This window comes from Streptomyces sp. NPDC030995, assembly GCF_055571215.1.
Window position 1 is genome coordinate 182,336 of record NZ_JBVIFS010000002.1, and the last position, 57,355, is coordinate 239,690.

The window sequence follows — 57,355 nt, forward strand, 5'->3', positions numbered from 1 at the left end:
GGGTTCCGTGGGGGGTGTGTCACCCACACCCCCCCTCCCAAACCGCCGGAGAACACAACCCCCCCCCCCCCCCCCCCCTCCCCCCCCCGGGGGTCTGGGGGCGGCGCCCCCAGTAGCGGTCCGCAGACGTTCGAACTGCGTGGCCGCGACGGGGTGTTCGACGGTCCCACCGACTTCGCCTACCTGCCCCGGGACGCGCATGCGGACGTCACCTCGGCAGAGGGAGGCCGGTTCGCCCTCGCAGGGGCGCGGTGCCGGCGGCAGCTACCCGCACGGTACGGCCCGGCCGAAGCGGTGCCCGTAGAGCTCCGCGGCGCGGGCCGGTGCTCCCGCCAGGTGAACAACTTCGCCGCCGCCGACACCTTCGCCGCCGACCGGCTGATCGCCGTCGAGGTCCTCACCCCCGGCGGCAACTGGTCCTCGTACCCGCCCCACAAGCACGACGCGCACCACCCCGGCGAGGAGTCCCGCCTGGAGGAGATCTACTACTTCGAGATCGCCCCGCACGGCAACACCCCCGGCCTCGGCTACCAGCGCGTCACCCCCTCTCCGGCGGGGAAGACCGACATCCTCACCGAGGTGCGCTCGGGCGACGCCGTGCTCATCCCGGACGGCTGGCACGGGCCGTCCATCGCCGCGCCCGGCCACGACATGTACTACCTGAACGTGATGGCCGGGCCGCCCGGCGAGCCCCGGGAGTGGCTGATCCGGGACCACCCCGACCACAGCTGGATCCGTGGCAGCTGGGACGGGCAGGACATCGACCCCCGGCTGCCCTTCCACCCCAAGGAGGCCACCCCGTGAGGCTGACCGTCGCGCAGGCGCTCGTCCGCTTCCTCGCCCGCCAGTACACCGAGCGCGACGGGCAGCGGCACCGGCTGATCGCCGCCACCTGGGGGATCTTCGGGCACGGGAACGTCGCCGGCGTCGGCCAGGCCCTCCTGGAGGCGGGCCCGGAGGCCATGCCCTTCCTCCAGGGGCGCAACGAGCAGGCCATGGTGCACGCCGCCGTCGGGTACGCCCGCCAGCGCGGCCGGCTCTCCGCGCACGCCGTCACCACCTCCATCGGGCCGGGCGCCACCAACCTCGTCACCGGCGCCGCCCTCGCCACGATCAACCGGATCCCGGTGCTCCTGCTGCCCGGGGACACCTTCGCCACCCGGCCCGCCGATCCCGTGCTCCAGCAGCTGGAGGTCCCGTACGCCGGGGACGTCTCCGTCAACGACACCCTGCGGCCCGTCTCCCGCCACTTCGACCGGATCACCCGCCCCGAGGCCCTCGTTCCGGCCGCCCTGCAGGCCATGCGGGTGCTCACCGACCCCGTACAGACGGGGGCCGTCACCCTCGCGCTGCCGCAGGACGTGCAGGCGGAGGCGTACGACTGGCCCGAGGAGTTCTTCGCCGAGCGGATCTGGGGCGTGCGCCGGCCCCGCCCCGGCCGCGCGGAGCTCGCCGACGCCGCCGAGGCCGTACGCGGCTCCGCGCGCCCCCTGCTCGTCGCCGGCGGCGGGATCCGACACAGCGGGGCCCAGGCGGCCCTCGCCGCCTTCGCCGAGGCCACGGGGATCCCGGTGGCCGTCACGCAGGCGGGCAAGGGGGTCCTCCCGCACGACCATCCCGCCGACGTCGGCGGGATCGGCCACACCGGGACGGCGACCGCCGACGCGCTGGCCCGGGAGGCCGATCTGGTCATCGCCGCCGGGACCCGGCTGACGGACTTCACCACCGCCTCCGCGACCCTCTTCCGCGATCCCGCCGTCCGGTTCGTCGGCCTCAACCTCGACCCGTACGACGCCCACAAACTCGCCGCCCGGCCGCTCGTCGCCGACGCGCGCGAGGGGCTCGACGAGCTCCGGGAGGCGGTCGCCGGGTACCGGGTGGATCCCGCGTACGAGACGGCGTACGGGGAGCGCAAGAGTGCGTGGGAGAGCCGCGTCGACCGGGCCTGGGCCGTCGACGACGAGGACGCCGCGCCCACCCAGGCCCAGGTGCTGGGCCTGCTCGACGCCCTCGCCGACGGAACGGACATCCTGATCAACGCGGCCGGATCGCTCCCCGGCGACCTGCACAAGCTGTGGCGGGCCCGGTCGGCGGACCAGTACCACGTGGAGTACGGGTACTCCTGCATGGGCTACGAGATCCCGGCCGCGATCGGGGTGGCGCTCGCCGCACCCGGCCGGCCGGTGTGGGCGCTGGTCGGGGACGGCACGTACCTGATGAACCCGACCGAGATCGTCACGGCCGTCCAGGAGCGGATCCCGATCAAGGTGGTGATCCTCGACAACCACGGCTACGCCTCCATCGGAGGCCTGTCGGGGGCGGTGGGCGGCGAGGGATTCGCCACCGGGTACCGCTTCCGGGCGCCCGACGGCACGTACACGGGCGACCCCCTTCCGGTGGACCTCGCGGCCAACGCGGCCTCCCTCGGGATGGCCGTGATCCGCACCCGCACCATCGGTGACCTGCGGAAAGCCCTGGCGCAGGCGCGCTCGGCGGACCGTCCCACATGTGTCTACGCGCAGACCCGAACACCCGACACTGTGTCGGGCCCACCCCCGGCACAGGCGTGGTGGGATGTTCCTGTGGCCGAAACCGCGACCCGCAAGGCGGCGGCCGAGGCCCGTGAAGAGTACGACCGGCAAGCCGCGCAGCGACGTCGCCATCTGTGAAGGAGCAAGGCAAATGAAGACCGTCAACCACTGGATCGGTGGCAAGACCGTCGAGGGCGCGTCGGGCAACTACGGCCCGGTCACCGACCCGGCCACCGGCGAGGTCACCACGCAGGTCGCGCTCGCCTCGGCCGAAGAGGTCGACGCGGCGGTACAGGTCGCGAAGGAGGCCTTCCAGACCTGGGGCCAGTCCTCGCTGGCCGCCCGCACCAAGGTGCTGTTCGCCTACCGCGCCCTGCTGGACGCCAACCGCGACGCCATCGCCGAGCTGATCACCGCCGAGCACGGCAAGGTCCACTCGGACGCGCTGGGCGAGGTCGCGCGCGGCCTGGAGATCGTCGAGCTGGCCTGCGGGATCACCACGCAGCTCAAGGGCGAGCTGTCGACGTCGGTCTCCAGCCGGGTCGACGTCTCCTCCATCCGCCAGCCGCTGGGCGTGGTCGCGGGCATCACCCCGTTCAACTTCCCGGCGATGGTGCCGATGTGGATGTTCCCGCTGGCCGTGGCCTGCGGAAACACCTTCATCCTCAAGCCGAGCGAGAAGGACCCGTCGGCCTCCAACAAGCTGGCCGAGCTGATGACCGAGGCCGGTCTGCCGTCGGGCGTCCTGAACGTCGTGCACGGCGACAAGGCGGCCGTCGACGCGCTCCTGGCCCACCCCGACATCGCGGCCGTCTCCTTCGTCGGCTCGACCCCGATCGCCCGGCACATCCACACCACCGCCTCCGCGAACGGCAAGCGCGTCCAGGCGCTGGGCGGCGCCAAGAACCACATGCTGGTGCTCCCGGACGCCGACCTGGACGCCGCCGCCGACGCGGCCGTGTCCGCCGCCTACGGCTCGGCCGGCGAGCGCTGCATGGCGATCTCCGCCGTCGTGGCCGTCGGCTCCATCGCCGATACCCTGGTCGACAAGATCCGCGAGCGCGCCGAGAAGATCAAGATCGGCCCCGGCAACGACCCGACCTCCGAGATGGGCCCGCTGATCACGGCGGCCCACCGCGACAAGGTCGCCTCGTACGTGAAGGGCGCGGCGGCCCAGGGCGCCGACGTGGTCCTGGACGGCACCGGCTACACCGTCGAGGGCAACGAGAACGGCCACTGGATCGGCCTCTCCCTGCTCGACAACGTGCGGACCGACTCCGACGCCTACCGCGACGAGATCTTCGGCCCGGTGCTGTGCGTCCTGCGCACGGAGACCTACGAGGAGGGCGTGGCCCTCATCAACGCCTCGCCGTTCGGCAACGGCACCGCGATCTTCACCCGCGACGGCGGCGCCGCCCGCCGCTTCCAGCTGGAGATCGAGGCGGGCATGGTCGGCGTCAACGTCCCGATCCCGGTGCCGGTGGGCTACCACTCCTTCGGTGGCTGGAAGGACTCGCTCTTCGGCGACCACCACATCTACGGCAACGACGGCATCCACTTCTACACCCGCGGCAAGGTCGTCACGACCCGCTGGCCGGACCCGGCCGACGCCCCGTCGGGCGTGGACCTGGGCTTCCCCCGCAACCACTGACCCCCACCGGGTCCTTCCGTACCGCAGAACCCCCGGCCAACCCTCACCGGCCGGGGGTTCCTGCTGTCCCGGGGCGGCTGCGTCCGTACGGTCGGATTTCGTCAATTCCCCTTGATGGGGCGGGATTTGGCGAGGATCGTGTGCACTACGACGGTCGTGGGGGGAGTCGTATGGCCAAACGCGAGGTCATCGAGGTCAGTGTCAGCAAGCGGGTGCTGTGGATCGGCGGTGAGGCGTATCCCCTGCACAACATTGCCCGGGCGACGACGATCAAGATCGATCCCCGGCGCGGGTGGGCGGTGGGGCGCTTCGTGAAGTACGTCGTGACCGTGGCGGTGCTGACCGTCGCCGCGATGGCCGCCCTCCAGGCCGGCGACCTGTCCACCGGCGACAGGGAGGAGTACGAGCACCTCGTGGCGATCGCCGCGCTGGTGCTCACCGGGCTCTTCGCGTTCCAGCTGATCTCCGTGCTGATCACGAGGACGTACTACGCGCTGGTCATCGAGACGTCCGGCAATCCGCGCACCCTGCTCGCCAGCGCGGACCGGCAGGAGGTGCACCAGCTCGTCCACGACATCATGGCGGCGATCGACGACCCCCATGCCGACTTCAGCAGGCCGATGGTCACCTACAACATCGCCAGCATGGGCGACATGTACAACGCATCCGGCAGGGGCAGCGTCGGGAGGGTGGGAAGGTGACGGGAAACGGCGAGTTCCACATCGAACGGATGGGTGACTTCTACAACGCGTCCGGGCCCGGCAGCATCGGCCGGATCGAGAACCACCACCAGGGCGCGCAGGACCCGCAGGCCGTCTTCGAGGACATGATCCGCTCGATCCGGGTGCTCCGGGGCCAGGTCTCCGCGGAGGACGGCGCGGTGATCGACGAGTCCCTGGAGACCATCCTTCAGGGTGGCGGCGCCGAGCCGGGCGCCTTCCGGCGGGCACTCGCGTCCGTCGCCGGGGTCGCCGCGTTCGTCGGGGAGATCGGCGTGCCCGTCGCCGAGGCGGTCCGCCGGGTCCTGGCGCTGCTCGCCGGCTGATCGGGAGGCCTTCGCGTTCAAGGTGCCGGTGTCATTTCCCGGGTGGGCTGCGGCTGTTCGTCCGCCTGCCCGCGCCGGCGGCGACGTACCCCCCAGAAGGCGAGGGCCGCTCCCGCCGCCAGCAGGGCCGTGCCCACCGCCGGCCACGGAACGGCGATGAAGGCCGTCTCGGACTCCGAGCGCAGATCCGGGTAGGCCGCCGCTCCCGCCGTGATCTTGACGGTCACCCAGTCCGACTGGGGCGCGTCCGGCCAGGGTTCGGTCAGTTCGATCCGCTGGCCCGGGAGCAGGGTCAGCTTCAGCTCGCGGGCCGGGCGGCCGAGCACCTCGCGTCCGAACAGGCCCTCGGCGGACACCGCCACCTTGGGCTCGACGACCACGTTGCCCCGGTTGACCAGCGTGTACGAGACCGTGGCGCGGGCGTTCTTCACCCAGGGCAGCAGCGGCGCCGAGCGGGTGACCCGTACGTCCTCCACGCTCAGGCCCGGGGTCACCGGGCCCGGCACCCGGAAGTAGAGGCGGGCGCCCACCGAGCGCTTGACCCCGACCTGGACCTTGCCCTCCTGCTGGATGCCCTCCACCGCGGTGCCCAGGGCGACGATCCCGCCGACGTGGTCGCCGGGCGTCGCGTCCGCGGGGACCTTCACCGTGAACGGGATGTCCTTGCGGCCCTTGGGCGGCACGGTGACGGTGCTCGCGGTCTCCGGTGCCAGCGTGATCCACGCGCCGACGTCCTTGGGTCGGGTCTCCACCGGCAGCAGCGCGAAGGCGCCGCCCGACGGGGTGTTCGCGGCATCGGTGGCGAAGACCTGGAACGTCAGCTCCTTCTCGGAGGAGTTCAGGATCGTCACGCTGTCGCTGAGGGTGGTCCCGGCCGCGCCCTGGTGGAAGAAGTACGCCCGGTCGGTCATCGCCGCGCCGGCCGCGGGTGTGGGGAAGACCCCCCAGGTGCCGTTGTCCGCCGCCGCCGCGGCCGTGGCGGACAGCAGGCCCGTGCCCGTGCCCAGCAGGAGCAGGAGCAGGCTGACGAGCAGACCGTACGAAGGGGTGCGGGTGCGCATGGGCGGTCTCCAGTCGGCGCGGAACGGGGAAGGGGTGGGGCGGCGCCGCAGCGCCGCACCACCCCGGATGGAGCGGGGCCGTACGGGTCAGGCGATCGAGAAGGTGACGACCGTCTGGTAGGTGTCGGCGAACATGAACGGCGGGAGCTGGATCATCCCGGCGCCGCCGACGGCGAACTCACCACCGGTCAGCTCCTCCCCGCCGGCGGCCTGCGAGGCCACCTTCATCGGGGTGTCGGAGATCGCGCCGGGCGTGCCCGCGGTGCAGGTGCTCGGGCTGTCCGGGTTGGTCACGGTGCAGGACGGCTGGATGCCGATCTGCGCCTTCGCCATCGAGTGGCCGGTGGCCTGGTTCAGGAACGGCGTGCGCGTCGCCGTCACGTCCCAGCCGAGCGAGCCGCCGCGGAAGTCCTGGACGGTCGCGGCGTTGAAGACGCCGACCACCGACTGGGCCTTGCCGTTGATGGTGACCGCGCCGAAGCTGACGGCCGGCTGGCCGTCCTTCGGGCCGAGGGCCAGCGGTCCGGGGAGGACCTCGACGTCGACCGGGTTCTTCACGCCGGGCTGGTCCTCCAGGAACACGAAGGCCTTGTACGGGGTGATCGCGCCGTCGATCTTGATGGCGTCGGCCTTCTTGGTGACCGTGATGTTGCAGGTGGCGGCGCCGGACGCGTCCGCCGTGCCCGCACCGGCGTCACCCGTCGCCACGCCCCCGAGGAGGGCGGAGCAGGTGACCGCGCCGGCCGGGAAGTTGGCGCCGTTGACGACGACGGCGGTACCCGCCGGGCCGCTGTTGGGCGTCAGCTTCGTGGTGATCGGGTCCTTGGGCAGGGCCTCGACCGCGACCGAGCCGAGCGAGGCGCTCGGGCGCGGCGCCGGGGTGCAGGTGGTGGTGAAGACCGAACCGGAGAGGTCCGCGTCGGTCACCGCCAGGTCGAGGGCGACGTTGACCGTGGTGCCCTCGGTGCCGTCCGGAATCCTGATCGTTCCGGAGAACGCCTTGGGGTCGAGCGGCTGCCCGGCCACGACGGTGACGGTCTCGGGCGGGCTGGTGACCACCTGGGTGGTCGTCCCGACCTTGAGGGTGATCTTGGAGGTGTTCACCGTGGTGACGGAGAACGCGGGCACCAGGGGGCTCGCACCCGGGTCGATCGTGATCGGGACGACGTCACCGGCCTTGGCGCCGTCCGGCAGGGTGACCGTGTAGTTCTGGTTGCCCGAACCGTCCGACTGGGGCGCCGGAGCGTCACAGTTCTCGAAGACGGCCGTGGTCTTGGTCGCGGCCTGCGCGGAGCCCGCCAGGCCCACCACGCCGCCCGTCAGGGCCAGGGACAGGGCTGCCGCCCCGGCCAGCACTCTTCGTCGATGCGTTCTCGTACTCACTGGGTCGCGACTCCTTCGTCATGACGAACCCCTCCCCCCACCCGCTGTGTGGGGGAGGCCGAGCCGGTGCGGTGGCCGATATTGACGCTTCGCCGTGATGAGAAGTCAATGACTTGCTTTCGCCCGAAGCACACAGAAATTGATGGGCCATCAGGGAGGGTCTGATGGCCCATCGGATACCGACCGGTCGGGGTGAGCGTCTTCGGGTTCGGCCTAGCGGCCGGTGGGGGTGTGGAGCAGCAGGTTCACGGTGCCGACGGGCAGGGCGGTGATCCGGCCGGGCACGGCGCTGCGTACGAGCACCTCGGAGACCTGCGCCGGCGTGCTCGCGATGCCGCGCGCCAGGACGAGCGCGGCGACCCCGGCCACGTGCGGGGCGGCCATCGAGGTGCCGGAGGCGCGGGCCGTGGCGGTGGTGGAGCCCTTCCAGGCCGAGGTGACGGACACGCCCGGCGCCGAGAGGTCCACGCAGCGGCCGTGGTTGGAGAACGGCGCGCGCCGGTCCTCGGCGTCGGTCGCGCCGACCGTGATGGCCTGGGGGACGGAGGCCGGGGATCCGCCGCAGGCGTCCTTGCCGTCGTTTCCGGCGGCCACGGTGAAGGTGATCCCGGCGGCCACGGCCCGGATCACGGCCGCGTCGAGGGCGTAGCTCGGCGTACCGCCGATGCTCATGTTCGCCACCGCAGGGGTGGACCGGGCCTTGGCGGCGTCCTTCACCACCCAGTCGAGCCCCTTGAGGATGGCCGAAAGACTCGCGGAACCACGGCAGTCGGCCACCTTCACCCCGACGAGCGACACTCCCTTCGCGACCCCGTACGTCTCCCCGCCGATGGTCGCCGCGACGTGCGTGCCGTGGCCGTTGCAGTCGCGGGAGCTCCCGAGGAACACCGCGTTGTACCCGGACCGGGCGCGGCCGCCGAACTCCTTGTGACGGGTGTTGATCCCGGTGTCGACCACGTAGACCGTGACGCCCTCGGCCTTGGTGGGGTACGTGTACGAGCCGTCGAGCGGGAGCTCGCGCTGGTCGATCCGGTCCAGCGGCCAGGGCGCGGGTGCCTGCGCCTGCGCGTCGGTGGCGTCGGTGGCGGCCGTGGTGTTGGTGGTGCCGGTGGTGTGGAACTGCGCGTCCGGCTCTACGGAGGCCACCCGGGGGTCGGCGGCCAGGGCGGCGGCGCGGGCGGCGGTGGTGCGGACGGCGAAGCCGTTGAGGGCGGCGTCGTAGACCGGCCCGACCTCGTCGCCCATGCCCGCCGCCTCGGCGGCGAGGGTACGGGTGGGGGCGCGGGAGCTGGTGTCCTTGAGGACGACGACGTAAGGGGCGACGGAGGTTTCGGCGGCGGTGGTGTCGTAGTGCGGCGGCAGTGGAGTGGCGGCGGTGGCGGCCGTCGTGGCCGTGGTGGCCGTGGTGGCCGCCACGAGGAGCGCGGCGGCGGGGAGGAGCGCGGCGAATGGGGTCATGCGGCCGATGCTCGGCGAGCGGCGGCGAGGGCGCGCGGAGGGTGCGCCGAGTGGGCGCACGACACGCCCTCGGGCGGGTGCGTTACGGGGTGAGCGGCCAGCCGCGCATCGAGAAGAGGCCCTCGTCGCGCGCGCCGCACGCGGTGTAGGTGGCCAGGGCGGCCTCGTTGTCGGTGTCGACCCCCACCCACATGCCGTAACAACCGCGGCCCTTCGCCTCGTCGGCGAGGGCCAGGGTCAGGGCGCGGCCGATCCCGCGGCGGCGGTACCCCTCGTCCACGGAGAGCTCGTACAGGCACATCTCGGTGCCCTTGTCGGGGTGGCTCATCTCGATCCCGGAGACCATCCCGGCGGGCACGCCGTCGACGTAGGCGATGAGCATCACGTGCCCCGGCGCGGAGAGGAAGCGCTCGGACCAGTCCTTGCGTACGGGCCCGTCGAAGAGGGGTTCGGCGGCGGAGAGCTCGGCGGGGGTGAAGGCCCGGCGGATGTCCATGGCGGCCACGATAAGGCGTACATGACGGATGGTGAGCCGAATCTCGGTACGGCGTGGCGGGTGCGGCTGGTTAGCCTGTGCCGTCCGTGTGTCCGTGTGTCCGTGTGTCCGTGTGTCCGTCCAGGCTCAAGGGGGAGCATCGTGAGAAGTGCCGTGGTCACGCCGGAAGGCGACCGGATCCGCTGGGTCGAGCTGCCGGGGGAGGAGCCGGCCCGGGTCTACGTGCACGGGCTCGGGTCCACCTCGCCCGCCTACTTCGCGGCGAGCGCCACGCATCCGCTGCTGGCGGGTCGGCGCTCACTGCTGGTCGATCTGCTGGGCCACGGGCACAGCGACCGGCCCGAGGGCTTCGGCTACACCCTCGAAGCGCATGCCGACGCGCTGGCGGACGCCCTCGCCGAGGCCGGCGTGGCGGGCGCCGAGCTCATCGCCCACAGCATGGGCGGGGCCGTGGCCATCGTGCTCGCCGACCGGCACCCCCACCTGGTGTCCCGGCTGGTGCTCGTCGACGCCAACCTGGATCCGGTGCAGCCCGGTCCCATCGCCCCGGGGAGCAGCGGGATCGCCTCCTACACCGAGGAGGAGTTCTTGGCCGGCGGCTGGGCCGAGGTGCGTGACCGGGTCGGGGCGCACTGGTGGGCCACGATGCGGCTGACGGGCCGGACGGCCCTGTACCGCACCGCCGTCCACCTCGCCGCGGGCACCACACCCACCATGCGCGAGCTGCTGCTGGAGCTGAAGATCCCGCGCAGCTACCTGCTGCCCGAGGCGGACGGCACGCTCCCCGGCGCCGACGCCCTGGAGGCGGCGGGGGTCGCCGTGGTGTCCGTTCCCGACTGCGGGCACAACATCATGCTGGACAACCCGGAAGGCTTCGCCCGGGCCGCCGCGGCGGCGCTGGCCCGCGGCTAGCGGTCCGCGCTCGGCCGTCTCAGGGAGCGGTCGGGGACGGGGTGCCGTCGGTCCAGGCGTAGACCCGCTTGCCGCGGACCGCGACCTGGTACTGGTGGGCGTCCCGGCACTCGGGCCGGGCCTCGGCCCGCAGGGTGCGCGGCCACCACCTGGCGTGCAGATCGGGGGCGCCCGGCTGCTTCGCCGAGGCCGCACCGCACTGCGGGCCGTCCAACGGCGTCGCGCCGAGCGTGAACCGGATCAGCCGGGCCTCGCCGGTGGTGCGCACCCGTATACGGACGTCGGTGGCGTCCTTGGGTATCCAGGACGGCAGGGCGAACGCGGCTCCCTCGCGGGTGGGCGCATCGGCGGCGGTCTCGAACCGCTTGCCCTTCTCCTTGAACACCTGGGCGTGGACCGTGTCGGTCACCGGGTTGGGCGGCAGGTTGGGCAGCGCGAAGGCGGCGGTGGCGAGGACTCCCACGGTGGCGGCGGCGATCACGAGCGGGCGGCGGTTCATGCGATCCAGTCTCGGCCGGGAGCCGCTCCCCGCGCGTCCCTCCGCAGGACGAACCCCGCCTCTGCCGGAGGTCGTACACGGCCTCATACCTGGGAGGTGCCCGGGTGACCTTCCCTGGCCCGCGGTGCCGGCTTGCGGCCGCGCGCAGTAACCGGGCGGCTCCCGGTGGAGTTGGCCGGGGTGACCTGCCGCTCCCGTTCCGAGGATTGCCATGCGCCGTCGCCGCCTGATCCCCGCCCTCGCCACCGCCACCGCCACCGCCACCGCGACCGCCACCGCGGTGCTCGCCCTCGCGTCACCGGCCTGGGCCGCGCCGGAGGTCCCGGCCGACAAGCCGCAGGTGCTGAGCCGCTGGACGCAGACCGGCGCCGACAGCTACCGGGCCTGGGCGGACGCGCGCGAGCACCGGGACGCGTGGGCCGCGTACGGCTTCGACTGGTCGACGGACTACTGCACCTCCTCACCGGACAACCCCTTCGGCTTCCCCTTCGGGACGGCCTGCGCACGACACGACTTCGGCTATCGCAACCACCGGGCGGCAGGCCTGTTCCCGGCCGCCAAGGCCCGGCTGGACGAGGCGTTCCACGCGGACATGAAGAGGGTCTGCGCGCAGTACCAAGGCGAACGCAAGAGCTCGTGCAACGGCACCGCGTGGACCTACTACCAGGCCGTCAGGCTCTTCGGCATTTCCTGATCAGCAGCACAGCACGGGTACGTGCTGGACCAGGTTGTTGCCGAAGCCGCCGCGGTTCCACGGCTGTTCGAGGGGCTGGGTGCGGCCCTCGGTGTCGGTGGCGCGGACGGTGAGGGTGTGGCTCCCCGGTGTGGCCGTCCAGTCGCAGGTCCAGCCCTGCCACGCCCAGCGGTGCGGCTCCCGCGGCGCGACGCGGGCCGGGGTCCATGAGTGGCCTCCGTCGGCGCTGACCTCCACCCGGGCCACCGCCCCGTACCCGGACCAGGCGCGCCCCTCCAGCCGTACGGGGCCGGGGTGCACGACGCGGGTGCGGGACATGAAGTCGGGGAATCCCGGCGGGACCATCAGGGCGCGCGGGGCGATCCGGGTGACGGGCTCGCCGGGTTCGTCGGGGTCCTGGCGGTACCGGTAGGCCACGGACTGCTGGAATCCGGTGAACGGGGCGTCGACCAGGGTGATCTCGCGCAGCCATTTGACGTGCGCCATGCCGTACCAGCCGGGGACGACCAGCCGCAGCGGATACCCGTGCTGCGGCGGCAGGGGCCGGCCGTTCATGGCGTAGGCGATCAGCACCTCGGGGTCGTCGCCGGTCGCGGCCGGCAGCGGCAGGCTGCGCCGATAGTCCTGCTCGACGCCGCGTTCGACCCCGTGATCGGCCCCGGTGAACACGGCCTCCACGGCGTCCGGCCGCACCTCTGCCTCGGCGAGCACCAGGCGCAGCGGTACGCCGGTCCAGTCGGCGGTGCCCACCGCCTCGACCAGCCACGGCTGGCTGACCGGCCGGGGCGACAGGCGCGCCCGGCCGTTGCCCGCGCACTCCATCGTGACCCGGTGGGTGACGGAGGGCAGTGCGCGCAGGGCTTCGAGGTCCAGCGCCAGCGGCCTGCCGACCCGGCCGCCGACGGTCAGGCTCCAGTGGTCGGCGTCGGCGGCGGGGATGTCGTAGTGGACCAGGACGTAGTGCAGCCCCGGGGGCGTGACCTCGTAGCGCAGGGCCTCCAGCGGGAGGCCGTGGTTGCGGGCCGCGAGCGCCAACTCCTCCTGGCTGATTCCCTCACCGGGCGACGCGAGCCGCCCCGGGGTGCTGACCTCCTGCAAAGGCGCCTGCTCCATCTCCTCATGGTCGCGCGTGCCGCCCCGCGCGGCACGTCGTCGGCCGGCGCCGGGGCCGCTACCGCGACAGGCACTCGCTGAACCAGCTCCGGGCCAGGTCGGCCACCTCGTCCAGCGCGCCCGGCTCCTCGAAGAGGTGGGTCGCTCCGGGGATGACCTCCAGCCGGTTCTCGCAGCGCAGCTCGCGCTGGGCCTGCCGGTTGAGATCGAGCACCGTCGTGTCCCGGCCGCCGACGATCAGGAGCGTGGGGGCCCGTACGCCGGCCAGCCGCGGGGCGGCGAGGTCGGGCCGCCCGCCGCGGGACACCACGGCGCCGATGTCCGGGCCGTCGTCCGGGCCGGCGGCCGCGGCGAGGTCCGCGGCCGCCCACAGCGCGGCGGCGGCTCCGGTGCTGGCCCCGAAGTAGCCGATCGGGACGGACGTGCGCCGACGCAGCCAGCGGGTGGCGTCCGCGAGCCGGGCGGCCAGGGTCTCGATGTCGAAGACGTTCGCCCGGTCGGCCTCCTCGGCGGGCGTGAGCAGGTCGAAGAGCAGGGTGCCGAGGCCCGCCCGGTTCAGGTCCGCCGCCACCGCACGGTTGCGCGGGCTGTGGCGGCTGCTGCCGGAGCCGTGGGCGAACATCACGACCGCCCCGGCGGTCTCCGGGAGGGTGAGGTCCCCGGCCAGTGCGGTGCCGCCGGCGTCCACCTCGACCGCGGCCGTCCCGGCCGCCCCGGCGGGTTCGGCGGACGGACGGGACCCGGGGGGCGCGGCCGTCGCCCGTGCCAGCAGGTCGACGACCTCCTCGTCGGTGGTCTGGGAGAAGTCCCCGTACCACTCGCCGACGGCGCGGAAGGCGCGCGGAGTGGACAGGCACACCACTTCGTCGGCCTCGGTGCGCAGCCACGCGACCGCGTCCGGCGGCGCCACCGGGACGGCCAGCACCACCCGGCCCGCGCCCTGGGCCCGTACGACCTCGCACGCGGCCGCGGCCGTGGCCCCGGTCGCGATCCCGTCGTCCACCAGGATCACCGTGCGGCCGGAGAGGGCCAGCCGCGGCCGGTCGCCGCGGAACCTGCGTGCCTGGCGTGCCAGCTCGGCCTCCTCGGCGCGCTCGACCGCCGCGAGGTCCTGCTGCCCGACCCGGCTGCTGCGGACGATGTCCTCGCTGATGACCCGTACGCCCCCTTCGCCGATGGCGCCGAACCCCAGCTCACGGTGGTAGGGGACGCCGAGCTTGCGCACCACGATCACGTCGAGGGGGGCGCCGAGCGCCTGCGCCACCTGGAAGGCGACCGGGACTCCGCCCCGGGGCAGGCCCAGTACGACGGGACTCTCCGAAGCCAGGTGACGGAGCGCCTCGGCGAGACGCGCTCCCGCGTCCGCGCGGTCGGTGAACTGCACGATGGTTCACCCCCAACCCAGGGGAGACGGAAACCACGTACGCACCTACTTCGACGCAACCCCATGCGCGGCCTTCGCGCAAGTCCTCGGAGGCGGGAGGGGAGGCGGGACCGGGGGCGAGGCCGGAGGCGGGAGCGGGTGGGGGCCGACTGCCCCGTGTCTGAATTGATAGCGAAGAGTGAGTTTGGGTAGCTTTGCGTGAGCTCCGGATGGCCCGCTCGATCCAGTGGCGGGGGTCCGGACGCTTCGGACAGGAGGTGCGTGCCGGTGCCTGGTCCGAGCGAGCGGGAAGCGCGGCCGGAGAAAGAGGCGCGGAGTGCGGTGGTCCGGGGGGCCGAAGCCCTGGACGCGCGGCTTCCGCTGTCGGAAGTGGCCCGGTCGGTGGTGCGCAAGGTCTTCCCCGACCACTGGTCCTTCCTCCTGGGCGAGCTGGCGCTCTACAGCTTCGTCGTCCTGCTGCTGACCGGCGTGTACCTCGCCTTCTTCTTCGACCCGTCGATGCGCGAGGCCGCGTACGAGGGCTCGTACGAGCCGCTGCGCGGCGTGCTCATGTCGCAGGCCTACCTCTCCACCCTGGAGATCAGCTTCGACGTGCGGGGCGGACTGCTGATCCGTCAGCTCCACCACTGGGCGGCGCTGCTCTTCCTGGCCGCCATCGGGGCGCACATGCTGCGGGTGTTCCTCACCGGCGCCTTCCGCCGCCCGCGCGAGGTCAACTGGCTGCTGGGCGTGACGCTCTTCCTGCTGTCCCTGCTGGAGGGCTTCGCGGGCTACTCGCTCCCCGACGACCTGCTGTCGGGCACCGGGCTGCGGATCGCCCAGGGGATCATGCTGTCGGTCCCGCTCGTCGGCACGTACCTGAGCTTCTTCGCCTTCGGCGGCGAGTACCCCGGGGACGACATCGTGCCCCGGCTCTACCCCGTGCACATCCTGCTGGTCCCCGGCCTGCTCCTGGGCCTGATCACCGTGCACATCCTGCTCGTCTTCGCCCTGAAGCACACCCAGTGGCCGGGACCCGGAAGGACCGGCCGCAACGCCGTCGGCCTGCCGTTCCATCCGCAGTACGTGGCCAAGTCCGGCGGCCTGTTCCTCATGGTCTTCGGGCTGCTCGCCGCCCTCGGAGCCCTCGCGCAGATCAACCCCATCTGGACCTACGGCCCCTACCGCGCCGACGTGGTCTCCACCGGCGCCCAGCCCGACTGGTACGTCGGGTTCCTGGAAGGGGCGCTGCGCCTGATGCCCGGGGTGGAAACACGGCTGTGGGGGCACACCGTCATGTGGAATCCCCTGCTGACGGCCGTGGTGCTGCCCGGCGTGCTCTTCGCCGTCCTCTACGCCTATCCCTTCTTCGAGCGGTGGATCACCGGTGCGACGGGGGAACGGCACCTGTGCGACCGGCCCCGTGACCGGCCCGTCCGCACGGCTCTGGGCACGGCGGCCCTCTCCTGGTACGCCGTGCTGCTCCTCGCCGGGGGCCAGGACGTCCTCGCCTTCGTCTTCGACGTGCCGCTGCCGGCGCTGACCTGGACGCTGCGCGTCGGGTTCTTCGCCGTACCGGTGGCCGTCTTCTGGCTGACCAGACGGCTGTGCCTGGCCCTCCAGACGCGCGAGCGCCGCCTGTTGAGCGAGGGCGAGGCGTCCGGCCTGGTGGTCCAGGGAGCCGAGGGCGGCTTCCGGCCGCAGCACCGGGCCCTCACGCCCGGCGAGCGGTACGCGGTCCTCGCGCGGGAACGCCCCCGTCCGCTGGCGCCCGCCGAGGAGGCGGGCGGCGGCCGGCTGCGGCCGCTGCTGAACAGGACGCGGGTGGCCGTCAGCGGCTGGTACTACCGGGACCGCGTCCCCTACCCCACGACCGCCGAACAGCGCCGGAAGATCGCCGAGACCGCGGCGGGACCGGACCGCCCGAGGTCTTCGGAGGAAACGGACGGGCCCTAGCCAGGGGTGACGGCACACCACCGCCCCGTACGGTTCCGTACGGGGCGGTGGTGTGCTGCCCGCCTCTACCTCTGGTCGCTGCGCAGCATGGCGACGTACGGCGTCGCCTGGGCGTAGGTGGCGACGGTGACGCCGCCGATGGGGGTGGGCGACGGGTGCGAGCCGTTGCGCTCCGCGTACATGAACCGGGAAGCCCGGGACCAGTCGTTCTCCTGGGCGGCCTCCTGGGGGGACAGTGTGGCGCTGCTGCCGACACCTTCGCGCACCCTGGTTTCGATGTTACGGAAGCGGGCCGCCTCGGACGTCGCGGCGATCAAGGCGACCAAAGGGCGGCGGAGCGCGTTCGGGTCGCCCGGGTTGGCGGCGTACGACCGCAGGGCCTCCAGGTGGCCCCACAGCTGGTTCGGACTGAACCACACCTCCCTGCTGCTGGCCTGACCGGCCTGCAGGCTGCGGTTTCCGCCGTAGTGCCCGCCGTACGGCAGGCGGACGGATTCACGGTCGAGCCGGTTGCCGAGGTCGTAGTCATCGTCGTCGAGCTGGACGACGTCGGCGTTGGGGCCGGTGGCGAAGCCGCGCAGGTAGAGGTTGTTGGCGGTGATGTAGAGCGTGACACGCCGGGTTTCCCCTTCGAACGGGTAGGTGACGTTGACCGCGACCACCTCGTTGCCCCGGCTGGTCTCCCAGACCGTGGTGGAGCCGACGCCGCTCACGATGGAGCCCGTGTTGCGCAGTGACGTCACGAAGCTCGTGTACCGGTTGCGGATGCTGGTGACGCTGCCGTTGGACGCGTTCCAGTCGACCGTGCGGACAGGGACCGGGTTCTGGAGGGCGGAGATGGGAGCGGCCTCGGGCCGGGACGGGGCGGCCTGGGCGGCGGGCGCGGCGGCGGCCAGCAGGGGAAGGCACAGGAGTGCCGCGACGAGGGACTTGCGCATGGGGGTGTTCCTCACGATGGGTGTCGGTGGCGTGTTGCCGGTGTCGGTGTGGGTGTCGGGTGTCGGTCCTCCGGGCGGAGGGGTCAGCCCACCGTGAAGATGACCTCGGCGTTCTTGCCACCGCCGCCGGCCCGGGCGCAGGTGTGGTTCCCGGGAACCTCGCAGCTGTAGGTGTTGCCGCCCGAGAAGGGGTTGTTCCAGTGGAGGACGACTTTGCCCCCGCCCGACATCTGGTACTCGACCGAACCCTCCGTGCCCGTGGCGAAACCATCGGACTCGCTCTGCCAGCTCGCCCAGGCACCGTTGTGGATGACCGACGGCGGCAGGTTGTTGCCGCTCCAGATGCCGTGGTCCAGGTTGTTCCCGGTCCGGGCGAGCAGGGCGCCCGACTGGTTCACCACCTTGACGCGGACGCTGCGCACGGGCGTGACGGCGGTCGCGCCGGCCTGCGAGAGGTCCGCGATGCGGGCGGAGCTCTTCTGGGTCAGAGTGAACTTGACCTCGGCGTTGTTCCCTCCGCCGCCGGACCGTTCGCACGCGTAGCCGTCGGGAGCGTCGCAGCTGTAGGAGTTGCTGCCCGCGTAGGGGTTGTTCCAGCGGATGGTCACGTCCTTGGCCGTGCCGGCGATGTTGTAGGTCGTGTGGCCCTGGGTGCCGGTGGCGAACCCGCAGGATTCGCTGCTCCAGGTGGTGGGCGTGAACTTGGCGACGGCATCCTGCGGCAGGCCGTCCGTGGACCAGCATCCGTGCTCCAGTCCGGAGTCGGTGCGCAGCAGCTGTCGGCCCGTGCTGTTGACGAAGGAGACCTTGGTGCTGCGCTCGGCGGACTGGACCGCTACGCCGCCGGGGGCGGGGGCGGCCTGTGCGGCGGGGGCGAGCGCGGTCGCGCCGCCTGCCACCGCGGCCAGGAGGGCGGCGGCGGTGGCCCACCGGGCGGAGGACCGGGCACCGGCAGTTCTGAACATGGGCATGACAAGGCGTCCTTTGTGGGGAGGAGGAGAAGGAGGAGGGGGATCCGCGCGGGGCCGCGGCCGGGCCGCGCGCCGCGATCGTGAGTCGACTAGTCGACGAACCAGAGGGCGAAGAGGCTGGCGCCCTCGTTCGGATTGCACTCGTAGCGGCTGTAGAGGCCGAGGCCGACGGTGAGCGAACCGGCCTGCTTGCACTGGGTGTGGTTCGCGTACGTGCCGCCGTAGATCCGGTACTCGGCGGCGCTCGCCGCGCCGGCGGAGGCCGCCACGAGGGCGGCGGCGGCGCAGAGGCCGGCGGCCAGTCTGCGCGGACTGATTCCGGGCATGCCGAAGCGCACGGGGAACACCTTTCGTTGGTTGATAGGACCCGTGCGCCGCGTACGGCGGCGCACGGGGGACCGGACGCGCCCTTCGACGCGCCCGTCTGACGACCGGGTCGGGCCCACGACCACCCAACCGGCAGCGGATGGAGTCCGCCGCCCCCGCACCCGGTCTCCCGGGCGGCTCAGTGGGGTGGCTTGCGGGGGCACCAGGTGTCGCCCCAAGCCGTCGTCACGCTGCACTGGTCGCCGTCGTGCCCGCCGTGCCCGTCGTCGGGCTGGATCGTGATCGTCGTGCCGTTTCCGTGTCCGCTTCCGTGGGCCGTGGCCGTGGCCGTGGCCGTGGCCGTGGCCGTGGCCGCGCCGCCCCACAGCATCCCGGCGCTCAGTACGACCGCGAACAGTGTCCGCACCACGTTTGCGCGCATGGCGTCAGTTCCCCTCGTCTCGACGACAGTTTGGCGACGGCGGGGCCGTGCTCCTGGTCGGGGAGCCGTTCCTGCCGTGGTCACCACCCTGCCAGTCGGTGGATGGCACACACATCCCCGACGAGGGATCATGAGCCTGCCAGGCACCTTTAGGAGGCATGCGATGGAGACGGACAGCGGACCCGGCACGGCGGCCGGAGTACCCGGCCTCGACAGTGCGGCCGTCCTGCTCTACCGGTGGACGGTCGTCCACGAACGCCTCACCCCGGCCACCCTCGCGCAAGCCGCGGCCGAGACCGGAGTGAGCCCGCGGGCCTGCCTGTCGGCGGTGCGGACCCTCACCGACTCCTGCCTCTTCACGGAACTGCCCGCCGACGGCGGGGGACAGGAGCCGGCCGGCTGGCAGCCGGTGAGTCCCCAGGCCGCCACCGCGCAGCTCTTGTCGGACCGCGACACCGCGCTGCGGGCGCAGGAGGAGGCGCTACGGGAACAGCGCCGGCGCATCCAGCAGCAGCGCGACGGGCTGGCGGCGCTGGTGCCGGTCTACCTCCAGGCCCGTCAGCACGTCTTCCCCCAGGGGACCATCGACCACCTGCCGGACAAGCTGGCGGTCCGCTCGCTGCTGTCGGACGTGATCGACTCCTGCCGCAGCGAGGTACTGGTCTCCAAGCACGGCGGGTCGTTCCCGCCCGCGGCGCTGCGGGAGGCGCTGCCGCGCGACCTGGCGCTGCTCGGGCGGGGCATCCGGATGCGGAGCCTGTACCAGCACGCGACGCGGTTCGACCAGCCCACGCGGGTGCACGCGGAGCAGCTCATCGGGGCGGGCGCGGAGATCCGGACGCTGCCGGAGGTACTGCCGCAGATGATCGTCGTGGACGGCTCGCTGGCCCTGCTGCCGGCCCGGTCCGGCGGTGCGCTGATCATCCGGGAGCCGGACCTGCTGGCCTATTTACTGGACGTCTTCGAGCGGGACTGGGAGAACGCGGCGCCGTTCGCGACCGGACCGCAGGCCGCGCACGACGTGACGAAGACGATGAAGCAGAGCATCCTCGTGCTGCTCGCCAAGGGGCTCAAGGACGAGTCCATCGCGCGGCGTCTGGGCATCTCCCTGCGCACCTGCCGCCGCCACGTCTCCGAGCTCCTGGAGGGGCTCGGCGCGCACAGCCGCTTCCAGGCGGGCGTCATCGCCGAGCGCCAGGGCCTGACCGCCCACCCGGCCCAGCCCGCGCCGACCTCGGACCCGGCCGCCCAGCCCCCCGCCGCCCGGGCCGTGCCCGCCCAGGCCGGGCCCGTGCCGGCCGTGCCCGCCGCGCCAGTCGCCGTCGGGCTCGGGATGGCGTCGGGGTGTCCCGGCTGTGGCGGGCCGGTGGCCGCCCCCACCGCCGACCCGGGCCGGTCCGGCGGGCGTCCGCCCCGCTACTGCTCGCCCCGCTGCCGCTCCCGCGCCTACCGGGCACGGGTGAAGGGCCAAGGGGCCGGACCGGGAGATGCCGTGCCGGACCGTACGGGCGTCACGAAACCCGCCGACCGCGTCACGTAACCCCGTAGACGAGCCGTTTCCGGCCGACGGTCAAACGCTCCGGCCTCGCGGGCCGGGCCGGCGCCAACCACTGACCATCACTTCGGACTTGCTCGTCCGTCCTGGTGGCCGAGGTTCTGGAAGGCGAATCCCAGGACTCCCGGCAGCAGGACGCCGAAGCCGATGAGGCACAGCCACAGGCCCTGCACCACGCCCAGGCCGATCAGCGCGGTGCCCGCGGCCGCCAGTACGGGAAAGTAGCTGCGGGCGGGGAAGAAGGCCGTCCGGCCGCCGGCCTCCCGGACCTCGGCCTCCTCACGGTCCTCCGGTCGCGCGCCGTCCCGCCGGTACTGGCGCCACAGGTACGCGGCGACGAGGCTCGCCATGACGAAGGAGACGCAGAGCGCGGCGCTGCCCGCCGGCTCCCGGGAGAACCAGCCGTAGACGACGGTGGTCGCGCCGAAGAACAGGGCCGTGCCGGTGAAGAGCCAGGCCTCACCTTTCACGGGGCACCTCCGGGTGGTGAAGGTCGAAGGCCGGGGATTCCGAGCGGATCCGGGGCAGGGCGTGGAAGTTGTGCCGGGGCGGCGGGCAGCTCGTCGCCCACTCCAGGGAACGCCCCCAGCCCCAGGGGTCGTCGACGGTGACCCGCGCGCCGTAGCGGTGGGTCTTCCAGACGTTGTAGAGGAAGAACAGCGTCGACAGGCCCAGCAGGAAGGACCCGAGGGACGAGACGGTGTTCAGGAGCGTGAAGCCGTCGCTCGCCAGGTAGTTCGCGTACCGGCGCGGCATGCCCGCCTGGCCCAGCCAGTGTTGGACCAGGAAGGTCGTCTGGAAGCCGGTGAACAGGGTCCAGAAGTGGAGCGCGCCGAGCCGCTCGTCCAGCATCCGGCCGGTGAGCTTCGGCCACCAGAAGTAGAAGCCGCCGAAGGTGGCGAAGACGATGGTGCCGAAGAGGACGTAGTGGAGGTGGGCGACGACGAAGTAGCTGTCCGTCAGGTGGAAGTCCAGCGGGGGCGAGGCCACCAGCACCCCGGTCAGACCGCCCAGGAGGAAGGTGACGAGGAAGCCGATGGACCACAGCATCGGCGTCTCGAAGGAGAGCGACCCCTTCCACATCGTCCCGATCCAGTTGAAGAACTTCACCCCGGTCGGCACGGCGATCAGGAAGGACAGCAGGGAGAAGAAGGGCAGCAGCACGGCCCCCGTCGCGAACATGTGGTGCGCCCACACGGTGGCGGACAGGCCGGTGATGGCGATCGTGGCGCCGATCAGGGACACGTAGCCGAACATCGGCTTCCGGCTGAAGACGGGGAGGATCTCGCTCACCACCCCGAAGAACGGCAGGGCGACGATGTAGACCTCCGGATGGCCGAAGAACCAGAACAGGTGCTGCCAGAGCAGGGCGCCGCCGTTGGCCGGGTCGAAGACGTGTGAGCCGAACTTCCGGTCGGCCTCCAGGACCAGCAGCGCGGCCGTGAGCACCGGAAAGGCCAGGAGCGCCAGGATCGAGGTGAAGAGGACGTTCCACGTGAAGATCGGCATGCGGAACAAGGTCATGCCGGGCGCGCGCAGGCAGATGATGGTGGTGATGAAGTTCACCGACCCGAGGATCGTGCTCAGCCCCGAGACGGCCAGCCCCATGGCCCACAGGTCGGGGCCCGTACCGGGGGAGTACCGGGCGCCGTTCAGCGGCGCGTAGGCGAACCACCCGAAGGACGCCGCCCCGTGCGCGGTCAGGAATCCCGAGATGACCAGCAGGCCCCCGAACAGGTACACCCAGTAGGTGAATGCGTTGAGCCGCGGAAAGGCGACATCGGGTGCGCCGATCTGCAACGGCATGATCGCGTTGGCGAATCCGGTGAAGGTGGGCGTCGCGAACAGCAGCATCATGATCGTGGCGTGGATGGTGAACATTTCGTTGTACTGCTGATTCGAAATGATCTGCAGTCCGGGGCGGGCGAGTTCGGCCCGCATGAACATGGCCAGCACGCCGGCGAAGAGGAAGAAGGCGAAGGCCGTCACCAGGTAGAGATTGCCGATCACCTTGTGGTCGGTCGTCGACAGCCACTTCAGGACGGCGGAGCCCTGGCCGGTCCGCCGCTCGGTCCGCTGCTCGGTCCGCCGTTCCGGCGACGCCCCTTCGGGTGGCGCCCCTTCGTGCGATGCCTCTTCGGGTGAACGGTCCACCGACGTCATCCGTCCTCCAGAGAGCTTCGCCGCCGAGCCTGCACCCCTTGCCCTACAGCCTGGGCCGCGCGGCGAAGGGACGGCGCGCCGTGGGGATCGGCCATTCGGCGGGTCCGTCGACCTGCGAAAAAGCCCTCCGCGAAGGGAGGGCTTTCAGTGGTGGAGAAGAGTGCCCCCGGCAGGACTCGAACCTGCGGCCAAGTGCTTAGAAGGCACCTGCTCTATCCACTGAGCTACGGGGGCCGGAAGGTGGCCGTGGTGGGCCTGGAGCCCCTGGTGGGGGTGGGACTGCGGTCCGTGCCGGGTCAAGGATAGGGCTCCGGTTGCCTTGTCCCGGTTGCTTCACTCGCGGGCCACGATGTGGAGGTTCGGTGAAGCGGTCCCGATAATCGCAGGCAGGTGCGATTCTCGCATCGCTTTTGCGCCGCGGCGCCCCCGGTGTTGTGCACTCGTTATGCCTGCGCCCCACTCGTCCGTCGTGCCCAGAATGTCCCACTGGAGTCGCGGTCGGCGCGCAGAGGACTTATAAGCTTCAAAAATGCTCCTAAATTGGGCATTCTTCGCATGTGGTGACCTTGGATGTTCGGCCTCAGCTGCTCGATGCCCTGTCCGCCCTGCGCGACCGGGTCGCGTCCGTGCGTCTGCCGCTGCCCCTGCCCGGCGCTCCACGCGCCCGTCAAACCAGAGCCGAGCTGCTCGCGCAGCTCGACGACTACCTCGTACCCCGGCTGAAGGCGCCCGAGGCGCCGATGCTCGCCGTCGTCGGCGGGTCCACCGGGGCCGGTAAGTCCACCCTCGTCAACTCCCTCGTCGGACGACAGGTCAGCGAAGCCGGGGTGCTGCGCCCGACCACGCGCACACCGGTGCTCGTCTGCCATCCGGACGACCACCACTGGTTCGCCGGGATGCGGGTACTGCCCGACCTGATGCGGGTCTGGGTGCCGCACGCGGAGGAGGAGGCGCCCCCCGCGCCCAAGTCCCGGGCCCGCGAACGTGCCCACGGCGGCAGCCACGCCACCCGCGAGATGCGGATCGAGACCGTCTCCAGCCTGCCGCGCGGACTCGCCATCCTCGACGCCCCCGACATCGACTCCCTCGTGGTCGAGAACCGGACACTCGCCGCCGAACTCATCTGCGCCGCCGACGTCTGGGTGATGGTCACCACCGCCTCGCGGTACGCCGACGCCGTCCCCTGGCACCTGCTGCGCACCGCCAAGCAGTACAGGGCCACGCTCATCACCGTCCTCGACCGGGTCCCGCACCAGGTGCTCGCCGAGGTCTCGCGGCAGTACGGGGCCCTGCTCACCAAGGCCGGGCTCGGCGACGTACCGCGCTTCACCGTCCCGGAGCTGCCCGAATCGGCCGGCGGGGGCGGGCTGCTGCCGGCCAGCGCCGTCGCCCCGCTGTACGCCTGGCTCGCCCACCACGCCCAGGACCCCGCCGCCCGGCAGTACGCCGTCGGGCGGACCGCGCTCGGCGCGCTGGACTCCCTCGGGCGCCGGATGCCCGAGCTCGCCTCCGCCGTCGCCGCCCAGCACGCCGCCGCCGTACGGCTGACCGCGGCCGTCGAGGACGCGTACAAGCGGGAGGGCAAGCGGGTCCGCGGCCGCCTCGACCACGGCGCCGTACTGGCCGGCGACGCCCTGACCCGGTGGCGCGGCTACCCGCTCGACACCAGCGCCGACGAACTGCTGGACTCGCTCGCCGAATCCCTCGCCGCGCTCCTCCAGTGCGCCGTCGCCGCCGCCGACGAGCGGATCGCCGCAGCCTGGCGGCGCGAACCGGCGGCCGGCGCGGTGGCGCTGCCCGCGCCCGACAGGGAGGCGGGGGAACGCATCGGCATGGCCGTACGGCGCTGGCGGCGCGTGCTGGAGGAACTGGCCGAGGAAGAGGTCGCCCGGCTCGACAAGCAGCCCGCACCCGACCCCGACGGCGTCGCGGCCCTGCTCGTCGCCGCCCTCCTCGGCGGCAAGCGGGCCAGGCCCGCGGGGGAGCGGCTCGCCGAACGGATCGGCGCCCAGGCCGCCCTGCGGCTGCGCGACCGGGGCGCGGAACTGGTCTGCGACCACCTCGACCAGGTGCTGCGCGGCGAACGCGACCGCCGGCTCGCCCCGCTGGAAGCGCTCGAAGTGACCCCGGAACCCCAAGCCGAGCTGATTGCCGCGCTGTCCGTACTGCAGAAGGAGAGGTGACGCGGTGACCGCCCTGACCGACCGCACCGACGACCGCTGGGACGACGGACTCATCGCGCGCTCCCGCCCCCGGGCCGCCGACCGCGAACCGGGCGACGGCGACGACGAAGGCAACGAGGGCGACGAGGCTCTCGTACGGGCCGTGTCCGGCGCGGGCAGCGACGGCGGCAAGTCGGCCGCGCCCCCGCTCAGCCCCGAGGGCCAGGCCCTGCGGCTGCGCCTCGACGCGCTGCGCCAGCTCGTCGGGCTGTCGCGGACCCGGCTCGACGGCAAGACCCTCGCCGAGGCCGGGCGGGTCCTGGACGAGGCGGCCGCGCGCCGCGGGCTGTCCCCCCAGCACACGGTCGTCGCGATCGCCGGCGCCACCGGAAGCGGCAAGTCCACACTCTTCAATTCACTCGCCGGGGTGCAGATCTCCGAGACCGGGCTGCGCCGCCCGACCACCGCGGCGCCCATCGCGTGCAGCTGGTCGGACGGGGCCGCCGGACTGCTGGACCGGCTGGAGATCCCGGGGCGGCTGCGGCGCCGGCCCCGCGAGACCTCGGAAGCGGAGGCACTGCGCGGGATGGTCCTCATCGACCTGCCCGACCTGGACTCGGCGGTCGTCGCGCACCGGGACCACGTGGACCGCGTACTGGCGCTGGTCGACGCCGTGGTGTGGGTGGTGGACCCGGAGAAGTACGCGGACGCCGTGCTGCACGAGCGGTACCTGCGGCCGCTGGCCGGGCACGCGGAGGTGACGTTCGTCGTGCTGAACCAGGTCGACCGGCTGCCCGGCGAGTCCGCCGACCTCGTACTGGACGACCTGCGGCGGCTGCTCGACGAGGACGGGATCGCGCTCGGCGAGCACGGCGAGCCGGGGGCCACGGTGCTCGGACTTTCCGCTCTGACGGGTGAAGGCGTCGGGGAACTGCGCGAGCTCCTCGGACAGTTCACCCAGGAGAAGGGCGCCGCGACCCGGCGGATCTCCGCCGACGTGGACCGCGCGGCCGTGCGCCTGCGGCCGCTCTACGTGGCCGACGGGCATTCCGGGCCCGAGATCGGGGAGGCGGCGCGCGCCGAGTTCGAGGACCGGCTCGCCGAGGCGGTCGGGGCGTTCGCGGCCGGGCTGGCCGCCGAGCGCGCGTGGCGGCGCAATGCGGGAAAGGCGTGCGGGACGCCGTGGCTGCGGCTGTGGCGGTGGTACGAGGGCCGGCGCGCGCCGCGGACCCTGGCGGGTCTGGCCGCCCTGGCGGCGATCGGCGGCCGGGGCCAGGTGGCCGAGCCGGCGCCGGTCGAGGAGGAGGTGACCGCACGCCAGCGAGTGGAACAGGCCGTCCGGGCGGTCGCCGACGAGGCGGTCGCCGGCCTGCCCGAACCGTGGGCGCAGGCCGTCCGGGAGACGGCGGTGCGCGGCGCGGACCGGCTTCCGGAGGCGCTGGACGAGATCGCGGTGACCCTCGGGGCGGCGGTCGCGGTGCCGAGCGTCAAACCGCCGCGGCCCACGTGGTGGCCGGCGGCGGTGCTCGGGCAGGCAGCCATGACGCTGCTCCAGATCTACGGCGGGCTGTGGCTGGTCGGGCAGATCGTGGGGGTCCTGGAGCCGAGGCTGCTGCCGCCGGTGCTGCTGATGGTGGCGGGCATCATCGGCGGGCCGCTCGTGGAATGGGCCTGCTCGATCGCGGCCCGCGGCCCGGCGCGCCGGTACGGGCAGGACGCGGAGCGAAGACTGCGGCAGGCGGCGGCCGGCTGCGGGCGGGCCCGGGTGCTGGAGCCGGTGGCGGCGGAGCTGCTGCGCTACCGGGAGGTGCGCGAGCAGTACGCCACGGTCGCCGCAGGGGGGACGAAGTTGTCCACAACCCGTCAGTAATCCACAGGCCGGAGCGGGAGTCGGCGCCCTGACCCAGCATGGTTCGTAGCCCGTACGGATGGTCCGCGCGGGCACGGAAGACGGGGGAGGGCGACCGGGATGAACGACACCCAGGTGACGCTGGTGGGTTGTGTGGCCACGCGGATCGACTACAAGGAAACGGTGAATGGACCGTCGGCGCGGTTCCGGTTCGCGGTGACACCGCGGTACTTCGACAAGCGCGCGGAGGCCTGGACCGACGGGACCACCAGCTTCTACACCGTGTGGGCGCGCCGGACGCTCGCGGTGAATCTCGCCGGTTCCGTCTCGGTCGGCGAACCGCTGGTGGTGCACGGGAGGCTGCGCGTGCGGGAGGACCCGCCCGACGGAGAGGGCAAGCGCCGGACCTCCGCGGAGATCGACGCGACGGCCATCGGACACGACCTGAACCGAGGGACGGCCGCGTTCCGGCGCGTGGTGAAGACCGACACTCCGCTGATGGCCACTCAGAAGGCGGCGGTGGTCTGAGTGTTCGAGGCGGTTAGGATTCCCCGGTACTCACGGGCACCTGGGTCTTTGGCCCGAAGGGGAAGACTGTGTCGATTGCCGTTCCCGCATCCTCCGCTCCTGATTCCGCTCCTGCTCCTGCGCCTGGCTCTCCCGAACCTCCCGCCGCGGTACGGGGCTCCGCGCGCCGGCCGCTGGCGGTGGCCCTGCTGGCCGCGGCCCTCGCCGCCGCGCCCGGAGCCACGGCGGCCGCCGACTCCGACGCGGTGGCGGCCCGGGCCCCGGAGGGCGCGAGCGCCGTGCTGGACGGGCTGAAGACGTACGGGCAGGCGGTCCTCCACGCCGGGGACGGCTCGGTCCGGCACATCCCCGCCGGGCTCTACGAGATGCGGGTCGACGGCGGCGGGATGCTCCAGACGTACGGGGTCGGAGTGGCGGGCAACGCCCAGCCGCAGGCCCGGTACACCGAGAGCGGCTGGAGCGGCAGCCCGCTCGCCGGGAACCGGGAGGCGGGCCGGATCCGCTGGGTCCTGGAGCACTCCTACCCGCAGCTGAACGATCTGGCCGGGCTCGCCAAGGCGGCCGGCGCCGGGGCGCTCACCGCGGAGAGCGCCGCGGCCGGCACCCAGGTGGCGATCTGGCGGCTGGCGGACGGGGTCAACGTCGAGGCCGCCGACCCGGCGGCGGAGAAGCTGGCCGACTACCTGCAGCGCGCGGCGGGGCAGCTGCCGGAGCCGCCGTCCTCGCTGGGGCTGGACCCCGGCGACGTGTCGGGGGCGGTCGGCACCCGGCTCGGCCCGGTGACCGTGCGGACCGGGGCGCGGAGCGTGTCGGTGATCCCGGACGCGGCGGCCGTCGCGATGGGGGTGCGGGTGGTGGACGCCGAGGGGCGGCCGCTGGACACCGCCGTCAACGGCAGCCGGCTGTACTTCGAGGTGCCCGCGGGCACCCCCGACGGGACGGCCTCGGTCACCGTGCAGGGCGCGACCAAGGTGCCGGTCGGGCGGGTCTTCACCAGCGGGGTGCCCGCCCAGGCGCAGATCGTCGCCGGCTCCAGCGAGTCCGCGGCCGCCGCCACGGCCACGGCGGCCTGGCCGCCGGCCCCGGTGACCCAGACGGCCCCCGCCGCGGGCACGACCTCCGGCACGGGGGCGGTGGCACTGGGCGCGCAGTCCGCGACCGCCTCGCTGGCCACGCCGGAGGAGGAGCGCCTGGCGACCAGCGGCAGCTCGGCGGCCACCCCGGTCATCGCCTCCCTGGCGGTGGGCCTGGTGGTCCTGGGCGGCCTGGTGGTCCTGCTGCTCCGCAAGCGCCCACTGGACGAGGAGGACCGGTCTTAGGGTGGTGGCCATGACCACCGGTGATCAGGAACTGACCTGGAAGGGCGCGGTCGCGCGCTGGGACCGAGGACTGTTCGACGTGGTGGCCCGGCGGCACTGGCCCGGGGCCGACCGGGTGCTGCCGCGGCTCGGGCGCGCGGCGAACCACGGGGTGCTGTGGGGCGGGGCCGCCGCGGCGATCGCCGTCTTCGGATCGGCCGGGGCCCGCAAGGCCGCCGTGCGCGGGGTGGCCTCGCTGGCGCTGGCCTCCGCCACCATCAACACCGTCGGCAAGTGGTCCGTACGCCGGCCGCGGCCGCTGCTGGACGGCGTGCCCGCGGTGCGGCAGCTGGCCACGCAGCCGCAGACCACCTCCTTCCCGTCCGGGCACTCGGCATCGGCCTTCGCCTTCGCCGCCGGGCTCGCGCTGGAGTCCCCGGGCTGGGGCGCCGCGCTGGCTCCGGTCGCCGCTTCGGTGGCGTTCTCCCGGGTCTACACCGGGGTGCACTACCCCTCCGACGTGCTCGCGGGTGCGGCGCTGGGGGTGGCCGCGGCGTTCGTCGTACGCCGGCTCGCGCGGGACGCGCAGGAAGCCCGGGTCGCGCCGGGCGACGAGCGGACCGCCCCCGGGGTGCCCGCGCTGCCCGACGGGGCCGGGCTGACGGTGGTGGTCAACACCGGATCGGGGACGGCCGCGGCCGCAGGGCTCGACGTACTGCGCGCCCGGCTCCCCGAGGCCGAGGTGATCGAGTGCGAGGGCGCGGATCTGGCGCCCGCACTGGCGCAGGCGGCCTCGCGGGCCACCGTGCTCGGCGTCTGCGGCGGCGACGGCACGGTCAACGCGGCCGCGACCGCCGCCCTGCGGGCCGGGCTGCCGCTGGCCGTGTTCCCCGGCGGCACCCTCAACCACTTCGCGATGGACCTCGGCCTGCCCGGAGCCGAGGGCACCTGCCGCGCGCTTGCCGACGGCCACGCCGTCCGCGTCGGCGTGGGCCGCTTCTCCCCGGGGCCCGGGGGAGAGCCCGGCTACTTCCTGAACAACTTCAGCATCGGCGCCTACCCGGAGCTGCTGCGCCACCGGCTGCGCTGGGGCCCGCGCATCGGCGGCGGCCCGGCCGCGCTGCTGGCGGCCTGGCGGGTGCTGCGCTCCCAGCGGCCCGTGCGGCTGCGCCTGACCGGGCGGCCCCGGAGCGTGTGGCTGCTCTTCGCGGGCAACGGCACCTACCACGGCACCGGCCCCACCCCCCGCCGCCGCGACAGCCTCGGCGAGGGCCTGCTCGACCTCCGGCTCGTCTACGGCGGCGGCCGCCCCGGCCCCCGCCTGCTGGCCGCCGCCCTCGCGGGCCCCCTGAGCCGCTCCCCGGTCCACACGGCCACCCGCCTGCGCAGCCTGCGCATCGCGGACATCCCGCCGGGCACCCCCCTCGCCTACGACGGCGAGTACGCCGAGGCCCCGCCCGCCCTGGTCCTCGACGAGCTCCCGGACGCCCTCACCGTCTACCGCCCCCGCTGACTCCGGGCGGCGCCGCAGATCAGGCCCCGGGGCCATACGCGTTTCCCCCGGGGGGTGGACGTCAGGCAAGATGGGGTGTATCTGCCCACTCATCGATCTGCCGGACGGTTTCTCTTGGCTGAGTTCATCTACACCATGCGCAAGACGCGCAAGGCGCACGGCGACAAGGTGATTCTTGATGACGTCACCCTGAACTTCCTGCCCGGCGCGAAGATCGGTGTGGTCGGCCCGAACGGCGCCGGTAAGTCCACCGTTCTGAAGATCATGGCGGGCCTGGAGCAGCCGTCCAACGGCGACGCCTTCATCACGCCAGGCTTCACCGTCGGCATCCTGATGCAGGAGCCCAAGCTCGACGAGTCGAAGACCGTGCTGGAGAACGTCCAGGACGGCGCCGCCGAGGTCATGGGCAAGCTCAAGCGCTTCAACGAGGTCGCCGAGCTGATGGCGACCGACTACACCGACGCGCTCATGGACGAGATGGGCAAGCTCCAGGAGATCCTGGACCACTCCAACGCCTGGGACCTCGACGCCCAGCTCGAGCAGGCCATGGACGCCCTGGGCTGCCCCCCCGGCGACTGGCCCGTCACCAACCTCTCCGGTGGCGAGAAGCGCCGCGTCGCGCTCTGCAAGCTGCTGATCGAGGCCCCGGACCTGCTCCTCCTCGACGAGCCCACCAACCACCTCGACGCCGAGTCGGTGAACTGGCTGGAGCAGCACCTTTCGCAGTACAAGGGCGCCGTCGTGGCCGTGACCCACGACCGCTACTTCCTCAACAACGTCGCCGAGTGGATCCTCGAGCTCGACCGCGGCCGCGCGCACCCGTACGAGGGCAACTACTCCACCTACCTGGAGAAGAAGGCCACCCGTCTCAAGGTCGAGGGCCGCAAGGACGAGAAGCGCCAGAAGCGCCTCAAGGAAGAGCTGGAGTGGGTGCGGTCCAACGCCAAGGGGCGTCAGACCAAGTCCAAGGCCCGCCTCGCCCGCTACGAGGAGATGGCGGCCGAAGCGGACAAGATGCGCAAGCTCGACTTCGAGGAGATCCAGATCCCGCCGGGCCCGCGTCTGGGCTCGATCGTGGTCGAGGTCAACAACCTCTCCAAGGCGTTCGGCGACAAGGTCCTCATCGACGACCTGTCCTTCACGCTGCCGCGCAACGGCATCGTGGGCATCATCGGCCCGAACGGCGCCGGCAAGACCACGCTCTTCAAGATGATCCAGGGCCTGGAGGCGCCGGACTCCGGCTCCGTCAAGATCGGCGAGACCGTCAAGATCTCGTACGTCGACCAGAGCCGCGCCAACATCGACCCCAAGAAGACCCTCTGGGCGGTCGTGTCGGACGAGCTGGACTACATCAACGTCGGCCAGGTCGAGATGCCGTCCCGCGCGTACGTCAGCGCCTTCGGCTTCAAGGGCCCGGACCAGCAGAAGCCGGCCGGTGTCCTCTCCGGTGGTGAGCGCAACCGCCTCAACCTGGCGCTGACGCTCAAGGAGGGCGGCAACCTGCTGCTCCTCGACGAGCCCACCAACGACCTCGACGTCGAGACCCTGTCGTCGCTCGAGAACGCCCTGCTCGAATTCCCCGGTGCGGCCGTGGTCATCTCCCACGACCGCTGGTTCCTCGACCGGGTCGCCACGCACATCCTGGCGTACGAGGGCGAGTCCAAGTGGTACTGGTTCGAGGGCAACTTCGAGTCGTACGAGAAGAACAAGGTCGAGCGTCTCGGCGCGGACGCCACCCGCCCGCACCGTGCCACCTACAAGAAGCTCACCCGAGGCTGAGGCAACGGTCATGGCCAGACACCACTACCGGTGCCCCCTGCGCTGGGCGGACATGGATGCCTTCGGGCACGTCAACAACGTCGTCTTCCTCCGCTATCTGGAGGAGGCGCGGATCGACTTCATGTTCCGCCTCGCGCCGGGGGAGGGCAGCGAATCCTTCACGGGCGGCTCCGTCGTGGCCCGTCACGAGATCGACTACAAGCTGCCCCTCGTGCACCGTCACGAGCCGGTCCTCATCGAGTCCTGGGTGACCCGGATAGGCGCCGCCTCGCTGACGATCCGCTACGAGGTCAAGGACGAGGCGACCGAGGACGCGCCCGAGACGGTCTACGTCCGCGCCGAGACCGTGGTCGTGCCCTACGACCTCGCCGCGGGGCGGCCCCGCCGCATCACGGCCGAGGAGAGGCGCTTCCTGGAGGAGTACCTCGACGAGCCCGCGGCCCGGCACGGCTCCGAAGGGCGCCTCGCGGCATGAACGGGCAGCTGCACTTCGCCGACTCCGGGGAGGCGGCGGACCTCGCCGCCTTCCTGGGCCGGCTGGTGCACTACGACCGCGCCGCCGCGGTCCGCCTGCAGGCGGGCGGCGGCGCGCTCGCCGTTTTCGGGCGGCCGCCGTCCTTCGACGTCCTGGCCGTCCGCACGGTGCGGCTCGCCGCGCCCGTCGCGTCGCCGCTGGACCTGACCGTGTCCGCCGGTGAGCTCCTGGAGTCGGTGGACGAGGCCTCGGCCGCGGTCACCGTGCCCCGGGCGGTCACGGGACCGCCCTGGACCGGGGTGCTCCCGCCCCGAGGCGGCTGGCAGCTGCTTCCGGGGCTGCCGGGCCCCGAGGCGATGGGACGGGCCGTGGCGGCCGCCGTCGCCGAGTTCCGGGCCCGCGACGAGGCCCTGCCCCCGCAGCACCGGACCCGCTCCGAACGCGACCGCATCGGCCGCGAGATCTGGTCCCGCACCCTGGGCGACACCGAGCTCCCGCTGCGCGCCGTGCACGCCGCGCAGTCCCTGGGTTTCCTGCGGCCGGTACGGGCGACCGTGCCCGCCCCCGCGTCCGCCCCCGGGTCCGCCGGGCCCGATCCCGTGGCGCTGCTCGCCGCCGGGAGCTGGCTGCGGCTGCGCACCCCCTACGGTTCCGTCGCCACCCGCCGCCCCAGCGCCACCGGCGGCTTGGGCGCGCTCCAGGTCCGGCCGGTCTGAACCGCCGGCCCTCCGGCTCGTCGGCCGGCCGGCCGCCTAGTCCGCCGTGTTGATCATCGACGCGGCGGCGTACGTCAGGTACTTCCACAGCTGGGCCTCGAGCTCCGGCGCCAGGCCCAGCTCGTCCACGGCGACGCGCATGTGCTTCAGCCAGGCGTCGTGGGCCGCCGCGTCCACCTGGAACGGCGCGTGCCGCATCCGCAGCCGCGGGTGACCGCGGTGCTGGCTGTAGGTGGTCGGGCCGCCCCAGTACTGCATCAGGAACAGGGCGAACCGCTCCTCGGCCGGCCCCAGGTCCTCCTCCGGGTACATCGGGCGCAGCAGCGGGTCCTCCGCGACCCCCTGGTAGAAGCGCCGGACGAGGCGACGGAAGGTGTCCTCGCCGCCCACCAGCTCGTAAAAGGTCTGCTCCTGAAGCGTGCCCCGCGGAATCTCATTCACCCGACCATCGTCTCAGACGCCCGGGCGGAGGACCGGGGTCCCAGGACCCATCCCCGGGACCGCCCGCGCTCGCATGCGAAGGCCGCGCGCAGGACAGTGGAGGCATGGGCGCACACACCTCACGCACCACCTCACCCACCACCCCGCGCAGCGGGATCAGGGATCTGCGGGAGACCGCTCACGCCGCCCAGGTACGGGAGCTGGTCGCCGCCGGGGTGCTGGAGGATCCGCTCTGGCGGGCGGCGTTCGAAGCGGTGCCCCGGCACGTCTTCGTGCCCTACTTCTGGACCGGCCGCGGCGCCGGTCACGAACGGCTCTGGGCCGAGGACCCCGACCCCGAACGCCGGGCCCGCTGGCTGCGCGGGGTCTACGTGGACACCCCCCTCGCCACCCGGCTGCGCGACGGCCGGCTGGTCTCCTCCAGCAGCCAGCCCTCGCTGATGGCCAAGATGCTGGCGGCCCTCGACGTGCGCGACGGCGACGACGTCCTGGAGATCGGCGCGGGCACCGGATACAACGCGGCGCTGCTCTGCCACCGGCTCGGCGACGAGCACGTCACCACCGTGGACCTGGACGAGGAGATCACCGAGTCGGCGCGGACGCACCTGGCCCAGCTCGGCTACCACCCGGCCGTGGTCACCGGGGACGGGGCGCGCGGCTGCCCCGCGCGAGCCCCCTTCGACCGGATCATGGTGACCTGCACGCTGCCGCTGGTTCCGCACGCCTGGCTCGCCCAGTGCCGGCCGGGGGCCCGGATCCTGGCCCCGCTGTCGACCGGGCTGATCGCGCTCACGGTGCGGGACGCCGACTTCGCCGAGGGCCGCTTCCTGCACACGCCGGCGTACTTCGTCCCGCTGCGCGGGGCCAGGGCGGCGCCACCGCCGGCCCCGGCCGACATGCCGTACGGGCTCCCGTACGAGCTGGTGGAGAACGAGCGCTTCCAGTTCATGCACGTGCTGACCGCAAGCGTCCTGCACCCCCGCGAGGCCCTGGACCTGTGGCGCAGCGAGGGCCGGCCGTCCCGTGAGCGCTTCGGGGTCTCGGTCGGGCCCGGGGGCCAGTGGTCGTGGCTCGACGATCCCCAGGGACCCTACGTATGGCCCCTGGGGGAGGGGTGAACCGGCTGCGGCGGTATCAGCCGCGGCGGATGGTGATCGTCGTCCAGGCGCCCACGTGGACGCGGTCGCCGTCGGAGAGCGGGACCGGGACGTAGGGCTGGATCGGCTCCTCGCCGCCGTTGATCGTGGTGCCGTTGGTGGAGTTCTGGTCCACCACCGCCCAGCTGAGGTCGGGCTGCTGGACGAAGACCGCGTGCTGGTGGGAGACGCCCGGGTCCTCCGGGGGCACCGACAGGTCGATGTCGGGGGACTCTCCCGTGGAGGCGCGGCGGCGGCCGATGGTGATCTGGCCGCCGGACAGCGGAAGGTGCTGCTCCGGGGAGTACGCGGGCAGGTTGAGCCCGGCCGCCTCGGGGCCGCTGCGCTGCATCATCGCCATGAAGTACGAGCGGTCGGGGCCGATCGTCGCGCTCCAGGCGCCGGCCTGCGGCGGGAAGGGCTGCTGCTGAGGCGGCGGAGGAGGCTGCTGCTGGTACTGGGGCTGCTGGTACTGCTGCTGAGGCGGCGGCGGGGGCTGCTGCTGGTACTGGGGCTGCGGGGGCTGCTGGTACTCGTGCGGCGGCTCGTGCACGGGCGGCGGCAGCAGCCAGTCGTCCTCGCGCTGGAGCGGCTCGGCCGGCCGGTTGACCCGGGACGGCCGCGAGCCCTGGTACTCGAAGTGGTCCTGGGAGTAGTTCCCGGGAGCGGGCACGGGCGGCGGCGGAGGAGTCGGCGGCGGGCTGCCGGCGCCGGTCGCCTGGGGCCCGTGGTCCGGGGCCGGCGGCGCGTACGAAGTCGGCGTACGGCTCAGGAAGTTGTACCGGCACTCCTCGCAGAACGGGGCCATGGCCTCGCGCGGGGTCCGGCACTGCGGGCAGAGCTCGGCCTGGGCGGTCGGCTCACCGGCGGTCGGGGGGTAGCCGTAGCCGTAGGAGGGCGCCGGAGGCGCGCCCGCCGAAGCGGCCATGCGGTGGCCACAGACCTCGCACCAGTCGTCGGAGGCGGACTGGTGCCCGTTCGGGCAGGTCGGCATGGCGGCGCTTCCCCCTTCTTCTCCCTGCGTCATCGCGTCAGGTCTTCTCAGGTCTTCTTCACTCGGACGGTCTGTGTCGAACGCGTTTCAAGAGTCATCTCGTCGGCATCGGCGACCTTCGCTTTCAGCCGCACAGTACCCGCCGCCGCGTCCACGACATCCACCACCTTCGCGAGGAGTTTCGCGGTGTCGGCGTTTCCGGAGGCGCTCGCCAGCTGAACGGCGCGGCCGAGTTTGGCCGTGGCTCCGTCCACATCGCCCAGTTTGCGGGCTTCCAGTCCCAGCTGGATGGCCTGCGCCAGCTCCGCCTGTCCGGTGTAATGGGCGACCTGCCGGTTGATGGCGGTGGACGCGGCCAGATCGTTCGTCCACACCGCGCGCACCAGGCCCTGGGCGAGAACGGCCGGCGGCTCGCCCGCCGCCCCCGGCAGTACGAGCGAGGCGCGGGCGGCGAGCATCTCCTGGCCCACGGTCGCGCTCGGGACCCGTACGCACACGTGGTACTCGCGGGACTCGTCGCCCCACGATCCGGTCGGGTAGTCGCCGGCGCGCGGGCCCGCCTCCGTGCGGCGGGCCGTCAGGTCCTGGACGGTGGGCGCGACCTGCTTGACGTACTGGATCTCCACGCCGACCGGGGTCCACAGGCGCAGCGCGACATCCGCGACCTCCTTGCCCATGACGTTCTCCATCATGCGCGTGAAGTCCTCGGTGAGGTGGGCCGGGTCGGCCACGATGTCGGCGGAGCCGAGCAGCGCGCTCGCGATCCCGGTGACCTCCTTGACCTCCCAGTCGGTGCCCACCCCGCGGGCGTCGCAGGTGAAGCGGCCCGCGCAGGCGTCGAGGGTGGCCCGGAGCACGGCCGGTTCCTCGTGCTCGTTGCGGCCGTCGGTGAGCAGGATGCCGTGCCGGATGACGGCGGGGGCCCGGCGCAGCAGGCCGTCGGCGAGGCGCAGCCACGTACCGATGGCGGTGCCGCCGCCGGAGCTGAGCCCGCGCAGGGCCTCCTTGGCCTGGGCGCGGGTGGCCGGGTCGGCCACGGCGAGGCGGCCCTGGCCCGGGTAGACCTCCTTGGCCACGTGCGTACCGGCGATCACGGCGAACGAGGTGCCGTCGCGCAGGGTGTCGATGGCGGCGGCCGTGGCCTCGCGGGCGCCGCGCATCTTGTCCGGCGGGTACTCCATGGACCCCGAGCAGTCGACCATGATCACGACGGCGGCGGAGCCGTCGACGGCCGTCGCACGGGTGGCGGTGGCGCCGCCGGTGGAGGTGACCGTGACGATGGCGTGGACGTCCCGCCCGCCCTCGGGCAGGAACTCGTTCTGGTACACCTCCACGCTGAAGCGCGGGGCGCTCGGCTTGGCGAAGTTCGCCATCGGTGGGACTCCTAGGGGCTCGGGCAGGCGGGTCAGACCTGCGGGCGCGCTTCCGGTTCCGGTTGTGCCGCCGGGCCCGGCTCCGCTTCCGGTCCCGGTTCCTGCTCGGGGTGCGCGGCGAACGGCACGACGGCCACGGTGACGTTGTCGTGTCCGCCGCCGTCGAGGGCGTGTCCCACCAGTACCTGCGCGCTGTGCAGCGGGCGGGCGGCGGCGTCCGCGGGCAGCACCTGGGCCATCTCCCGCGCGGACTCCGCGTAGTTCCACAGTCCGTCGGTGCAGACCACGATCACGCCCGGGTGGTCCGGCTTGAAGGTCGCCGTGTGCGGTTCGAGGTCGTACGCGTCCGCCCCCAGCCAGCCGGTGATGGCGTGCGCGCGGACGTCCGCGTAGGCCTCGGCCTCGCCCATCAGACCGGCGGCGACCATCTGGGCGGCCCACGAGTCGTCCTCGGTGAGACGGCGGGGCAGGGCGGCGCGGTCGTCGGGCACCCAGTACGCACGGCTGTCGCCCACCCAGCCGATGGTCAGCAGGCCGCCGCTGACGACGGCGCCGACCAGGGTGCAAGCCGGGGCGTTCTGCGCGCCGGGGACCTCCGGGGCCAGGGCGTTCACCGCGGCCGCCGCGGCCAGGATCGCCTCGTGCATGGCCTCCTGCGGGTGGGCCCCGCGGGGAAGCGCGTCGAGCAGCGCCTCGTTGGCGGCGCCGGCCGCGGCGGCCGACGCCTCGTCGGGGCGGCTCGCGGAGGAGACGCCGTCGCAGACGATCGCCACGGTGGCGGCGGAGCCGTCGGGCAGGGCGGTGGCCGACACGGCGAACGAGTCCTCGTTGCGGTGGTGGCGCAGCCCGCGGTCACTGACGGCCGCGACGCTCCCGAGCTCCTCCTCCAGGTGGTCCCGCTCCCGGGGCTGCGCGTGCCCGCAGTGCTCGCAGTACCCGTCGGTGTCCACGTGGCCGGCCCGGCAGGCGACACAGGTCTTCCCGCCGGTCCCCTGCGGGGCTCCGGCCGGGGCGGTGGGCCCGGGGGGAGCGGTCTCGTAGCTCTCGTACAGGCCCTCGGTCGCGCCCCACGGGGTCCCCTCCGGGGGAGTTCCGGCGCCGCCGGGCAGGTCGTACCGGGCCTGCGGGCCGTCGGGGCCCGCGCCGTACGGGTGTTCCGCCGCGCCCCACGGGGTTCCTTCCGGAGGCGTGCCGGTGCCGTAGGGGTTCTCGTGGCCGACGGCCGCGTACGGGGCCTGGGCGACCGGGACCGGTTCCGGCGCGGGCTCCGGCTCGGGCTCGGGCTCCGGCTCCGGCGGGGTGGCGGCCCAGCCGCCCGGTTCGCCGACCAGCGTGGGCGCGGCCGCCGCCACGCTGCCCCAGCCGGGGGCGGGTTCGGCGGCGGCGTGGGAACCGCCGGGGGCCGGGGTCCCGTAGCCGCCCGCGGCCACCGGCGAGGCCGGCGGGGCCGGTGGAGCCGTCGGGATGGGGACGGTCGGGTGGTCCGCCGACGCGGCCGGGGGAGGAGCGGTCACGGCGTAGCCGCAGACGCCGCAGAAACGGTCACCCTCCTCCAGGGGTTCCGCGCAGCTGGGGCAGCCCGACAGCCGATGCATCGACATCAATCACACCCACGTCCGGGGACGGAAACGGTTTGCCCGCTCCACCAGTTCGATCCTCTCCTCGCCACGCCGCGCCAGCCGTGCGAGAACGCGGTACGAGCGCTCCAGTCCGAAGCGCAGGCCCCGCTCGTCCAGTTGACTGCCGAGCAGCGAGGTCCGGCCGGGGTCGGAACCCCGGCTCCCCGACAGTACCCAGTCCAGGGCCGAGCCCAGAACTTCGGTGGCGAGACGCTCCACCCGTTCCGGGTCCAGCCCGAACCGCCGCAGGGCCTCCACCTGGTCGGCGGCGGCCGCCAGGTCGGCCAGCAGCGGCTCCTGCGGGGACCGGTCGCGCAGACGTGCGCGTACGGCCGCCACCCGCGCGGCGGTGTAGTGGATGGACGCCTCGGGCACGGATTCCAGCGTGCGCACGGCCGCGTCCCGGTCACCGGCGGCCAGCTGGACCCGGGCCAGCCCGAAGGCCGCGCTCACGAATCCCGGGTCGGTGATCCACACCAGGCGGTAGTACTCGGCGGCGTTGTCCAGCTGGCCCAGCACCTCCGCGCACACCCCGAGGGCCAGCTTCGGCGCGGGCTCACCGGGAAAGGCGTCGTAGATCGCGTCGAAGGACAGGGCCGCTGTCTCGTCGTCCCCGGTGGCCAGCGAGGCGATGCCGCGCGCCCACACCACCCGCCAGTCGTCGGGATGCCGGGCCTCCAGCTCCGTCAGGGTCCGGGAGGCCTCGGCCGGCTCGCCCAGCTCCAGCCGGGCCCGCAGCTCCCGCAGCCGCAACTCGGCCGAATCGGCGGGCGCCGAGCCCAGCGCGCCCAGCAGGTCGCCCGGCGCGGAGGCCAGCAGGCCGGTCAGGAAACCGGCGTTCGGGTCGCTCGCGTCCACCAGCGGTACGGGCAGGGCCAGCGCGGTGTCGCGTGCGGTGGCCGTTCCCCCGAGGGGCGGCGGGGACACGGGTGCGAGCGCGGCCCCCGTGCCCGTGGCCGGAGCCGACGGCGCCCCCGGGCCCGCGGGCGCCTGCCGGGGTCCGGGCACCGGCGCACCCGCCACGTGCGTGGCCGTGCTCCCGAGCGCGGGCAGCGGCGCCCCGGCCTGGCCCGCGGGCAGCACCGCTCCGCCGGGTGGCGTCCCGCCGATGTGCGCAGGCCCCCACGGGCCGGACGCCCCGCCGGGGCCCGTCGCCGGAGCCGGCCCGGTGGGCTGCACCGAACCCGCGCCCGCCGGCGTACCGGACGGAGTCCGGCCGCGGCCCAGCACCCCGAGGAGCCCGCCACCGTGCCGGGAGGCAGGCGCGCGGTAACCCAGGCGGGACACGACCGTTCCCGCCGTGTCGGCGAACAGCCGGGTGTCCGGAACCCGCAGCTCCGGACCGAAGAGGGTCGACAGCTGCGGCCGCGGCCGGCCCGTCTGGAGGGCGACGACCTCCCGCAGCACGCCCGTCAGCTGGTCCGCCATCTCCTGCGCGGACGCGAACCGCCGCCCCGGGTCCGGGTCGGTCGCCCGTACCAGCAGCCGGTAGAAGGACTCGTACCGTCTGAAGACCTCGATGTGCTCCGGATCCGGCAGCGAATCCACGAACACATTGGTGTAGCCCTGGAAGTCGAAGGTCAGCACGGCCAGCGTCCGCGCCACCGTGTAGAGGTCGGAGGCCACCGACGGGCCCAGCTCGGCGACCTCCGGGGCCTGGTAGCCCACCGTGCCGTAGATGGCCGACTCCACGTCGTCCATCCGCCGCACCGCGCCCATGTCGATCAGCTTCAGCTGGTCCTGCTGCTGGATCGCGTTGTCGACCTTGAAGTCGCAGTACAGGAGGTTCCTGCTGTGCAGGTGGCCGAGCGCCTCCAGCGCCTCGATGCCGTACGCGCACGCCTGCTCCACCGGCAGCGGATCACGCCGCCCGTCCGGCCGGCGCCGCTCGTTCGCGATCTCCTTCAGCGACTTGCCGCCGACGTACTCCATGACGATGTACCCGTCCAGCGAACCGGTCCGCTGGTCCAGGTGCTCCACGAAGTTGTAGATCCGCACGATGTTGGAGTGCTCGATCTCCGCGAGGAAGCGCCGCTCCGAGATCGCGGCCTCCATCGCGTCCTGGTCCCCGGTGTCCAGCAGGCCCTTGAGCACCACCCACCGGTTCGCGACCGCCCGGTCCACCGCCAGGTACACCCAGCCCAGGCCGCCGTGCGCCAGGCAGCCCGACACCTCGTACTGGCCGCGCACCACATCGCCGGGGTTCAGCTTGGGCACGAAGGAGTACGGGTGCCCGCACTTGGTGCAGAACCCCTCCGTCCGGCCCGGCCGGTCCCCGCGGGCCCGGCCCACCGGAGCCCCGCAGTCCGAGCGCGAGCAGAACCGCTTGCGCTCCGGCACCTCCGGGTTCTCCAGGACCGCCGTCGAAGGATTCGGACGCGGCACCTCCGGTACGTTGACCAGCCCGGCCCCGAGCCGGCTGCGCCCCGAGGACGCCGCCGAGCCCGAACTGCGCACCGACACCGACCGGGTGGACACGGTCCCCGACAGCGACCGGGACAGCCGCCCCGACACCGAGCGGCGGGAGGTGGAGGACCGCGAGGAGCGGGCCGAGGCCGAGGTGCGCGCCGAACCGTGGGACCCCTGCGAGCCCATCGACCCCCGCGACCCGCGTGACCCGCCGGACCCCAGGGAGCCCCTGGCCGCGCTCGTCATGCCCGTCGGCGGCGACACCAGCTCCTCCGCGCCCGCCGAGACGGCGCCGATCGGCGCCAGCCCGCACGTGTCGCAGTACAGCTCGCCGCCGCCCATGTCCTCGTACGCCCCCGGGCAGCCGGGGCGAACGCACGCGGTTCCGATCAGGCTCATGCGTCCTCCTTCCCCGGCCCCTCGGGCCGCTGTTCCTGGTGTCCCGGCTGCTCGGGCCGGTGGTCCTGGTGCCGCAACTGCTGCGGCACCAGGGATTCCGCCGCCGCATGCTGGTAGCGCAGGACCGCCTGTTCGGCGGCCCGCAGGTCGCAGGGCGCGCTCCACAGCATCCGCCGGGCCGCGTCGTACCGCTCGATCAGCAGCGGGTCCTCCGCCATGCCGTGCCGGGCCACCTTCGCCTTGTACGCGTCGAGCCGCCCGCGCAGCTCGGCCCGTACCGCCAGCGGCGCCGTCACGGCGGTCAACGATTCACGGGCCCGGCGCAGTTCCTCCTCGGCCCGCTCCTCCAGGGATTCCAGCAGCGGAGACAGCCGGTGCCAGCGGGACTGGCGCCGGTGCTCGGCCGCCGCCGCGAGCTGCTCCTGCAACACCGTCGGCGGGCCGCTCACCGCGGGCACCTCCGACGCGGCGATCTTCGCCAGCACCTCGCCGCGCGCCGTCCGCGCCTCCGCCAGCGTCCGGTCGGCCCGCGAGAGCACGTCCCGCAGGCTGATCAGCCGCTGCTCGGCGTCCTGCCGTACGTCCAGCACCGCCTCGACCTCACGGCGTACGTCCTCCAGGGCGAGCGCGGCCCGGTCGTAGCGCGCGGTGTCCGGACGGCCGCCGCCGGGCGCCGAACTCCCCGCCGCCGGCAGCCAGAACGCCAGCGGGTCCGCGATCACCTGCGCCCGCAGCTCCGTCAGCTCGGCGGTGATGTCCTCCAGGTCGTCGCCCGAGGGGTGTTCGCCCGGGCGCACGCCCACCGAGTGGGCCAGCGAGCGGGTGCGGTGCAGTTCGGCGGCGAGCAGGTCGATCCGGGCGGGCAGCGCCGACCACACCGAGTCGGCGGCGACCACCACGTCCAGCGAGCTCGCGTACAGCTCGTTCATCCGGGCCACCAGCTCGGCGAGCGAGAGCCGCTCCGCGAGCGCGACGCCCTCCGCCGCGGCTCCGGCAATCAACACGCCGGGACCGCGCAGCCGCTCGGTCAGCTCGATCAGGTCCTCGCGGTTCGGCCAGCGGCGCCGCTCGCGGACCTCACGGGCGGCGGCCAGCGCCCCGCTGTAGGCGTCGAAGTACGTCCACAGCCGGGTGATGTCCGCGTCGGCGGCCGCCCACCGCTCCTTGGTGACCCCCGTCAGCCCGGCGCCTTCCAGCAGCCGGCGCCCGGCGTGGTCCTGGAGGGCGAGCAGCGAGGTCTCCACGGCCTCGTGCTCCGCGCCCAGCCTGGCCAGGGCGCGGTCGACGTCGTCCCGGTCCATCCATGCCGACCCCGGCTCCACCGACTGTGCCTCCGCTTCCGCTGCCGCCTCCGTGTCCGACTCCGTGTCCGACCTCGCGCCCGGTCCTGCGCCCCCACCCGTGCCCGGAACCGCCACCGGCCTCAGCCGTCCCGGTACTTGGGCGCGGGCGGCGCCGCCACACCGGGCAGCACCAGCTCGAGGTGCTTGCGGTACGAGTTCATCCACGGGCTGCCGCTGCCGCCCGCGCGGTAGTTCTCCAGCACCTTGTTGACCCGGCGGACCAGATCGGAGGCGTCCTTGTTCATCGCCACACCGTAGAACTCGCGGGTGAAGGGCGAGCCCACCAGCCGTACCGAGGGGTCCTGCGCGGCCTGCCCGGCCGCGAGGGCGTTGTCCGTGATGATGCCGTCGACCTCGCCGAGCTGGAGCCGGACCAGGCAGTCCAGCTGGTTGGCCACCGTGACCGGCACCGAGCCGTACGACTGGGCCTTCAGCGCCGCCTCCGCCGTGGAACCGGCGGCGAAGCAGATCCGCTGGTCCTTCAGCGAGGCGTCGTAACCGGTGATCGGCGAACCCTTGGGGGCCAGCACCTGCTGCCCGGCCTCGAAGTAGGCCGTCGAGAAGGCCACGTCCTCCAGCCGCTTGCAGTTGATGGTCATGGTCCGCACGACGATGTCGACACGGCCCTCCTGGAGGGCCGGGATCCGCTGGCTCGTGGGGATGGCCCGGTAGATGACCGCGTTCTCGTCGCCCAGGATGTCCTTGGCGATGGCCTTGACCAGGTCGATGTCGAAGCCGTCGAGACGGCCCTCGGCGGCCTGGTTGCGGTAGCCCCAGCGGAAGCTGTTCTGGTCCACGCCGGCGACGAGCTTGCCCGCCGCCTTGATCCGCGCGATGGTCGCCCCGTCCACGTCGGACGGGCGCAGGCTGGCCTCGGGGTCCGGGCAGGTGTCGGAGGGCACCCACGGCGCGGCCGGGGCCGCCGCCATCGACGCGGGCTTGCGGACCGCCGCCGGGCCGCCGGTCTCCGGCGTCGCGTGGGCCAGCGGCAGCAGCGCCACCGCGGCCGTCATCGCGCAGGCCGCGGCCATCGCGCTCACCCCGCCCCAGCCGCGCAGCCGGCCCGCGGCCCGGCGCAGCCCGGACACCGGGACCGGAGCCGCCCCGTGCGCCGCGTGGAGCGCGGGGCCTTCGTACGCCTCGGGGCCCGCGTACCCCTCGTGGCCTTCGGCGGCCCGCCTCGCTCGTATCCGCATCGCTCTCACCTGTACTCCGAAAGCCTGCGCCCGATACCGAGCAGAGCCGCCGCCGCACCGACGACCACCAGGGCCGCCGAGCCCACCATCAGACCGCCCAGCGCGCCGAGCCCGTCCCGGGCCGCCCGGGTGAACTCCCGCTGCTCGTGGGCCACCGCCCGCTCCAGGGAGGCGTCCACCGTGTCGAAGGCGGCCCCGCTGCTCTCCTTGTGCTGCTCGTCCCCGACGACCTGGGGCAGCGCGGCCTCGTAGTCCCCCTTCAAGTCCGCCTCCCGAGCCGCCGTGTGCCGCTGCTTCCACTGCTTCACGCCGTCCACGGCCTGGCTCACGGGCGCCCGCCCGGCCTCGTCGTCGGCCAGCCGCAGCGCGGTCGCCAGCCCGGCGTCCAACTGCTTCATGTTGTTCGTGAAGTCCACGTCGTACTTGTCGGACTTCTTGTCCTCCGCCAGTACGGCGCCCCGCGCGATCAGCGTCAGGTTCTCACCGGCCCGCGCCTGGAGGGAGGCGATCCGGGCGTCGTTGAGCACCTTCATCGACTCCTGCCCGTCCGCGCGGGCCTCACTCAGCGAGGACCGCGCCACCGTCTGCCCCACGGACAGCCACAGCAGCACCACCACCGAAGCGGCTGTCGCGGCCACCAGCCCGTGGTTGAAGACCCGGTTCGTGTGCCGGTAGTTGCGCCGCTGCACCCACACCAGGGCGGCGATCGCGAGCAGGCCCGTACCGAGCGAGGCCAGCGGCCAGGAACGGGCGTCGTCGTGGTCCGTGTACAGCCGGGCGGTCTCCGCCTCGTACAGCCGCTGCGCGGCGGGCAGCAGCTGGGTGGTCATCTGTTCGTTGGCGTAGCGGAGATAGGCACCGCCCAGCGGCAGCCCCTGCTTGTTGGTGGCCCGGGCCTGCTCGATCAGGCCGGTGTAGCGCGGCAGCTGCTCGCTGAGCAGGGTGATCTGCTCGCGGGAGTCCGCATTGCCGCCGGCGTTGGCGGCCGCGCTCACCAGCAGTTTGGAGGCGTTGGCGATGTCCTTCTCGTACCGCTGGCGGACCTCGCGCGGCTCCTGGGCACCCAGGAGGAAGCCGCTGGAGGAGGTCGTGTCGGCGTCCGCGAGGGAGCGGTAGATGCTCGCCGCGTCCGCGCTCAGCGGCTGGCTGCGGCCCACCACGTCGTCGGCGGCGGATGCCCGGTCGGAGATCTGCACCACGCTCACCGCCCCGAACAGCACGATCAGGGCGGCCAGTGCGGCGCCGATGATCCGCAGCCGGCCGGGCTCGGTGGTCGCGGCCTCGCGCAGTCGCTCCACGCCCTCGGCCCAGGCGGTGCTCCGCCCGGGCGGCCCGTCGGGCGGCGGCGCCGACGCCGCGGCGGGCGGCACGGAGACACCGCCCCCGGGCGCGGGCGCACGTGATGTGATCGCCACCGTGACCTCCCCCTCGGTCCTGTCGTCCCCCCGGGCCACCGCCGGAAGGTACCCCCTGCGCAGCAGTATGGCCGTAGTGCCGGTCGGCCACAGCACCTGGTGCCGGATCCCGGGCGATCCACTCCCGCGGGCGCCCCCGTCACCCCTTCACTCCTTCGCTCCTTCACCGTCAATACGTCTGCGCGAGCGCCACGGTTCCAGACCCGGCGCTCCCAGGGGCGGGTTCACCCGAAGTGGGCACGGAGTTTTCCGTAGGCCTCGGGCGGGGAGCCGAGCGCGTCCAGGCCCAGCAGGCCCGCGCCCAGTACCGGTGGGGCCGTGACCACGCGGATCCGGGCCCGCGGGGCCCGGTCGGCGAGGGCCGCCGCGATGCGGTCGTCCAACTGCGGGTGCCGGGCCGCCAGCACGCTGCCGCCCAGCACCACGGGCACCTCCTCGCCCAGCAGGCCCAGGCGGCCCAGCGCCACCGAGGCCATGACCACGACCTCGTCCGCCTGCCGGTCCACCAGCGACCGTGCCACCGGGTCCCCCGCCGCCGCCACCGCGAACAGCACCGGGGTGAGCTCGTGCCGCCGCCCGGCCGGGATGCTGCCCAGGTGCAGCGCCTCGATCAGCGAGGCCATCGAATCGTGGCCCAGGTGGGCGGGCAGCGCCCGGGCCAGCTCCGTCGCCTCGCCCCGGCCGTCCTCGGCCCGGGCCGCGAACCACAGGGCCTCCTTCGCCAGTCCGCCCCCGCCGCCCCAGTCGCCGGAGATCCGGCCGATCGCGGGGAAACGCGCGGTCCGCCCGTCCGGGGTCATCCCGACGCAGTTGATGCCGGCCCCGCACACCACCGCGACGCCCCGGGGTTCGTCCACACCGGCCCGCAGGATCGCGAAGGTGTCGTTGCGCACCGCGGTGGCCGCGCCCCAGCCGCGCGCCCCGATCGCCTCCGCGAGCCGGCGCTCCTCCACCGGCAGGTCGGCGTTGGCCAGGCACGCCGACACCTGGGCGGCGTACGGGGATCCGGGCCGGGGCGCGGGCAGTCCGGCGGCCGCCGCGGCTTCGGCGGCGGCCTGCCCGAGGACGTCCACCGCCGCCTCGACGCCGTGCCGCGGGGGCTGGAAGCCCCCGGACCGGCCGGTGCCCAGCACCGTGCCGTCGGCGGCGATCAGCGCCACGTCCGTCTTGCTGTTGCCCGCGTCGACCGCGAGGACGGCGGGCCGGCTCACGCCCACGGCAGGTGCTCCTTGTTGTGCGCGAGGAGCCGGTCCGTCAGCCCTTCGGCCAGGTCGAACTGGCCGATCAGCGGGTGCGCCAGCAGCGCCTTGGCGACCCGCTCGCGGCCGCCGCGCAGCGCCGCGTCCAGCGCTAGGTCCTCGTACGCCGTCACGTGCGAGATCAGCCCGGCGTACAGGGGGTCGAGCCGGGGCACCGGCAGCGGCACGGGTCCGGAGCCGTCGACGCGTGCCTGGACCTCGATGACCGCGTCGTCGGGGAGGAACGGCAGGGTGCCGTTGTTGAGGGTGTTGACGACCTGGACCGGGGAGCCGCCGTCGCCCAGCAGGGCGGCCGCCAGGTCCACGGCCGCCTCCGAGTAGAAGGCCCCGCCCCGCTCGGCCAGCAGCGCCGGCTTCTCGTCCAGCGCGGGGTCCGCGTACAGGGCGAGCAGTTCCCGCTCCATCGCCGCGACCTCGGCGGCCCGCGAGGGCTTGCTCCCGAGTTCCCGTACGACCTGGTCGTGGGCGTAGAAGTAGCGCAGGTAGTACGACGGTACGACGCCGAGCCGGTCCAGGACCGCGCGCGGCAGGCGCAGGTCCGCGGCGATGGCCTCGCCGTGCGCGGCGAGCAGGTCCGCCAGCAGGTCCTCGCCGCCCGGGCCGCCCCGGCGCACGCCCAGCTCCCAGGTGAGGTGGTTGAGCCCCACGTGGTCCAGGTGGATGTCGGCCGGCGCCAGGTCCAGCAGCGCCGCGAACTTCCGCTGGAGGCCGATGGCGACGTTGCACAGCCCGACCGCCTTGTGGCCGGCCTGGAGCAGGGCCCGGGTGACGATCCCGACCGGGTTGGTGAAGTCGATGATCCACGCGTCCGGGCTGGCCCGCCGGACCCGCTCGGCGATGTCGAGGACCACCGGGACGGTGCGCAGCGCCTTGGCGAGGCCGCCCGCGCCCGTGGTCTCCTGGCCGACGCAGCCGCACTCCAGCGGCCACGTCTCGTCCTGCAGCCGGGCCGCCTGACCGCCGATGCGCAGCTGGATCAGGACCGCGTCGGCCCCGGCGACTCCCGCGTCGAGGTCGGAGGTGGTGCTGACGCGCCCCGGGTGCCCCTGCCGGGCGAGGATCCGCCGGGCCAAGGCGCCGATCAGCTCCAGCCGGTCGGCGGCGGGGTCGATCAGCACCAGCTCGCTGACCGGCAGGGTGTCGCGCAGCCTTGCGAAGCCGTCGATCAGCTCGGGGGTGTAGGTGGAACCGCCGCCCACCACTGCGAGTTTCATCCGTTGTCAGCCTTTCACGCCGGTCAGGGTGACTCCCTCGACGAACGCCTTCTGGGCGAAGAAGAAGAGGACGATCACCGGGGCCATGACCAGCACGGTCGCGGCCATGGTCAGGTTCCAGTTGGTGTGGTGCGCCCCCTTGAAGGACTCCAGTCCGTAACTGAGGGTCCAGGCGGCCGGGTTGTCGGAGGCGTAGATCTGAGGGCCGAAGTAGTCGTTCCAGGCGGCGAAGAACTGGAACAGCGCGACGGCGGCGATACCGGGCCGGGCCATCGGCAGGACGACGCGCAGCAGGGTGCGGACCTCGCCGCAGCCGTCGACGCGGGCCGCGTCCAGGTACTCGTCGGGGATGGTCAGGAGGAACTGGCGGAGCAGGAAGATGGAGAAGGCGTCGCCGAACGCCATCGGGATGATCAGCGGCCACAGGGTGCCCGACAGGTCGAGCTGCTTGGCCCAGAAGAGGTACATCGGGATGACCACCACCTGGGGCGGCAGCATCATCATGGCGATCACGAGCAGCAGCGAGAGCCGCCGCCCGCGGAAGCGGAACTTGGCGAGGGCGTACGCGACGGGCACGGAGGAGACCACGGTCAACAGGGTGCCGAGTCCGGCGTACAACAGGGTGTTGCGCCACCAGGTCAGGAAGCCCGGGGTGTGCCACACCGTGGCGTAGTTGCCCCACTCCCAGGTGTCCGGCCACAGGTCGCGCGTCAGGGCCTGCCGGTCCCCCATCAGGGAGGTGAGGAAGAGGAAGACGAAGGGGAGGACGAAGAAGAGGGCGGCGGCCACGCCGAGCGAGTGCACCCCGATCCAGTGCAGTACGGCCCTGCGGCCACTGCTGCGCGTGCTCATTCGCTTGCTCCGATCAGTCCGCCGCGGCGCCGCATCAGGAGCGCGGTGAAGGCCATGGACAGGGCGAACAGGACGAGCGCGACGACACACGCGGTGCCGTAGTCGAAGCGCTGGAAACCGAGGTTGTAGACGAGCTGCGGAAGGGTCAGGGTGGACTTGTCGGGGTAGCCGGGCTCGAACTGCTGGCCCGAGCCGCCGATCACCCCGGCCGCCACCTTTCCCGCCACGAGCGGCTGGGCGTAGTACTGCATGGCCTGGATGATCCCGGTGACCACCGCGAAGAGGATGATCGGCGAGATGTTCGGCAGGGTGATGTGGCGCAGCCGCGCCCAGGCCCCGGCCCCGTCGAGCTCGGCGGCCTCGTACTGCTCCTTCGGTACGTCGAGCAGCGCGGCCATGAAGATGACCATCAGGTCGCCCACCCCCCACAGCGCGAGGGCGGTCAGTGCGGGTTTGGACCAGTCGGCGTCGGTGAACCAGCCGGGGGTGGGCAGTCCCACCGAGTCCAGCAAGGTGTTGACGGGGCCGGTGCCGGGGTTGAGCAGGAAGACGAAGGCCAGGGTCGCGGCGACCGGCGGTGCCAGGTAGGGCAGGTAGAACAGGGTCCGGAAGATCCCGGCCCCCGTCTTGATCTTCGTGATGAGCAGGCCGATGCCGAGGCCGAAGAGGACCCGGCAGGTGACCATCACCGCGACCAGCCACAGGGTGTTGCGGATGGCCGGCCAGAACAGCGGATAGTCCGTGAAGACGTAGCTCCAGTTGTCCAGGCCGTTGAAGGCGGGCTGCCGGAAGCCGTCGTACTTGGTGAAGGAGAAGTACACGGTGGACAGGAGCGGGTAGGCGAAGAAGACGCAGAACCCGATCAGCCAGGGCGACATGAAGGCCGCGGTGCGCAGGGCGGAGCGGCGGCGCTTCGTCCGCAGGGTGGGGGAGGTCATCGGGGCTACTTGGCCTTCGCGATGTCCGTGTCGATCTGCTGGTCGGTCTTGGCGAGACCGGCCGGGATGTCGGTGGCCTCGCCCTTCTCGACCGCGTACGCGAAGTCCGTGAAGGTCAGCTGGTAGGTGCCGCCGTCGGCCTGGGCGGGGGTGGTGCTGGACTTGGGGTGCCGCGCGATGTCGAGGAAGGTCTTGAACTCCGGGCTCACCTGGAGCTTCGGGGACTCCAGGGCCGCCAGTGTGGAGGGCACGTTGTGGATGGCGTTGGCGAAGGCCACGACCGCCTCGGTGTCGGTGGTCATGTACTTGACCAGCTCCCAGGCCGCGTTCTGCTTCTTGCTGCCCGCGGCGATGCCCATGATCGTGCCGGCGAGGTAGCCCTTGCCGTAGTCGGCGGCCTGGTCGTCGGGGACGGGCAGCGGGGCGGTGCCGATCTCGAAGGCGACACCGGCCTCCTTGGCCATCGGGGCCCGCCACTCGCCGTCGATCTGCATGGCCACCTGGCCGGTGTGGAAGGGGTGTTCGGCGCTCCACTCGTCGCCGAAGGTGTTGCGGAACCGCTCCAGCTTCTCGTAGCCGCCGAGCTTGGCCACCAGGTCCCGCTGCGCGGTCAGCATCTTCGCGAAGGCGGGGTCCCGGGCCAGGTTGGACTTGCCGTCGGCGCCAAAGTAGGCGGGTCCCCACTGCGCGGCGAGCCGCATGGGGGTGGTCTCGTAGCCGTGGAAGGTGGGCATCAGGCCGACCTGCTCGTACGAGTGGCCCGACGAGTCCGCCTTGGTCAGCTTCTGCGCGACCTCGGTGAACTGGCTCCACGTTTTGGGGGGTTCGGTGATGCCGGCGGCCGCGAAGGCGGTCTTGTTGTAGACGAGGCCGTAGGCGTCGTTGAGCAGCGGCAGCGTGCACTGGTTGCCGTCGAACTGGGTGTATTCGAGCAGGGTCTTGGGGAAGACCTTGGTCTTGTCGACCCCGGACTTCTGGAGGAAGGGGTTCAGGTCGGTGAAGGCGCGGGAGTTGCAGAACTTGCCGACGCTGTCGGTGGTGAAGGAGGAGACCACGTCGGGGGCCTTGTCCCCGCCCGCGCGCAGCGCCTGGTTGATCTTGTCGTCGGTCATGTTGCCCGTGACCTGGACCTTGATGTTCGGGTGGGCCTGCGTGAAGCGGGCGATGTTCTCCTCGATCGCCTTGACCTCGCCCGGCGCGGACCAGCCGTGCCAGAAGTTGAGGGTGACGTCCGCCTTCGGGTCGTCGGCGGCGGTGTCGGCGCTCTGGCCCGTACAGGCGGTGGCGAGCGCGGATATCGCGGCGAGGACGGCGGCTGCGGTGGTCAGGCGTCCGGATCTGGGCATGGCGGGGCTCACTCTCTGCGGGAGGAACGTTCCGTGGGGGGTGCCGGTGCGGGGGGTTGTGCTGGTGTGGGGTGCCGGTGGGGGCTGGCGTGAGGCCGGGGTGGGGCCGGTGTCGGGGTTGGGGCCGGTGTCGGGGTGGCGGGCGCGGGGGACGGGTCGGTCAGCGGGAGGTGTCGAACACTTCGTCGCGGGTGGCGGAGAGCGCGCTCTCCAGCGCGCCGTGCAGGACGGGCCGCTCCAGGACCTCGCCGGGGACCAGGCGCGGCCGGGAAGGGGCCAGTTCGGCCAGCTCGGCCTCCAGCAGCGCGCGCAGCGGCTCGCCGCCCGCGCTGATGGCGGCCCCGGACAGGACCACGATCTCCGGGTCCAGTACGGCGACGAGCGAGGCGAGACCGGTGGCGAGCGCGGTGGCGTACGACTCCAGGAAGCGCAGGTGCGGCCCCTCGGGCGTGGCGGCAGCCCGCGTGAGCAGCGCGACGGCGGCGGCGACCTCCGGGCTGTGCGGGCCCTGCGGCGCGTCGGAGGCGTCGGAGGCGTCGGAGGCGTCGGGCGCGTCGGTGCCCGGCCCGGGCCCGGCGGCCTCGACGCCCAGCTCCGCGGCGAGCCCGGGCAGGACCTCCACCCCGGCCAGCTCCTGGTAGCCGCCGGAGTTGGCCCGGGTGACCTGGCGGACCAGGGGGCGGCCCGGTACGGGCAGGAAGCCCACCTCGCCCGCGCCGCCGGTCCAGCCGCGGTGCAGCCGGCCGCCGAGCACCAGCGCGGCGCCGAGGCCCTCCTCGTTCCACAGCAGGACGAAGTCCTCGTGGCCGCGGGCCGCGCCGAGGCGCTGTTCCGCGACGGCGGCGAGGTTGACGTCGTTCTCGTACCCGACGGGCATCGGCAGGGCCGCCGCCAGGTCTTCGAGGAGGGTGGGGGAGTGCCAGCCGGGGAGGTGGCTGGCGTAGCGCAGGCGACCGGTCTGGGGGTCGAAGGCGCCCGGCGTGGCGATGACCACCCGGCGCAGGTCGGAGCGGTGCAGTCCGGCCGCCGCGACGGCCCCGTCGAGGGCCGCGGTCACCTGGTCGACGGCCTGGGCGCCCTCGGTGTACGGGACCTCGTGGGTGGCGGTCACCGTGCCGGTGAGGTCGGCGACGGCCGCCAGCACGCGCCCGGGGGTGACGTCGAGGCCGCCGACGTACGCGGCCCGCGGGTTGATCGCGTACAGCTGGGCGCTGGGGCCGGGGCGGCCGCCGTCGGTGCCGGTGGCCACGACGAGTCCGGCGGTTTCCAGGCGGGCCAGCAGCTGGGAGGCGGTGGGCTTGGACAGCCCGGTCAGGTGCCCGATGCGGGTCCGGGACAGCGGGCCGTGCGTCAGCAGGAGTTCGAGTGCGGCCCGGTCGTTCATGGCGCGCAACAGGCTGGGCGTTCCGGGCGTGGCGGCGGGCATGGAGCGGTCTCTCCCTCACCGAGGTGAACCTTCGTGGACTGTTAGGTAAGTTTCCTATTGCTGTCTGAGCTGTGTCAATGCCGCTGCCCCGCAGGAATGACCTGCGGGGCAGACGGGGTCTCGTGTGTCGCGTCGTGGTGCCTGTGCGGCTACTTGGCGATCCGAGGACCGGTCGGCGGGATCGGGGCGGTGGCCAGCGACTGCGGGGAGGCCGGGTTCGCCAGCGCGGACGGCGGGGCGACGGCGGCCGACGGGTCCGCCGGGGCCTCCTCCTCGTCCGAGGCCGGCAGCCCGCCGATGATGCGGATGCCCGCCGCGTCGAAGGCCTCCTTGATGCGCCAGCGCAGCTCCCGCTCCACCGCGAACTGCTGCCCCGGCATCGTCTTCGCGGACACCTTCACGGTCATCGAGGCGAGCAGCACCTCGTCCAGGCCCAGCAGCTCCACCGGACCCCACAGGCGCTCGTTCCACGGGGATTCCTTCGCCAGGGTGTCGGCGACGTCCTGGACCACCTCGCGGATCCGGGTCATGCTCTCCGTGGGCTTGACCTGGACGGCCACGCCCGCGGTCGCCCAGCCCTGGCTGAGGTTGCCGATCCGCTTGATCTCGCCGTTGCGTACGTACCAGATCTCGCCGTTGTCCCCGCGGAGCTTGGTCACCCGCAGCCCGACCTCGACGACCTCGCCCGAGGCCACACCCGCGTCGATCTTGTCGCCGACGCCGTACTGGTCTTCCATGATCATGAAGACGCCGGACAGGAAGTCCGTCACCAGGTTCCGGGCGCCGAAACCGATGGCCACACCGGCCACACCGGCGCTCGCCAGGAGCGGGGCCAGATCGATCTTCAGGGCCGCTAGGACCATCAGCGCGGCCGTGCCGAGGATCAGGAAGGAAGCCACCGACCGCAGTACCGAGCCGATCGCCTCCGAACGCTGGCGCCGCCGCTCGGCATTGACCAGCAGGCCACCGAGCGCGGTGCCCTCGACCGCCTCGGCGCTGGTGTTCATCCGGTTGATCAGCTTGGTCAGCGCCTTGCGGACCACCGAGCGCAGCGCCGCCGCGATCACGACGATCAGCAGGATCCGCAGGCCGATGCTCAGCCAGGTGGCCCAGTTCTGCTCTATGAAGCTCGCGGCCTCGGTGACGCTCGTCTGCGCCTCCTTGACCGAGGCGGGCGCGTCCGGGACTTCGGCTGCCAGCGGCAGCGGAGCGGCGGGCCAGGGCACGACGGGAACCTCCAGGTATAGCGGTCTGCCCGCGGAACGGTGTGCGGGGCAGACCAACCACACTAACGGGGCAATGCCTTCACCATGTTTGCCGAGGGGGCCCGTGTTCGAGGGAGAGACGAGGCTCACCTGGGGATGACTGGACTGTGGTTGAAAACACCCCGGACCCGTTACGGGCGAGTGGTGGCGCTTCGACCAGCCGTAAGGAGAGACTGGAAGGCAGATCGTCCCGGCGCGAGCCACGCGCCGCCGGCGTACAAGGAGGCAGTCCGTGCCGCACGTCCTGGTCCTCAACGCGTCGTACGAGCCCCTCGGCGTCGTACCGCTCCGCCGCGCGCTCGTCCTCGTCCTGGAGAACAAGGCTGTCTCCCTGGAGGAATCCGGCGCCTATCTGCACAGCGCGACAAGGGTCGTCCCCGCTCCCAGCGTGGTCCGGCTCAAGCGCTTCGTGCGGGTCCCCTACCGGGGGCCCGTTCCACTCACCCGGCGCGCCCTGTTCGCGCGGGACGGCGGTCGCTGCATGTACTGCGGCGCCGTCGCCACCAGCGTCGACCACGTCATCCCGCGCAGCCGGGGCGGTCAGCACGCCTGGGACAACGTCGTCGCCGCGTGCCGCCGCTGCAACCACGTCAAGGCCGACCGGCACCTGCTGGAACTCGGCTGGCGCCTGCGCCACCAGCCGGCCCCTCCCTCGGGCCTGGCCTGGCGGATCATCGGCACGGGGCACCGCGATCCCCGCTGGATGCCGTACCTCCAGCCGTACGGGGCGCAGGACGCGCTGGAGCGGATCGGTGTCGCGGCGTCCTAGCAGGCCCTGCGGCCCGGCTTCCTGGGGCTCCGCCCCGCACCCCACGTGCGGGGCGGAGCCCCAGGCCTTTGAGGCGGGCTACGGCGTGACCGCGTACGCCTCCGCCGACCACAGCGAGGAGCCGAAGCGCGTCGCGCGGCGTTCGCACGTCACGCGGATGAAGCGCGTGTCCGGCGCGTCCAGGCGCAGGGATTCGCGACCGCCTGCCGAGGCCGCCACGGTGACCGCCGTGCGCCAGGTCACGCCGTCCGTGGAGGTCTCCACCCGGTACGCGGACGGGTACGCCTCCTGCCAGTGCAGCTCCAGCCGGCCGATCCGGGCCGGGGCGGGCAGCTGCGCCTGCCACCACGCGCCGTCCACCGCCGGTGAGGACCAGCGGGTGGTGGCGGAGCCGTCCACGGCCGCGGAGGCCGGGAAATCGGCGGTCTCGTCCGCCGAGGAGGACGCCCGCGCGGTGCGCAGCAGGTCCGGCCCGCCGGTACGGACCACCGCGCGCACGGTCAGCGTGCGGGTCTCCCCGTCGAAGGCCACCGGGACCTGGTAGCTGCCCGGCGGGGTCGTCGGCGCGACGACGACCTCCAGCGGGATCGAGACCTGGCCGCCGCGCGGGGCCACCGCGACCTGTGGGAGGCGGACTTCGATGCCCGCCGGCGGCCGCGCCGTCAGCGGCCCGCGGACCTCGCCGGAGCCGAGGGCGGAGAGCTGCGCCGAGACCCGCTGCGGGGCGCCGCCGATCTCGGCGTCGGCCACGGCCCCGTCCGCCAGCTCGAAGCGGGCCCGCGGGCCGTCCCCGAACCACGGCACCACCTGGTGCACGGCCGGAGCGGCCCCGGCCCCGGCCCAGGACAGCCGTACCGCGTCCGCGCGCAGCCCCGCCGTGTCCACCTGGGTCCAGCCCGACGCCGCGGCGTCGGCGACCTTGCGCCAGCCCTCGCCCGGTACGTGGGCCTCGACCGCCGCGCCCCGCGTCCCCGCCGGGAGCGGGTCCGTCATCACCGTCACCGCCGACACCGGGCGCGCCGCCTCCAGCCGTACCGTCCAGGCCTCGGCCTCCTTCGTCACCGTGCCCGTGGTGCGGGCGACCCCGGTCCAGGCGTCGGCCTCCGCCGCCGCCTTCTTCAGGAAGGGCTCCAGGACGGCCTTGTCCACCCGGGCCGTCCCCGGCTCCGCCAGGGCCTCGCGGGCTTCGGCCAGGGCCCGGGCGGCCTGCCAGGCGGCCGCCCCGTCACCGCGGGCCTGGGCCTGGAGGACGTCCACGGCCAGTTCGCCCGCGGTTCCGTAGCGCGCCAGCCGCTCCAGCCAGGGCCCCGCCTCGGCCGACAGGCCCGGCAGCCGGCCCGGGGCCTCGCGCAGCACCGTGAACGCCTTGCGCAGCTCGGCCCCGGCCGCCGGATCGCCCGCGGCGCGGGCCTTCCAGAACTGCTCGACCAGCGGCTTCAGATACGCCGACTCCTCCAGCTTCAGCCCCGAGGAGGCGGTGTTCCCGGCCAGCGCCGCCACCGCCTCCCGCGTCCGCGGGTCGGGGCCCGCCAGCTCGCGCACCGCCGCCGCCCAGGACTCCCCGGCCCGGTAACCGCGCGGATTCCACGCGAAGTCCGCCGCCGTGAAGAGCGGGATCCGGGACAGGGTGCCCTGCGGCATCGCGTTGGCCAGCAGCGCCGCGGAGCCGCCCGCCACCGCCGGCTCGCGGCCCGCGTACGGGCCGAGGAAGATCCGGCCCGGGTCCCAGTCGTTCACCGGGTAGTTGTCCATGGTGACCAGCCGGTGCCCCAGGGCGGAGCGCGCCCCGGCGAGTTCCTTGCCCGTGATGGTGCGCGGGACCACGCCCACGCCCGTCCAGGCCACCTCCACCCGCGCGTCCAACGCGCCCGCCAGGGCGGTCCGGTAGGCGGTGGCGCCCTCCTGGTAGAACTCCGTCGGCAGCAGCGACAGCGCGGGCGCCCCCGGATACCGGGCGGCCAGGTGCGCGGCCAGCCGGCCCGCGACCTCCGCGTGCGCCTTCGCGGCCGCCGCCGGGCCCTTCCCGTACCGCTCCCGGTCGGCCCGGCAGCCCCACTCGGTGTAGCTGACGTCCTGGAACTGCACCTGGAAGGCGCGGAAGCCGAGGTCCCACATCGCGTCCAGCTTGCGTGCGAGCGCCGCCCGGTCGGCCTCCGAGGACAGGCACATCGACTGTCCGGGGGCCACCGCCCAGGCCAGGACGACCCGGTTGGCGCGGGCCCGTTCGGCCAGCGCGCGGAACTCCTCCTGCCGCTCCTGCGGGTAGTCCTGGCGCCAGGCCGTCGTGCGGTACGGGTCGTCGCCGGGCGCGAGCAGCAGCCGGTTCTGCTTGGTGCGGCCCATGAAGTCGAGCTGCGCGAGGCGCTGTTCCCGCGTCCACGGCTCCCCGTAGAAGCCCTCGGTGATCCCGCGCACGGGCGCGGCCGGCCAGTCCCGCACCAGTACCCCGGGCACCTTCCCGCCGCCGCCCGCGAGCAGCTGGCGCAGCGTCTGCGCCGCGTGGAACAGCCCCGCCTCCCCTACGCCGGCCAGTGCGACCGTGTCCCGGCCGCCGGGCCGCCCCACGGCCAGCCGGTAGCCCCCGTCGGGCAGGTCCCCGGCCGCGGCCGCGCCGAGCGCCCGCAGCGCCTCCTCCGCGCCCGTGTCCTGGAGCCGTACGACCGTGCCCCGCTCGGGCAGCGGCGCCCCGGGAGCGGGCTCGTGGAGGGTGCGTACGCCCGCCCCGCGCAAGGCGTCCCGTACCACCTGGACCGCGTACGGGTCGGCGTCGGCCGGCGCCAGCAGCACGGCCTCCGCGCCCAGCGGCACCTCGCGCGCCGCGTCGGCGGCCATCGCCTGCGGCCGGGGCCACACGGCGGGCCCCTCGGAGGCCGTGCGGGGGATGTCGGCGCCGGGGTCGAGCACGGGCACCGGGGCGTCCCCGGAGGCCGGTTCACGGGCCGGCCGGTCCGGTGCGGAGGGCGCGGCGAGGGCCCCCGGCGGCGCCGCGGCCACGGCGCCGCCCAGCAACGACCCGATCACGGCGATGGCGGCTGCCGTCGCCCGCTTCCTGCCCCTGAGCTGCACAGAGCCTCCTCGTCCCGAGACGTCACCCACTCGTACGA

The 57,355-nt window shown here is 73.4% G+C and carries 48 protein-coding genes and 1 tRNA gene; 19 read left to right on the plus strand and 30 right to left on the minus strand.

What is annotated here, in order from left to right:
- The 5 genes from iolB to ACZ45T_RS04380 form a co-directional block, all read left to right on the plus strand.
- On the plus strand, positions 1–804 hold an 804-nt coding region (iolB, locus tag ACZ45T_RS04360; RefSeq protein WP_468437346.1), incomplete at its 5' end, for a 5-deoxy-glucuronate isomerase.
- Positions 801–2,669: a 3D-(3,5/4)-trihydroxycyclohexane-1,2-dione acylhydrolase (decyclizing) gene (iolD, locus tag ACZ45T_RS04365; protein ID WP_468437348.1), complete on the plus strand. Its 1,869-nt coding sequence runs from the start codon at positions 801–803 to the stop codon at positions 2,667–2,669. The genes iolB and iolD, both read left to right, overlap by 4 nt.
- Before the next feature lie 13 nt (positions 2,670–2,682).
- Entirely contained in the window at positions 2,683–4,182 is a 1,500-nt protein-coding gene (locus tag ACZ45T_RS04370) for a CoA-acylating methylmalonate-semialdehyde dehydrogenase (protein WP_468437350.1), read from the plus strand.
- A gap of 170 nt (positions 4,183–4,352) precedes the next feature.
- Positions 4,353–4,883 (plus strand): DUF6232 family protein, encoded by a 531-nt coding sequence (locus ACZ45T_RS04375; protein ID WP_468437352.1) that lies wholly within the window; start codon positions 4,353–4,355, stop codon positions 4,881–4,883.
- Complete coding sequence (locus ACZ45T_RS04380; RefSeq protein WP_468437354.1) at positions 4,880–5,227, plus strand: hypothetical protein; 348 nt, start codon at positions 4,880–4,882, stop codon at positions 5,225–5,227. Before ACZ45T_RS04375 ends, ACZ45T_RS04380 begins: the two co-directional genes overlap by 4 nt.
- A gap of 17 nt (positions 5,228–5,244) precedes the next feature.
- On the opposite strand, the gene ACZ45T_RS04385 is transcribed toward ACZ45T_RS04380, so the two are convergent.
- The 4 genes from ACZ45T_RS04385 to ACZ45T_RS04400 form a co-directional block, all read right to left on the minus strand.
- Complete coding sequence (locus tag ACZ45T_RS04385; RefSeq protein WP_468437356.1) at positions 5,245–6,288, minus strand: WxL protein peptidoglycan domain-containing protein; 1,044 nt, start codon at positions 6,286–6,288, stop codon at positions 5,245–5,247.
- Positions 6,289–6,375: 87 nt separating this feature from the next.
- Positions 6,376–7,671: a hypothetical protein gene (locus tag ACZ45T_RS04390; RefSeq protein ID WP_468437358.1), complete on the minus strand. Its 1,296-nt coding sequence runs from the start codon at positions 7,669–7,671 to the stop codon at positions 6,376–6,378.
- 213 nt (positions 7,672–7,884) lie between these two features.
- Positions 7,885–9,129 carry a S8 family peptidase gene (locus ACZ45T_RS04395; RefSeq protein ID WP_468437360.1) on the minus strand — a complete coding sequence of 415 codons (1,245 nt, stop codon included), beginning with the start codon at positions 9,127–9,129 and terminating at the stop codon, positions 7,885–7,887.
- 82 nt (positions 9,130–9,211) lie between these two features.
- Complete coding sequence (locus tag ACZ45T_RS04400) at positions 9,212–9,625, minus strand: GNAT family N-acetyltransferase (RefSeq protein ID WP_468437362.1); 414 nt, start codon at positions 9,623–9,625, stop codon at positions 9,212–9,214.
- A gap of 141 nt (positions 9,626–9,766) precedes the next feature.
- Between ACZ45T_RS04400 and ACZ45T_RS04405 the strand changes: the two genes are divergently transcribed.
- The gene (locus ACZ45T_RS04405) at positions 9,767–10,537 is read left to right on the plus strand and encodes an alpha/beta fold hydrolase (RefSeq protein ID WP_468437364.1); all 771 of its coding nucleotides are present in this window, start codon (positions 9,767–9,769) and stop codon (positions 10,535–10,537) included.
- A 19-nt stretch (positions 10,538–10,556) separates the two neighbouring features.
- On the opposite strand, the gene ACZ45T_RS04410 is transcribed toward ACZ45T_RS04405, so the two are convergent.
- Positions 10,557–11,036 (minus strand): hypothetical protein, encoded by a 480-nt coding sequence (locus ACZ45T_RS04410; RefSeq protein WP_468437366.1) that lies wholly within the window; start codon positions 11,034–11,036, stop codon positions 10,557–10,559.
- Positions 11,037–11,247: 211 nt separating this feature from the next.
- Between ACZ45T_RS04410 and ACZ45T_RS04415 the strand changes: the two genes are divergently transcribed.
- Entirely contained in the window at positions 11,248–11,730 is a 483-nt protein-coding gene (locus ACZ45T_RS04415; protein ID WP_468437368.1) for a phospholipase, read from the plus strand.
- On the opposite strand, the gene ACZ45T_RS04420 is transcribed toward ACZ45T_RS04415, so the two are convergent.
- On the minus strand, positions 11,731–12,843 hold the full coding sequence (locus tag ACZ45T_RS04420; protein WP_468437370.1) for a sulfite oxidase: 1,113 nt from the start codon (positions 12,841–12,843) through the stop codon (positions 11,731–11,733).
- A 58-nt stretch (positions 12,844–12,901) separates the two neighbouring features.
- Positions 12,902–14,227 (minus strand): phosphoribosyltransferase family protein, encoded by a 1,326-nt coding sequence (locus ACZ45T_RS04425; RefSeq protein WP_468437372.1) that lies wholly within the window; start codon positions 14,225–14,227, stop codon positions 12,902–12,904.
- Positions 14,228–14,494: 267 nt separating this feature from the next.
- Between ACZ45T_RS04425 and qcrB the strand changes: the two genes are divergently transcribed.
- Complete coding sequence (gene qcrB / locus ACZ45T_RS04430) at positions 14,495–16,162, plus strand: cytochrome bc1 complex cytochrome b subunit (protein WP_468437374.1); 1,668 nt, start codon at positions 14,495–14,497, stop codon at positions 16,160–16,162.
- Between the two features lie 65 nt (positions 16,163–16,227).
- On the opposite strand, the gene ACZ45T_RS04435 is transcribed toward qcrB, so the two are convergent.
- From ACZ45T_RS04435 to ACZ45T_RS04450, 4 genes are all read right to left on the minus strand, one after another.
- Positions 16,228–17,100: a ribosome-inactivating family protein gene (locus ACZ45T_RS04435; RefSeq protein WP_468437376.1), complete on the minus strand. Its 873-nt coding sequence runs from the start codon at positions 17,098–17,100 to the stop codon at positions 16,228–16,230.
- Positions 17,101–17,183: 83 nt separating this feature from the next.
- Complete coding sequence (locus tag ACZ45T_RS04440; RefSeq protein WP_468437378.1) at positions 17,184–18,071, minus strand: Crystal protein ET79; 888 nt, start codon at positions 18,069–18,071, stop codon at positions 17,184–17,186.
- 89 nt (positions 18,072–18,160) lie between these two features.
- A complete protein-coding gene (locus ACZ45T_RS04445) occupies positions 18,161–18,409 on the minus strand; it encodes a hypothetical protein (protein WP_468437380.1) in 249 nt (82 codons plus the stop codon).
- 167 nt (positions 18,410–18,576) lie between these two features.
- Positions 18,577–18,819: a hypothetical protein gene (locus ACZ45T_RS04450; protein WP_468437382.1), complete on the minus strand. Its 243-nt coding sequence runs from the start codon at positions 18,817–18,819 to the stop codon at positions 18,577–18,579.
- A gap of 163 nt (positions 18,820–18,982) precedes the next feature.
- Between ACZ45T_RS04450 and ACZ45T_RS04455 the strand changes: the two genes are divergently transcribed.
- The gene (locus ACZ45T_RS04455; RefSeq protein WP_468437384.1) at positions 18,983–20,359 is read left to right on the plus strand and encodes a helix-turn-helix transcriptional regulator; all 1,377 of its coding nucleotides are present in this window, start codon (positions 18,983–18,985) and stop codon (positions 20,357–20,359) included.
- A 77-nt stretch (positions 20,360–20,436) separates the two neighbouring features.
- Here ACZ45T_RS04455 and ctaF read toward each other — a convergent pair whose 3' ends face one another.
- From ctaF to ACZ45T_RS04470, 3 genes are all read right to left on the minus strand, one after another.
- Complete coding sequence (gene ctaF, locus ACZ45T_RS04460; RefSeq protein ID WP_468437386.1) at positions 20,437–20,844, minus strand: aa3-type cytochrome oxidase subunit IV; 408 nt, start codon at positions 20,842–20,844, stop codon at positions 20,437–20,439.
- The gene (ctaD, locus tag ACZ45T_RS04465; protein WP_468437389.1) at positions 20,834–22,537 is read right to left on the minus strand and encodes an aa3-type cytochrome oxidase subunit I; all 1,704 of its coding nucleotides are present in this window, start codon (positions 22,535–22,537) and stop codon (positions 20,834–20,836) included. The genes ctaF and ctaD overlap by 11 nt, the downstream gene beginning before the upstream one ends.
- A 161-nt stretch (positions 22,538–22,698) precedes the next feature.
- Positions 22,699–22,771, minus strand: a tRNA-Arg gene (locus ACZ45T_RS04470).
- Positions 22,772–23,103: 332 nt separating this feature from the next.
- Here ACZ45T_RS04470 and ACZ45T_RS04475 point away from each other — a divergent pair.
- The 8 genes from ACZ45T_RS04475 (at position 23,104) to ACZ45T_RS04510 (ending at position 32,857) form a co-directional block, all read left to right on the plus strand.
- Complete coding sequence (locus tag ACZ45T_RS04475) at positions 23,104–24,720, plus strand: dynamin family protein (protein WP_468437391.1); 1,617 nt, start codon at positions 23,104–23,106, stop codon at positions 24,718–24,720.
- A 4-nt stretch (positions 24,721–24,724) separates the two neighbouring features.
- The gene (locus tag ACZ45T_RS04480; RefSeq protein ID WP_468437393.1) at positions 24,725–26,569 is read left to right on the plus strand and encodes a GTPase; all 1,845 of its coding nucleotides are present in this window, start codon (positions 24,725–24,727) and stop codon (positions 26,567–26,569) included.
- A 99-nt stretch (positions 26,570–26,668) separates the two neighbouring features.
- A complete protein-coding gene (locus ACZ45T_RS04485; RefSeq protein WP_468437395.1) occupies positions 26,669–27,076 on the plus strand; it encodes a single-stranded DNA-binding protein in 408 nt (135 codons plus the stop codon).
- Positions 27,077–27,255: 179 nt separating this feature from the next.
- A complete protein-coding gene (locus ACZ45T_RS04490) occupies positions 27,256–28,395 on the plus strand; it encodes a thioester domain-containing protein (RefSeq protein WP_468437397.1) in 1,140 nt (379 codons plus the stop codon).
- Positions 28,396–28,405: 10 nt separating this feature from the next.
- Positions 28,406–29,887, plus strand: a complete 1,482-nt coding sequence (locus ACZ45T_RS04495) for a phosphatase PAP2 family protein (RefSeq protein ID WP_468437399.1) — start codon at positions 28,406–28,408, stop codon at positions 29,885–29,887.
- A 114-nt stretch (positions 29,888–30,001) separates the two neighbouring features.
- On the plus strand, positions 30,002–31,666 hold the full coding sequence (gene ettA, locus ACZ45T_RS04500; protein ID WP_468437401.1) for an energy-dependent translational throttle protein EttA: 1,665 nt from the start codon (positions 30,002–30,004) through the stop codon (positions 31,664–31,666).
- Positions 31,667–31,676: 10 nt separating this feature from the next.
- The gene (locus ACZ45T_RS04505) at positions 31,677–32,141 is read left to right on the plus strand and encodes an acyl-CoA thioesterase (protein ID WP_468437403.1); all 465 of its coding nucleotides are present in this window, start codon (positions 31,677–31,679) and stop codon (positions 32,139–32,141) included.
- Positions 32,138–32,857, plus strand: coding sequence for a DUF8010 domain-containing protein (locus ACZ45T_RS04510; protein ID WP_468437405.1), 720 nt, complete (start codon positions 32,138–32,140; stop codon positions 32,855–32,857). Before ACZ45T_RS04505 ends, ACZ45T_RS04510 begins: the two co-directional genes overlap by 4 nt.
- A 36-nt stretch (positions 32,858–32,893) precedes the next feature.
- Here the strand turns inward: ACZ45T_RS04510 and ACZ45T_RS04515 are convergent, their stop codons facing one another.
- Positions 32,894–33,298 carry a globin gene (locus tag ACZ45T_RS04515; RefSeq protein WP_468437407.1) on the minus strand — a complete coding sequence of 135 codons (405 nt, stop codon included), beginning with the start codon at positions 33,296–33,298 and terminating at the stop codon, positions 32,894–32,896.
- 104 nt (positions 33,299–33,402) lie between these two features.
- Here ACZ45T_RS04515 and ACZ45T_RS04520 point away from each other — a divergent pair, with 104 nt between their 5' ends.
- Positions 33,403–34,416, plus strand: a complete 1,014-nt coding sequence (locus ACZ45T_RS04520) for a methyltransferase domain-containing protein (RefSeq protein ID WP_468437409.1) — start codon at positions 33,403–33,405, stop codon at positions 34,414–34,416.
- A gap of 16 nt (positions 34,417–34,432) precedes the next feature.
- On the opposite strand, the gene ACZ45T_RS04525 is transcribed toward ACZ45T_RS04520, so the two are convergent.
- The 14 genes from ACZ45T_RS04525 to ACZ45T_RS04590 form a co-directional block, all read right to left on the minus strand.
- Positions 34,433–35,461, minus strand: coding sequence for an FHA domain-containing protein (locus ACZ45T_RS04525; protein WP_468437411.1), 1,029 nt, complete (start codon positions 35,459–35,461; stop codon positions 34,433–34,435).
- A 14-nt stretch (positions 35,462–35,475) separates the two neighbouring features.
- Positions 35,476–36,801, minus strand: a complete 1,326-nt coding sequence (locus ACZ45T_RS04530) for a vWA domain-containing protein (protein ID WP_468437413.1) — start codon at positions 36,799–36,801, stop codon at positions 35,476–35,478.
- A 32-nt stretch (positions 36,802–36,833) separates the two neighbouring features.
- Entirely contained in the window at positions 36,834–38,402 is a 1,569-nt protein-coding gene (locus ACZ45T_RS04535; protein ID WP_468437415.1) for a protein phosphatase 2C domain-containing protein, read from the minus strand.
- Positions 38,403–38,405: 3 nt separating this feature from the next.
- Entirely contained in the window at positions 38,406–41,228 is a 2,823-nt protein-coding gene (locus tag ACZ45T_RS04540) for a serine/threonine-protein kinase (protein WP_468437417.1), read from the minus strand.
- Positions 41,225–42,529, minus strand: coding sequence for a coiled-coil domain-containing protein (locus ACZ45T_RS04545; protein WP_468437419.1), 1,305 nt, complete (start codon positions 42,527–42,529; stop codon positions 41,225–41,227). Before ACZ45T_RS04545 ends, ACZ45T_RS04540 begins: the two co-directional genes overlap by 4 nt.
- A 122-nt stretch (positions 42,530–42,651) precedes the next feature.
- Complete coding sequence (locus ACZ45T_RS04550) at positions 42,652–43,602, minus strand: glutamate ABC transporter substrate-binding protein (RefSeq protein WP_468438007.1); 951 nt, start codon at positions 43,600–43,602, stop codon at positions 42,652–42,654.
- A 170-nt stretch (positions 43,603–43,772) separates the two neighbouring features.
- Positions 43,773–45,182 (minus strand): hypothetical protein, encoded by a 1,410-nt coding sequence (locus ACZ45T_RS04555; RefSeq protein ID WP_468437421.1) that lies wholly within the window; start codon positions 45,180–45,182, stop codon positions 43,773–43,775.
- Positions 45,183–45,406: 224 nt separating this feature from the next.
- Positions 45,407–46,399, minus strand: a complete 993-nt coding sequence (locus ACZ45T_RS04560; RefSeq protein WP_468437423.1) for an N-acetylglucosamine kinase — start codon at positions 46,397–46,399, stop codon at positions 45,407–45,409.
- Positions 46,390–47,655: a 6-phospho-beta-glucosidase gene (locus ACZ45T_RS04565; protein ID WP_468437425.1), complete on the minus strand. Its 1,266-nt coding sequence runs from the start codon at positions 47,653–47,655 to the stop codon at positions 46,390–46,392. The genes ACZ45T_RS04560 and ACZ45T_RS04565 overlap by 10 nt, the downstream gene beginning before the upstream one ends.
- A gap of 6 nt (positions 47,656–47,661) precedes the next feature.
- Positions 47,662–48,507, minus strand: coding sequence for a carbohydrate ABC transporter permease (locus tag ACZ45T_RS04570; protein WP_468437427.1), 846 nt, complete (start codon positions 48,505–48,507; stop codon positions 47,662–47,664).
- The gene (locus ACZ45T_RS04575; RefSeq protein WP_468437429.1) at positions 48,504–49,445 is read right to left on the minus strand and encodes a carbohydrate ABC transporter permease; all 942 of its coding nucleotides are present in this window, start codon (positions 49,443–49,445) and stop codon (positions 48,504–48,506) included. The genes ACZ45T_RS04570 and ACZ45T_RS04575 overlap by 4 nt, the downstream gene beginning before the upstream one ends.
- 5 nt (positions 49,446–49,450) lie before the next feature.
- Positions 49,451–50,791, minus strand: coding sequence for an ABC transporter substrate-binding protein (locus ACZ45T_RS04580; protein ID WP_468437431.1), 1,341 nt, complete (start codon positions 50,789–50,791; stop codon positions 49,451–49,453).
- A 160-nt stretch (positions 50,792–50,951) separates the two neighbouring features.
- Positions 50,952–52,217: an ROK family transcriptional regulator gene (locus tag ACZ45T_RS04585; RefSeq protein WP_468437433.1), complete on the minus strand. Its 1,266-nt coding sequence runs from the start codon at positions 52,215–52,217 to the stop codon at positions 50,952–50,954.
- Positions 52,218–52,366: 149 nt separating this feature from the next.
- The gene (locus ACZ45T_RS04590) at positions 52,367–53,443 is read right to left on the minus strand and encodes a mechanosensitive ion channel family protein (protein WP_468437435.1); all 1,077 of its coding nucleotides are present in this window, start codon (positions 53,441–53,443) and stop codon (positions 52,367–52,369) included.
- Positions 53,444–53,714: 271 nt separating this feature from the next.
- Between ACZ45T_RS04590 and ACZ45T_RS04595 the strand changes: the two genes are divergently transcribed.
- Entirely contained in the window at positions 53,715–54,251 is a 537-nt protein-coding gene (locus ACZ45T_RS04595; protein ID WP_360892756.1) for an HNH endonuclease, read from the plus strand.
- A gap of 78 nt (positions 54,252–54,329) precedes the next feature.
- Here ACZ45T_RS04595 and ACZ45T_RS04600 read toward each other — a convergent pair whose 3' ends face one another.
- Positions 54,330–57,317 carry a beta-N-acetylglucosaminidase domain-containing protein gene (locus ACZ45T_RS04600; protein ID WP_468437438.1) on the minus strand — a complete coding sequence of 996 codons (2,988 nt, stop codon included), beginning with the start codon at positions 57,315–57,317 and terminating at the stop codon, positions 54,330–54,332.
- Between the last annotated feature and the right edge of the window lie 38 nt (positions 57,318–57,355).

Coding starts and splice junctions, on each gene's coding strand:
- ACZ45T_RS04420 (WP_468437370.1), bottom strand. CDS start 12,843: ATGGAGCAGGCGCCTTTGCAGGAGGTCAGCACCCCGGGGCGGCTCGCG.
- ACZ45T_RS04385 (WP_468437356.1), bottom strand. CDS start 6,288: ATGCGCACCCGCACCCCTTCGTACGGTCTGCTCGTCAGCCTGCTCCTG.
- ACZ45T_RS04520 (WP_468437409.1), top strand. CDS start 33,403: ATGGGCGCACACACCTCACGCACCACCTCACCCACCACCCCGCGCAGC.
- ACZ45T_RS04415 (WP_468437368.1), top strand. CDS start 11,248: ATGCGCCGTCGCCGCCTGATCCCCGCCCTCGCCACCGCCACCGCCACC.
- ACZ45T_RS04505 (WP_468437403.1), top strand. CDS start 31,677: ATGGCCAGACACCACTACCGGTGCCCCCTGCGCTGGGCGGACATGGAT.
- ACZ45T_RS04510 (WP_468437405.1), top strand. CDS start 32,138: ATGAACGGGCAGCTGCACTTCGCCGACTCCGGGGAGGCGGCGGACCTC.
- ACZ45T_RS04485 (WP_468437395.1), top strand. CDS start 26,669: ATGAACGACACCCAGGTGACGCTGGTGGGTTGTGTGGCCACGCGGATC.
- ACZ45T_RS04440 (WP_468437378.1), bottom strand. CDS start 18,071: ATGCCCATGTTCAGAACTGCCGGTGCCCGGTCCTCCGCCCGGTGGGCC.
- ACZ45T_RS04410 (WP_468437366.1), bottom strand. CDS start 11,036: ATGAACCGCCGCCCGCTCGTGATCGCCGCCGCCACCGTGGGAGTCCTC.
- ACZ45T_RS04550 (WP_468438007.1), bottom strand. CDS start 43,602: ATGGCCGCGGCCTGCGCGATGACGGCCGCGGTGGCGCTGCTGCCGCTG.
- ACZ45T_RS04535 (WP_468437415.1), bottom strand. CDS start 38,402: ATGTCGATGCATCGGCTGTCGGGCTGCCCCAGCTGCGCGGAACCCCTG.
- ACZ45T_RS04370 (WP_468437350.1), top strand. CDS start 2,683: ATGAAGACCGTCAACCACTGGATCGGTGGCAAGACCGTCGAGGGCGCG.
- ACZ45T_RS04570 (WP_468437427.1), bottom strand. CDS start 48,507: ATGAGCACGCGCAGCAGTGGCCGCAGGGCCGTACTGCACTGGATCGGG.
- ACZ45T_RS04540 (WP_468437417.1), bottom strand. CDS start 41,228: ATGAGCCTGATCGGAACCGCGTGCGTTCGCCCCGGCTGCCCGGGGGCG.
- ACZ45T_RS04525 (WP_468437411.1), bottom strand. CDS start 35,461: ATGACGCAGGGAGAAGAAGGGGGAAGCGCCGCCATGCCGACCTGCCCG.
- ACZ45T_RS04565 (WP_468437425.1), bottom strand. CDS start 47,655: ATGAAACTCGCAGTGGTGGGCGGCGGTTCCACCTACACCCCCGAGCTG.
- ACZ45T_RS04450 (WP_468437382.1), bottom strand. CDS start 18,819: ATGCGCGCAAACGTGGTGCGGACACTGTTCGCGGTCGTACTGAGCGCC.
- ACZ45T_RS04375 (WP_468437352.1), top strand. CDS start 4,353: ATGGCCAAACGCGAGGTCATCGAGGTCAGTGTCAGCAAGCGGGTGCTG.
- ACZ45T_RS04395 (WP_468437360.1), bottom strand. CDS start 9,129: ATGACCCCATTCGCCGCGCTCCTCCCCGCCGCCGCGCTCCTCGTGGCG.
- ctaD (WP_468437389.1), bottom strand. CDS start 22,537: ATGACGTCGGTGGACCGTTCACCCGAAGAGGCATCGCACGAAGGGGCG.
- ACZ45T_RS04455 (WP_468437384.1), top strand. CDS start 18,983: ATGGAGACGGACAGCGGACCCGGCACGGCGGCCGGAGTACCCGGCCTC.
- ACZ45T_RS04400 (WP_468437362.1), bottom strand. CDS start 9,625: ATGGACATCCGCCGGGCCTTCACCCCCGCCGAGCTCTCCGCCGCCGAA.
- ACZ45T_RS04530 (WP_468437413.1), bottom strand. CDS start 36,801: ATGGCGAACTTCGCCAAGCCGAGCGCCCCGCGCTTCAGCGTGGAGGTG.
- ACZ45T_RS04575 (WP_468437429.1), bottom strand. CDS start 49,445: ATGACCTCCCCCACCCTGCGGACGAAGCGCCGCCGCTCCGCCCTGCGC.
- ACZ45T_RS04435 (WP_468437376.1), bottom strand. CDS start 17,100: ATGCGCAAGTCCCTCGTCGCGGCACTCCTGTGCCTTCCCCTGCTGGCC.
- ACZ45T_RS04580 (WP_468437431.1), bottom strand. CDS start 50,791: ATGCCCAGATCCGGACGCCTGACCACCGCAGCCGCCGTCCTCGCCGCG.
- ACZ45T_RS04495 (WP_468437399.1), top strand. CDS start 28,406: ATGACCACCGGTGATCAGGAACTGACCTGGAAGGGCGCGGTCGCGCGC.
- ACZ45T_RS04545 (WP_468437419.1), bottom strand. CDS start 42,529: ATGGACCGGGACGACGTCGACCGCGCCCTGGCCAGGCTGGGCGCGGAG.
- ACZ45T_RS04585 (WP_468437433.1), bottom strand. CDS start 52,217: ATGCCCGCCGCCACGCCCGGAACGCCCAGCCTGTTGCGCGCCATGAAC.